The organism is Pseudomonas sp. NFX5, from assembly GCF_049132125.1.
Lineage (GTDB): Bacteria > Pseudomonadota > Gammaproteobacteria > Pseudomonadales > Pseudomonadaceae > Aquipseudomonas > Aquipseudomonas marginalis.
On the sequence record NZ_JAFMZG010000012.1, the window covers coordinates 1 to 56,341 of the forward strand.

The window sequence follows — 56,341 nt, forward strand, 5'->3', positions numbered from 1 at the left end:
GACATAGGCTGACTGATACACCGCCATCGGGAGCAAGCCCCCTCCCACATTTGGATCTACTTCATTCTTCAGCCTAGCTGTTCGGCCACGGATTCCGGGATGTCGGCGTTGGAATACACGTTTTGTACATCATCCAGGTCTTCGAGCATATCGAGCATCTTCAGCACTTTCTGCGCACCGTCCAGGTCCAGCTCGGCACTGGTGGTCGGCAGCATCACAATCTCGGCGTCGGAGCCTTTGAAACCGGCCGCTTCCAGGGCGTTACGCACGGCGTAGAAACCGGCGAACGAGGTAAACACGTCGATGGAGCCATCTTCATTGGTCACCACGTCGTCGGCATCCGCCTCCATCGCCGCTTCCATCAGTGCATCTTCATCCACACCCGGCGCGAAGGAGATCTGCCCCTTGCGTTCGAACAGGTAGGCCACCGAACCGTCAGTCCCGAGGTTGCCGCCACACTTGCTGAACGCATGACGCACGGCGGCGGCAGTACGGTTGCGGTTATCGGTCATGCATTCGACCATCACCGCCACGCCACCCGGGCCGTAGCCTTCGTAGGTCAACTCGACCATGTCGTCGGTGTCGGCAGCGCCGGCCCCACGGGCCACGGCACGGTCGATAATGTCGCGACTCATGTTCGCGCCGAGGGCCTTGTCCAGGGCCAGGCGCAGACGCGGGTTGGAGCCCGGATCACCACCGCCCTGGCGGGCAGCGACCGTCAGCTCACGGATCCACTTGGTAAAAATCTTGCCTTTCTTGGCATCCTGACGCTCTTTGCGGTGCTTGATGTTCGCCCACTTGGAATGGCCAGCCATAACACAACTCCGAAATTCTCTAGAAACCTTATCAACCCCACCCGGGGTGGGATACAACCCTTGTAACGCAAAGGCGCATCCGAAGATGCGCCTTTTTAGACTGCGTAAACCTCAGTGCGCTTTCACGCAGCAGCCTTACTCAGCCTTCGGCGTCTCGCGCAGGCGAATATGCAGCTCGCGCAATGCCTTGGCATCCACCACGCCCGGAGCCTGGGTCATGACGTCCGCAGCACTCTGGGTTTTCGGGAAGGCGATCACTTCACGGATCGACTGGGCGCCGGTCATCAGCATCACCAGGCGGTCGAGGCCGAAAGCCAGGCCACCGTGGGGTGGCGCGCCGTATTTCAGGGCGTCGAGCAGGAAGCCGAATTTCTCTTCCTGTTCCGCTTCGTTGATGCCCAGCAGGCGGAAGACCGCTTGTTGCATCTCTTTGCGGTGGATACGGATCGAACCGCCACCCAGCTCAGTACCGTTCAACACCATGTCATAGGCGCGGGACAGCGCGCCTGCCGGGTTGGCTTCCAGCTCTTCGGGCGAGCACTTCGGCGCGGTGAACGGGTGGTGCAAGGCGCTGAAGCTGCCGTCGTCGTTTTCTTCGAACATCGGGAAGTCGACTACCCACATCGGTGCCCACTTGCAGGTCAGCAGGTCCAGGTCGTGGCCCAGCTTGATCCGCAGCGCGCCCAGGGCTTCGCTGACGATCTTGGCTTTGTCGGCACCAAAGAACACGATGTCGCCGTCGACCGCGCCCACGCGATCCAGGATCACATTGAGGTTGGCTTCCGGGATGTTCTTCACGATTGGCGACTGCAGGCCTTCAACACCCTTGGCGCGCTCGTTGACCTTGATGTACGCCAGGCCCTTGGCACCGTAGATGCCGACGAACTTGGTGTAGTCGTCGATCTGCTTGCGCGGCATGCTTGCGCCGCCAGGCACGCGCAGGGCGGCGATGCGGCATTTCGGGTCGTTGGCCGGGCCGCTGAACACCTTGAAATCGACTTCGGTGAGCTGGTCGGCCACGTCCACCAGTTCCAGCGGGTTACGCAGGTCTGGCTTGTCCGAACCGTAGCGGCGCATGGCCTCTTCGAAGGTCATGTGCGGGAATTCACCGAACTCCAGGTCCAGCACTTCCTTGAACAGGTTGCGGATCATCTGCTCGGTGATGCCCATGATCTCTTTCTCATCGAGGAAGCTGGTCTCGATGTCGATCTGGGTGAATTCCGGCTGGCGGTCGGCGCGCAGGTCTTCGTCGCGGAAGCACTTGGCGATCTGGTAGTAACGGTCGAAGCCGGCCACCATCAGCAGTTGCTTGAACAGCTGCGGAGACTGCGGCAAGGCGAAGAAACTGCCGGCGTGGGTACGGCTAGGCACCAGGTAGTCACGCGCGCCTTCCGGGGTGGCCCGGGTCAGGATAGGCGTTTCGACGTCAAGGAAGCCGTTCTCGTCGAGGAAGCGGCGGATGCTGGTGGTCATGCGCGAACGCAGGCGCAGCTTCTCGGCCATTTCCGGACGACGCAGGTCCAGGAAACGGTAGCGCAGACGGGTTTCTTCGCCGACGTCGGAGTATTCGTTCAACGGGAACGGTGGCGTTTCAGATTCGTTCAGTACTTCCAGCTCGTAGCCCAGCACTTCGATCGCACCGGACGCCATGTTCGCGTTCACGGCACCGGCAGGACGCAGGCGAACCTTGCCGGTGATCTTCACGACGTACTCGCTGCGCACACGGTCAGCAGCGGCGAAGCTTTCGGCGCGGTCCGGATCGAACACCACCTGGGCCAGGCCATCACGATCACGGATATCGAGGAAGATCACCCCGCCGTGGTCGCGGCGACGGTGAACCCATCCGCAAAGGGTGATTTCCTGACCATCCAGGGTCTCGTTCAGTTGGCCGCAATAGTGGCTGCGCATCATGGTAGTGGTTTCACTTCTCGTAATTCGAAATTCGGTGGAGGCCTGCCTCGTCACCGTACATTAAAGCAGGGGACGGATAATGCAGGAGCCTGCGCATGGAGTTCAACTCAGTCTGCTTTGTCGCCGCCCGCCAGGTTCTTCTTCGAACCGGTCTTGAAATCGGTCTCGTACCAGCCGCTGCCGCTCAGGCGGAAGCCCGGCATGGACAACATCTTCTTGAGCTCGGGTGCCTGGCAGGCCGGGCAATCGACCAGCGGCGCTGCGCTGATCTTCTGGATGGCTTCCAACTGATGTCCACAGGAAGCACATTGATAGTCGTACATGGGCATGGCGATGTCTCGGCGGTCGATCGTTACTGTGCCGCGCCCGCTCTTGATAGAGAGCAGAGGGAGAAAGCCCCGGCAGCAGCAAAGCGCGGGATTATATCTGGTAAATCAAGGCAGCGCAGCCGGCTTTCTGCCCGGGGCAGGCCCACCTCGACAGCGGACCAGCCCCGAGGCCTGCCGATTACTCAGGGCTTGGCGAGACAGCACGGCCCTTTAACAGATGAACCACACACACTACCCTGACCAACCCACTGAAGTTCTTCACTCCTCCATACCGCAAGTGCACTTCCCGATCGACATAGGACAGCAATGCGCTGACAGAGCAGGCATTGAGCCTGGCTATTTCCGTGAGGATATTCCAATAGATCTGCTCAAGCCGAAGACAAGTGGAAAACCCATTGAGCCTTACCGATCGGGACAATGGCTTGGCCAGCCCCATATCGAACCCCTTGGCGAAGGGGTCGACGCTTATCTTGTGGAAACCACCGGTTTCCATCACTCCCACATCCACTCCACGTGACATACACCTGACACTCCATTGCCAAACAACAGCCCATGGGTTCTCCCATTGGACAGTGGCCCTATAAGACAGCAGGACGAAGCAGGCAGCCAGAAGACGGGGCGTTGATAGGCGTAGGACAACGCCAGGAAATGCGTGGAAACAAGCAAGTGGCGCCACAACGGCGCCACTGTGGGTGACGGTTACTGGTTTTCGAGCAGGGAGCGCAGCATCCACGCGGTTTTCTCGTGAACCTGCATGCGCTGGGTCAGCAGGTCCGCGGTCGGCTCATCGCTGACCTTGTCGAGCAACGGGAAAATACCGCGTGCGGTACGCGTGACCGCCTCCTGGCCCGCCACCAGTTGCTTGATCATCTCTTCTGCGCTGGGAACGCCCTCTTCTTCCTTGATGGAGGAAAGACGGGCGTAGATCGAATAGGCGCCCGGTGCCGGGAAACCCAGGGCACGGATACGCTCGGCTATGGCGTCCACCGCCAGCGCCAGCTCGTTGTACTGCTCTTCGAACATCAGGTGCAGCGTACGGAACATGGGGCCCGTGACGTTCCAATGGAAGTTGTGGGTCTTCAGGTACAGTACATAGGTATCGGAGAGCAGTCGTGAAAGCCCATCGACGATGGATTTACGATCTTCTTCACTGATACCGATATCGATTGCCATGTTTATCCCCTTCAATTGACAAGCATTCATTGATCAGGTGCACGACCACTCTAGCAAGAGCGCCGCGTAGACGCAGCCCGACAACCTCGGGCGACATGCGACAAATCGCCCCTGCACGACCTTTCAGCCCGTGCAGTACAAGCCTTTGGACACGTCGGAAATTTCCTTTAAGGCCGCCAGAAACACCTGCACATGTCTAGGACAAGCGTTTCACGCAGAAATGCCACGCCCCTTTCAACCGCGGAAAATGCTCGATTTGAGTAGGCACGGCCTTTGCTGTTAAATAGGCAGCGTGTCGCCGTCGTTAATTTCCACGGCAAGCGGCATAGGCTGATACCCGCGCACGTGCCCAACGCCTCCCATTGTTCAGAAGCGAACCGTGCCAGTCAGCTCTTCCTTGTGATCCGTCTTAACGTGAGTTAATCAAAATGTTGAAAATCGTCCACCTGCTAACGGGCGTTGCAGCGTTGCTGCTGTCCTTTATCCCGAGCCTGCAGCCTGAAAGCCTGCCCTACCTGCAACAACACGACGCTCTGTACCTGGCCTTGTTCGGCCTTCTTAACCTGACGCTCGCTCCCGTAATCCCTTACTGGAACAAAGGCACACGTCATCAACTGCAAAACCTGGTCAGCGCACTGCTGGTACTGACCGTTGTCGTACAAACCCTCACCCTCCTGGCACCTATGCCTGAAGTGGGCGGCCATCCGGCCATCCTGCTCAGCCTGGTGATTGCTGTGGTCGCTATCGTTCTTCACCTGGCCATCAGCTTCTACCGTTCGTCCCCGGCGGCCGCGTCGCAAAACTACGACATGACCAATCGGGATACCGGTACCGTCAAGTGGTTCAACACCTCCAAAGGCTTCGGCTTTATTTCCCGCGATTCGGGCGACGACATCTTCGTCCACTTCCGGGCTATCCGTGGCGAAGGCCATCGCGTCCTGGTGGAAGGCCAGCGCGTGGAGTTCTCCGTGATGAATCGCGACAAAGGCCTGCAAGCCGAAGACGTGATCGCTGCCCTGCCGCGTCGCTGATTCCAGCCGTCGCAGCAAAAAAAACCGCGATCCAGCCTTGGCTGGGTCGCGGTTTTTTATTGCACTCGGATTAATAGTGCGGTGGCGGCGCCTCTTCTTCGGACGTCTCGAACTGGCCGCCCATTTCTTCCTGACGCTTGAGCAGCGCGGTCATCTGCAGCTGCAGGCGTTCAACCGCGCGCTGCTGGGCGACCAGGATGTCATTGAGGGTCTCGATGGTGTCGTCCTGAAAAGCCAGGCGGCTTTCCAGATCGGTAACGCGGTCTTGCAAGTCCATGGTTCAACCCTGGGTAAAGATAAAGTCGGCAGGCAGCAACGCGCGCAGGCGCACACGAATGACCGCCACTTGTTCGTCAGTGTACGGCCGGGCCGGATGCTTGCCCCACACCGGCGCAGGCCACGCAGCATCATCACGCTTGCGTACGATCACATGCACGTGCAATTGGCTGACGACATTGCCCAGCGCACCGATATTCATCTTGTCGGCGCCCAGGCCTTCGTTGAGTAACTGCGCCAGCAACGTAGTTTCCTTCCAGAGGATCTGTTGATCTGCGACATCCAGCTGAAACACTTCGCTGATACCGTTGATGCGCGGTACCAGGATGAACCACGGGTAATTCGAGTCATCGGACAGCAGCAGGCGGCACAACGGGAAGTCCCCGATCACCAGTGTGTCTTGTTGCAGGCGTTGGTCTAAGGCGAACACCACGGGCACTCCGTTTGGCAGGTCAGGTTCTGGCGCCCAGCATACCTTTGAATGCGGGCGGCTTCACGGCGAATGCGGGAGAGCCCCGGCGCATCCGGAGAAAAAAACCGCACCCTTTCGATGCAGGCGAATAATTGAGCTACGCTAACTCGGGCCTCACCGGGATGCACCAAAATGACCCACTTGTGCCTCAAAGAGATCCGCCAACTACCCACCCATGGGGGTGGACCGGTAACGTTTTTCTCGGGCAAGGTTTTTTTGCACCCCCCAACAGCGGTAACACACGGGCGTCAAGCCCAAACCAAACGGCGTAAAAAGCCCGTGCTTATGCGGTTTTTACCACGTCGTAACGTTTTTCACGAAAAAATGACATTCAGTTACCGATTTGGGCGCGCTTGTTGCATTCACCCCCCTATCGTCGACAACGGCACCTGCAGGGAAGTGAGTGTTTCGCGATAAATAACAGTGGCGTTTCAATGTATACCAAGGAAGACGACAAACGCTGAAAGGCGTTTGAAAACAGCATTGAAGTTGTCAGTCCCGTTACATTCGGACTGTGAATTTGCGACATGGAACTAGCAATTTACGACAGCCTCGTAAAGAAGCTGAAAGGAAAGATGGGTAAGTATCGTCAATAGAGTCTGCGTGATATAACTTTGCGCCGACACAAAAAAGAAAGAGCCGCCCAGATAAAAATACAGGTGGGACGGCAGTACTCTTCCTAAAACCAAAGGAGCAAATCACGATGCGCGTGATGAAGTGGAGCATGATCGCCCTGGCTGTTTCAGCAGGCACCTCGCAGTTCGCAATGGCGTCCGCCCAGGACGATTCCAAGGGCTTTATCGAGGACAGTACAGCCAGCATTCTGACACGGGCCCTGTATTTCAGCCGTGACCGCCGTAACCACGGTGCAGAACAAAGCCGTATCGAAGAAACCGGCCTCGGCTTCCACGGCCTCTTCAGCTCGGGTTACACCCAAGGCACCATCGGTGTCGGTGTCGACGTGATCGGTCTGCTGGGCGTCAAGCTGGACAGCGGCAAAGGCCGTGCCGGCACCGGTCTGTTCCCAGAGGGTTCCGACGGCCGTTCGCAGGATGACTACTCCAAAGGCGGCGCAGCCATCAAGTTCCGTATGTCCAATACGGTCCTGAAGATCGGTGATCAGTACACCACCGCTCCAGTGTTCGCTTCCGATGACAGCCGTTTGCTGCCGGAACTGCCGCAAGGCATCTCCATCACCAGCAACGAAATCAAAGATCTGAAACTGGAAGCCGGTCACTTCACCTCGATCGTTGCCCAGGATCAAACCTACCGCGACAGTATCGCCAGCTCCGAACCAGGCTCGAGCCGTGGCCTGCGAGACGCCAACTTCGTCGGCGGTGTGTACTCCTGGACCCCAGAGTTCACCACCAGCCTCTACTACTCGAAAGTGGAAGACTACTGGAAGAAGATCTACGCCAACGTCAACTGGACCCACGCGCTCAGCGATGACCAGTCCGTGGCTGTCGACTTCAACATCTACGACACCAAGAGCGACGGCGCCGGCCTGGTACGTGCTGACAAAGACAGCACCACCAAGCTCGACAACCGTGCGTTCAGCCTGCAAGGCGCGTACACCATTGGCGCTCACACCTTCACCCTGGCAGCACAGAAGGTCAGCGGCGACGGCCAGTACGGCTACGGCGTAGACGGTGGCGGCACGATTTTCCTGGCCAACTCCATCGCCCGTTCCGACTTCAACGCTGAAGACGAGAAGTCCTACCAGGCTCGCTATGACCTGAACATGGCGACCTTTGGTATCCCAGGCCTGAGCTTCATGACTCGTTATGTGAAAGGTACTGGCGCCAACACCTCGACCACTAACAATGGTAAAGAGTGGGAACGCGATATCGAAGCCAAATACGTGATCCAGAGCGGTCCAGCCAAAGACCTGAGCCTGCGCGTACGTCAAGCGACCTATCGCTCGTCTGATCAGGTTTACTCGGGTTCCCTCGACGAACTGCGTCTGATCGCGCAATACCCGCTGAACATCTTGTAATTGCCGGTTCAATTACAACGATGACTTAAGGCCCCGGCCTTAAACAAAAAAGCCGCTCCCCTGTTTACAAGGGAGCGGCTTTTTTATTGCAGTTTTATTTCAGCGAATAAATAACTAGCAAGCTAACTAACGAGATTCAGATGACACGTTTAACCTGACCTTTCGGCCAAGTTAAACGCGCTTCTTTCACTTACTTCGGAGCTGCTTCCTGCATCACTCGAATAACGCGCTGCGGAAATGGAATATCAATCCCCGCTGCCTTTAAACGATCACGCGCCAGTTCATTCAGCATGAACACTACATCCCAATAATCCGGGGTATTGGTCCAGCAGCGCAGGGAAACCGTGATCGAGCTATCGCCCAAGGTCGACACCACGGCCACCGCAGCAGGATCCGTCAGTACGCGCGGATCTTTTGCCAGGTCCAGCAGTACTTCACGGGCCTTTTGCAGATCCGCCTCGTAGTCCACACCCACGTCAAACACCACCTTGCGGGTCGGCTGACGGTTGGTGTTGGTGATGATGCCGTTGGACAGGATGCCGTTGGGTACGATGACAGTCTTGTTGTCGCCGGTGCGCAGCACGGTGTGGAAGATCTGGATACTGTCGACGGTCCCGGAAGTGCCCTGGGCTTCGATCCAGTCACCAATGCGGAACGGGCGGAACAACAGGATCAGCACCCCACCGGCAAAGTTGGCCAGGCTGCCTTGCAACGCCAGGCCGATGGCCAGGGTAGCGGCACCGATGGCGGCGACGAACGAGGTGGTCGCCACGCCGATCATCGAGGCCACGCTGACAATCAGCATGACTTTCAGCGCAATGTTCGCCAGGCTGGTGATGAAGTGCTGCAGCGCCAGGTCCGCGTTACGCATGGCCAGCAGACGGCCCACACGATGGGTCAATACGTTGATCAGCCACCAGCCAATGGCCAGGGTGATTACCGCCAGCAACACCCGGCTGCCGTATTCCATGATCATCGGGATCCATGACTGCGAGGTCTTGATCAAGTGATCCATTTCAGCGTTTAAATCCATGTAGCTTCTCCTGTGTGGCAGATGTGCGGCTTACTGACTGCCTGAAAACGCAAATGAGCCCCGTAGGGCTCAAGTGCAGGCGCTGGCTCTGGGGCGTGGGACGCCGAAAACGTCCACAGGTTCCCCACTGTGCCATCAGTCGCGGAAGTTATTGAACTGCAGCGGCATGTCGAAGGTCTTGGCGCGCAGGGCGGCAATGGCCTCCTGCAGGTCATCACGCTTCTTGCCGGTGACACGAACCTGCTCACCCTGGATGGCAGCCTGGACTTTCAGCTTGGCATCCTTGATATGGGCGACGATCTTCTTCGCCAGCTCCTTGTCGATACCTTCCTTGAGTACGGCTTCCTGCTTCATCAGCTTGCCGGAGGCGTAGGCGTCCTTGATTTCAAGGCACTGCGCGTCGATCTTGCGCTTGACCAGCGACAACTTGAGTATCTCGATCATCGCTTCCAGCTGGAAATCGGCTTCAGCGGTCAGGTTGACGGTCAGTTCCTTTTCCTTGAATTCGAAGCTGCCCTTGCCTTTCAAGTCATAGCGGCGGTCCAGCTCCTTGACGGCGTTCTCGACGGCGTTGGTGACTTCGTGTTTGTCCAGTTCAGATACCACGTCGAACGAAGGCATGTGATTTCTCCAATATAAGGGGCGGGTTCAGTAGAGATGGAGCGCGCCCGAGCTAAAATGCCGGGGCATTATAGCGGTTCTTTCGTCCCGTTCACTGTGAGCGACCCTACGGAGCAAAAACTGATGTCGACCACCTGGCATATTCTCGGCGCGGGCAGCCTGGGCACACTGTGGGCCACCCGCCTGGCTCGTGCCGGCTTGCCCGTCAGGTTGATCCTGCGCGATGCCAGGCGCCTGGCCAGCTACCGGGCTTCACCCGGCTTGACCCTCGTGGAACACGGCGTCGCCCATACCCACCCGGTGTTCGCTGAAACGCCCGACAGCCCCGAGCCGATTCATCGCCTGCTGGTAGCGTGCAAGGCCTACGACGCCCAGGGCGCTGTCGCACAGCTGCAACACCGCCTGGCATCGGACGCCGAGCTGATCCTGCTGCAGAACGGCCTCGGCAGCCAAGACGCGGTGGCCGCGCAACTGCCCCAGGCGCGCTGCATTTTTGCCTCCAGCACCGAAGGCGCGTTTCGCGACGGTGACTGGCGCGTGGTGTTCGCCGGCCATGGCTACACCTGGCTGGGGGACGCGAGCCACCCTACTCCGCCGCTGTGGCTGGATGACTTGCACGCTGCGGGCATCCCCCACGAATGGAGTACCGACATCCTGACGCGCCTGTGGCGCAAACTGGCGCTCAATTGCGCGATCAACCCGCTGACGGTGCTTTACCAGTGCCGCAACGGCGAACTGCAGAACCATCAATGTGAAGTCGCGACCCTGTGTGCCGAGCTTGGCGAACTGCTGGAATGCTGCGGCCAACCCACCGCCGCGCTGGATCTGCACCAGGAAGTGGAACGGGTCATCCAGGCCACGGCCGCCAATTATTCCTCCATGTACCAGGACGTGGCCAACGCCCGCCGCACCGAGATCAGCTACTTGTTGGGCTATGCTTGCCAGGCGGCCGCCCGTCACCAATTGAGCCTGCCCCATGTGCAACAGCTGCAAGTGCGCCTGGTCGAGCAGTTACTTGCACGCGGATTGCCCCGCGACTGAACCACGCGCTACCCTGCCCGCCTGTCTATCATCTGGGAAAACCCTGATGCCGCTGCGCCAGCGTCTAGAAAACCTACCGGTCGGGCAGAAACTGCTGGCCGCCCTGCTGGTGCTGCTGACCACCGTCCTGCTGGTGGCTAACCTGACCTTTATCAGCGCCGCCTACTGGATCTCCCAGGAAAGCATGGCGCCCCAGGCCTTGCAGGCCATCGGCCGGCTGGTGTCCAACCCGGCCCTGGCCGCCGAAGCCCTTGAATCCCCAGCCAAGGCCGATGCGCTGCTCAATGAACTGACCAGCTATTCTCCCCTGCGCGCCGCCGCCCTGTACGACGGCGAAGGCAATCGCCTGGCGCAGATGCAACACGGCGATCGCCTGCACCTCCCGGACAACTACCGGCATATCGAAGCCTGGCGAGTGACCGAATTTCGCAGTAACCAGGTCATCACCCTGCCCCGCCCCGGCCAACCGTCCGGCCACCTGCTGCTGGTGGCCAGCAGTGAGCTGCCGGTGGCCTTCTATACCGGCACATTGACGGCGAGCCTGGGCATCCTGATTTTCAGTGTGCTGCTGTGGTTGATCATCGCCCGGCAAATCAAACGCCTGATCACCCGGCCGATCCATGAACTCGAAGAGCTGTCACGCCAGGTCACCCGCGAAGAGAACTACGCCCTGCGCGCCGGCCCAGGCAACCACGACGAAATCGGCAGCCTGGCCGAAGCCTTCAACACCATGCTGTCGCGCATCGAAGCCCGGGAGCAGCAGCTCAAGCGCGCGCGGGACGACTCCCAGGCGGCCTACGACCAGGCACAAGGCCTGGCCGAAGAGACACGCCACACCAACCGCAAGCTGGAGCTGGAAGTCCAGGTACGCAGCAAGATCGAGAAAAAGCTCACCGGTTTCCAGAACTACCTGAACAGCATCATCGACTCGATGCCTTCGGCACTGATCGCCCTGGACGAACAGCTCTACGTCACCCAATGGAATCAGGAAGCCACGGCTCTGTCCGGCACGCGCCTGGATGAAGCGCTGAATCAACCGATCTACCTCGCCTTCCAGCCGCTCAAGCCGTACCTGCCGCAGATCAAGGCCACGGTGGAGCAACACACGGTGGAACGCATCGAGCGCGTCACCTGGGTCAAGGACGACGAACCCAAGCATTACGCCCTGACCTTCTACCCGCTGATGGGCGGTGCCGGGCGCGGCGTAGTGATCCGTATCGACGACATCACCCAGCGCCTGTCACTGGAAGAGATGATGGTGCAGTCGGAAAAAATGCTTTCCGTCGGCGGACTTGCCGCCGGCATGGCCCACGAGATCAACAACCCGCTGGGGGCGATCCTGCATAACGTGCAGAACATTCGCCGGCGCCTGTCCCCTGACCTGCCCAAGAACCTGGAACACGCCGAGCAGGTGGGGGTTGAGCTGGACACCGTCAACCGCTACCTGCAAAGCCGCGAAGTGCCGCAACTGCTCGACGGTATCCAGCAGGCGGGGGCACGGGCGGCGAAAATCGTCACCCACATGCTCAGCTTCAGCCGCCGCAGCAACCGGCAGATGGCGCCTTGCGACTTGCCGGCGCTGATCGACCAGGCGGTAGAAATCGCCGGTAACGACTTTGACCTGGCCATTGGCTTCGATTTCAAGGGCCAGGCGATCATCCGCCAGTTCGACCCGCAACTGGGCCCCGTGCCCGGCACGGCCAACGAACTGGAACAGGTGCTGCTCAACCTGCTGAAAAACGCCGCCCAGGCCATTCACCTGCGCGAGGACGACAGCGAACCGGGGCGCATCATCCTGCGCACGCGCCTTAACCCGCCGTGGGCGGAAATCCAGGTGGAAGACAACGGCATCGGCATGAGCGAAAACGTGCGCAAACGCACCTTCGAGCCGTTCTTTACCACCAAGGAAATCGGCCAGGGCACCGGGCTTGGGCTGTCGGTGTCGTATTTCATCATCACCAACAACCACAAGGGCCAGATGGAGGTGCATTCCACCCTCGGCCAAGGCACTTGCTTCACCTTGCGCCTGCCCCTGGCGGGCCAACTGCCACCTTACGAACTCACCCAACTGGAGCACTGACCATGGGCTTTCGCCTGTCGAAGATTTACACCCGCACCGGCGATAAAGGCGAAACCGGCCTCGGCGACGGCCGCCGCGTGCCCAAGGACCATCCCCGGGTGGAGGCCATCGGCGAGGTCGATACGCTCAATAGCCAGTTGGGGTTACTGCTGGCGTATCTCGAAGCCCTCGGCGGACAGCATCCAGGCTTACAGGACGTGATCGAGGTGCTTACGCCTTGCCAGCATCGATTGTTCGATCTGGGTGGGGAGTTGGCAATGCCGGAGTACAAGGCATTGAACGCGGCGGAAGTGGATCGGCTGGAAGCGGCGATTGATCGTTGGAACGAGGAAGTCGGGCCGTTGGAAAACTTTATCTTGCCTGGTGGTTCGGCGCTGATTGCCCAGGCCCATGTGTGCCGCAGCCTGGCGCGCAGTGCCGAGCGGCGCTGTCAGCATTTGAATGCTGTCGAGCCGTTGGAAGGGGTGGGGTTGGCGTATATCAATCGGCTGTCGGATTTGCTGTTTGTGGCGGCAAGGGTGATTGCCAGGCGCCAGGGTGTTGCAGAAGTGTTGTGGCAGGCGGCGGCGAAGCCACACTGATGATGATTCGGTGACTGATAGGGCCTCATCGGGGGCAAGCCCCCTCCCACATTTTGATCACATTCCAAAGTTGGAACCCGGTCGAATGTGGGGGGCTTGCTCCCGATAGGGCCCTTCAGAGCACCATCAAGCCTCAGGCCAGAACGCCCGAATCCCTGCGACACCTTGAGCGCCGGCTTCCCACGCCTGCTCCCGCTCAGCAGGCCCTACCCCACCCAGCAGAAACACCGGTTTGCTGAACCCACGGATCAACTCTGCCGCCTGTTCCCAGCCCAACGGCTGCGCATCGGGATGGGTCTGGGTCGGCTGCACCGGCGACAGCGTGACAAAATCCACGTCCATCAACTCCGCCAACGCCAGTTCTTCCGCGTTATGGCATGACGCCGCCAACCAGCGGTCCTTCGGCAACGGCCGGCCCTTGCTCGCATACTTGCGCAGTTGGGCCGAAGTCATATGCCAGCCGGCCGCCGGGAAGTCCCCGAGCCATTCAAACGGACCCTTGAGCATCAACTGCGCCTTACCGGCGCACAGGCCCACCGCATCTACCGCAAGATCGCGGTATTTGGGGTCGTAACCGTTGGGCGCCCGCAACTGAATCAGCTTGATGCCACCGGCGATAGCCTTCTGGATCCCGCGCAGGAGCGTGGGCGTTTCCAGCTCGCCCGGCGTGATCAAGTAGTCGGCCGGCAAGCGCGCAGCCGCCACGATTGGCGCATTGGCGGCCGGGAACTCATAGTGGGGCAGATCGCGCGGGGTCACCCATTCCAGCGGTTGTCCCTCGGCGCCGTGGGGCTCGCCGGTAAAGGCCGAGACTTCCCAGACATCCAGCAACACCTGTTTGTCCGGGTAGTCATGTTGCACCTTGATCAGCGGTCGCGCCGTGGAGACCTGAATACCCAGCTCTTCCTGCAACTCACGGGACAGGGCCGTGGCGACCGACTCATCGGCCTCCACCTTGCCACCGGGAAACTCCCACAGGCCGCCCTGATGCTGGGTATCGGCACGGCGCGCCAGCAGGATCCTGCCGTCGACACCGCGGATCACCGCTGCTGCTACATGCACTCGTTTCACCGCGCTTATCCTCTTCTATCAGGTGCGGTATTCCGCATTGATCTTCACGTACTCGTGGGACAGGTCGGTGGTCCAGATGGTTTCGCTGCACTCACCGCGACCGAGCTCGATGCGGATAGTGATTTCTTCCTGCTGCATCACCGCCGAACCCTGGGCTTCGGTGTAGGTCTCGGCACGGGCGCCACGGCTGGCGATGCATACGTCGCCCAGGAACACGTCGATCTTGCTCACGTCCAGGTCCGGCACGCCGGCACGGCCGACGGCAGCCAGAATGCGGCCCCAGTTCGGGTCGGAGGCGAACAGCGCGGTCTTGATCAGCGGCGAGTGGGCCACGGTGTAGCCGACATCCAGGCATTCCTGGTGGTTGCCGCCGCCGTTGACTTCAACGGTCACGAACTTGGTCGCGCCTTCACCGTCACGCACGATGGCCTGGGCCACGTCCATGCACACCTCGAACACCGCCTGCTTCAACGCCGCGAACACCTCGCCGCTGGCTTCGGTGATTTCCGGCAGGTTGGCCTGGCCGGTGGCGATCAGCATGCAGCAGTCATTGGTGGACGTATCGCCATCAATGGTGATGCGGTTGAACGACTTGTTGGCGCCGTCCAGGATCAGGCTGTGCAACACATCGCGGGAAACCTTGGCGTCGGTGGCGATATAGCCAAGCATGGTGGCCATGTTCGGGCGAATCATGCCCGCGCCCTTGCTGATGCCAGTCACGGTAACCGTCACACCGTCGTGCACGAACTGGCGGCTCGCGCCTTTTGGCAGGGTGTCGGTGGTCATGATGCCGGTGGCGGCTGCCGCCCAGTTATCCACAGACAGGTCGTCCAGCGCGGCTTGCAGGGCGCCTTCGATTTTTTCGACCGGCAGCGGCTCACCGATGACGCCGGTGGAGTATGGCAGCACTTGGCTGGCGTCCACGCCGGCCAGTTGGGCCAGCTTGGCACAGGTACGTGCGGCGGCGACCAGCCCAGGCTCACCGGTACCGGCGTTGGCATTGCCGGTGTTGGTCAGCAGGTAACGAATCGAGCCGGCAACACGCTGCTTGGCCAGGATCACCGGCGCGGCGCAGAAGGCGTTGAGGGTGAACACGCCCGCAACGGTCGAGCCTTCGGCACAGCGCATCACCACCACATCCTTGCGCCCTGGACGCTTGATGCCGGCCGAAGCGATACCGAGCTCAAAACCGGCAACCGGGTGCAATGTGGGCAAAGGACCAAGACCAACAGCCATGAATGCGCTCCTTAAAAATAGGTGATGTCTGTGCCGTCGTGATCGACGGTGAAGTTAATGGCAAAACGCCGCGACGGCAGGGGCCGGTCGCGGCGCGGGGTGTAGCAGCGTCAGGCAAAAATCTTAGTTGATTTCGCCGTGGCAGTGTTTGTACTTCTTGCCCGAACCGCACCAGCACAGTTCGTTGCGGCCCAGCTTCTGCTCGTTGCGAACCGGGGTCTGGGCCAGGGCCACATCGACCTCTTCACCCAATACTTCAGGCGCTTCCAGACCGGGTGCCTCGTCGTGCTGGAACTGCATGCGCGCAGCCAGTGCCTCGGCCTCCTGGCGCAGGCGCGCTTCTTCCTCGATCGGGTCTTCGCGACGCACCTGAACGTGGGACAGCACGCGAATCGAATCGCGCTTGATCGAATCCAGCAACTCGGAGAACAGCGTGAACGACTCGCGCTTGTACTCCTGCTTCGGGTTCTTCTGGGCATAGCCACGCAGGTGGATGCCGTGACGCAGGTGGTCCATGGTCGACAGGTGGTCTTTCCACAGGTCGTCCAGCACACGCAGTACGATTTGCTTCTCGAAGGTGCGCAGTGCTTCGGCACTCGCCTGCTCTTCTTTCTCGTTGTACGCGGCCAGCAGCTCGGTCATGAGCTTCTCGCGCAGGGTTTCTTCGTACAGGTGGTCGTCTTCGTCGAGCCATTGCTGGACCGGCAAGTCGACACCGAAGTCGCTCTTCAACGCCGCTTCCAGGCCAGCGACATCCCACTGCTCAGGCAGCGATTGTGGCGGGATATGTGCGCTGACAGTGGCGTTGAGCACGTCCTGACGGAAATCGGCGATGGTTTCGCCAATGTTGTCGGCGGCCAGCAACGTGTTACGCATGTGATAAATCACTTTACGCTGTTCGTTGTTGACGTCATCGAACTCGAGCAGTTGCTTACGAATGTCGAAGTTACGGCCTTCTACCTTGCGCTGGGCCTTCTCGATGGCGTTGGTCACCATGCGGTGCTCGATCGCTTCACCGGACTGCATGCCCAGGGCCTTCATGAAGTTCTTCACCCGATCCGAGGCGAAGATACGCATCAGGCTGTCTTCCAGGGACAGGTAGAAACGGCTGGAACCGGCGTCACCCTGGCGGCCGGCACGACCGCGCAGCTGGTTGTCGATACGACGGGATTCGTGGCGCTCGGATGCGATCACCTGCAAGCCACCGGATTCCAGCACGGCCTGGTGGCGCTTCTGCCAGTCTGCCTTGATCTGGGCGATCTGCTCAGGGGTCGGATCGTCCAGCGAAGCCACTTCCACTTCCCAGTTGCCGCCCAGCAGGATGTCGGTACCACGACCGGCCATATTGGTGGCGATGGTCAGCGCACCCGGGCGACCGGCCTGGGCGATGATCTCGGCTTCTTTTTCGTGGAACTTGGCGTTGAGGACCTTGTGCTCGATGCCTTCCTTGTTGAGCAGGTTGGACACGTGCTCGGAAGTCTCGATGGTGGCGGTACCCACCAGGATCGGACGACCCTGGGCCATGCCGTCCTTGATGTCGTTGATGATCGCCGCGTATTTCTCTTCGGCAGTCAGGAACACCAGGTCGTTGAAGTCTTTACGGGCCAGCGGCTTGTTCGGCGGGATGACCACCACCGACAGGCCGTAGATCTGGTGGAATTCGAACGCTTCGGTGTCGGCGGTACCGGTCATGCCGGACAGCTTGTTGTACAGGCGGAAGTAGTTCTGGAAGGTGGTGGACGCCAACGTCTGGCTTTCGGCCTGGATGTTGAGCATTTCCTTGGCTTCGATGGCCTGGTGCAGGCCTTCGGACAGACGACGGCCCGGCATGGTACGCCCGGTGTGTTCGTCGACCAGTACGACCTGGCCATCCTGCACGATGTATTCGACATTGCGATGGAACAGCTTGTGGGCACGCAGGCCGGCATACACGTGGGTCAGCAGGCCCAGGTTGTGGGCCGAGTACAGGCTCTCGCCTTCGGCCAGCAGGCCGATCTGGGTCAGCATGTCTTCGACGAACTGGTGACCGGCTTCGTTGAGTTCGACCTGGCGGGTCTTCTCGTCGATGGTGAAGTGACCTTCTTTGGTCACCACGCCTTCCACTTCCTCGATGTGCTGCTCAAGGCGCGGGATCAACTTGTTGATCTCGGTGTACAGGCGCGAGCTGTCTTCGGCCTGGCCGGAGATGATCAGCGGGGTACGGGCTTCGTCGATGAGGATGGAGTCGACTTCGTCGATCACGGCAAAGTTGAGTTCGCGCTGGAATTTTTCTTCCATGCTGAACGCCATGTTGTCGCGCAGGTAGTCGAAACCGAATTCGTTGTTGGTACCGTAGGTGATGTCGGCGGCGTAGGCGGCGCGCTTCTCTTCCGGCGGCTGGAACGGCGTTACCACGCCGACGGTCAGGCCGAGGAATTCATACAGCGGGCGCATCCAGTTGGCGTCCCGACGAGCCAGGTAGTCGTTCACCGTCACAACGTGCACGCCCTTGCCGGACAGTGCGTTGAGGTAAACACCCAGGGTTGCTACCAGGGTCTTGCCTTCACCGGTACGCATTTCGGCAATCATGCCTTCATGCAAGGTCATGCCGCCGATCAACTGCACGTCGAAGTGGCGCATGCCCATGACACGCTTACCGGCTTCACGGGCAACCGCAAAGGCTTCGGGAAGCAGCTTGTCGAGGGTTTCACCTTTGGCTATGCGGGCCTTGAACTCTTCGGTCTTGGCGCGCAATTGCTCGTCCGAAAGGGCAACCATCTGCTCTTCGAAGGCATTGACCAGCTGCACCGTCTTGAGCATGCGTTTGACTTCGCGCTCATTCTTGCTTCCAAAAAGTTTCTTTAACAAAGGCGCAAACATATCGGCAGGTTCTTCCACACATAGGGATGGAGGGCGCACCGTGAGTGGCCCGAGCAGCCCTCACGGCCGCATGCGAACGCGCATTCTACCCGGAATCGTGGGTGAGGAAAGTGGCGTTGTTCCCCGAGGCGGGCAAGGGGCTGTGAGAGGGCTTGTTTAAAATAAGGGCTTTTGCGCGAACTTCAACCCGTGGAGCTCATTGATTTTGTGGATAAAGCCCCGGCAATGCATTGCCCGGGGCCGCGTAGACGCTTTCTGCTAAGATGGCCGCTCTGTTACTTAAGGTGTCCAATCATGGCATTTCGCCCTCTTACAGCCCGCGCGCCCAGCGTGTTGCTTCGCGAAGCCAAGCCGTTGAAAGCCATCTTTGGCCATGCGCAACGCTTGGGCCATTTGCAACGCCTGCTCGAAAGCCAACTGCAACCGGCGGCCCGTGAGCACTGCCACGTGGCGTCCTGGCGTGAAGGCAACCTGCTGCTGATTGTCACAGATGGCCACTGGGCGACCCGCCTGCGCTATCAGCAAAAACGCCTGCAGCGTCAATTGATGGCGTTCGATGAGTTCGCCAGCTTGACGCGCATCCAGTTCAAGGTGCAGCCGCCGACCGTGCAGCAAGGCGCGGCGGGCCACACGATGGACTTGTCGGAGACGGCGGCCGAGACGATTCAGGCCACGGCCGACGGGATCAGCGATCCGGGCCTGCGCGCGGCACTTGAGCGGCTGGCCGCCCATGGCAAGCCCAAGCCCTGAACCGCTACTTGCGCTTACTGCCGCCCAGCAAAGACCCCAGCAAACCACGCACCAGTTGGCGCCCCATCTGATTGGCGGCCTGCTGCATCGCGGACTTCAGCGCCTTGCCTGCGGTGGTTCCCAGAAACGCCCCGGCCTTGTCGGTGAAGCTGGGCTCCTCGTCGGCCTGCCTGGCCTCTTCGGTCGGTCCAAGCGCCTTGCGCGCCATCAATACTTCATAGGCCGACTCGCGATCAATCGGCTTGTCATAGCGCCCCTGCAAGGGCGAACCGGCCACCAATGCAGCGCGTTCAGCGACGCTGAGCGGCCCGATTCGCGATTGCGGCGGCGCGACCAGCACGCGCTGGACCACTTCCGGCGTACCTTTTTCCTGCAAGGTGCCCACCAATGCCTCACCCGTGCCCAACTCGGTCAACACCGATAACGCATCAAACGCCGGGTTCGGCCGGAACCCGTCTGCGACCGCCCGCAAGGATTTCTGTTCTTTCGTGGTGAACGCCCGCAGGCCATGCTGGATGCGCAAACCCAGTTGCGCCAGCACGGAGTCCGGCAGGTCGCCCGGCGATTGGGTGACGAAATACACCCCCACGCCCTTGGAACGGATCAGCCGCACCACTTGCTCCAAGCGCTCCTGCAAAGCCTTGGGCGTGTCGGCAAACAACAAATGCGCCTCGTCGAAAAACAGCGCCAGCAACGGTTTGTCGGCATCGCCGCGCTCGGGCAGCTGCTCGAACAATTCCGCCAACAGCCACAACAGGAAGGTCGCGTACACCTTCGGCGCTTCATGCACCAGGCGGCTGGCATCCAGCAGATGGATACGCCCGCGTCCCTCGCGGGTGGGCTGCAAGATGTCTTCAAGCTGCAGGGCCGGCTCGCCAAACAACGCCTCGGCGCCCTGCTGCTCCAATACTGCCAGACGCCGCAACAGCGCCTGGCTGGAGCCGGTGGTCATCAGCGCCGCATCCTCGCCGAGCAACTCCGGGTGATAACGCAGGTGGTTGAGCAGGGCCTTGAGGTCCTTGAGGTCCAGCAGCAACAGGCCTTCGCGATCCGCCACCTTGAACGCCGCGTAAAGGGCCGACTGCTGGCTGTCCGTGAGTTCCAGCAAACTGCCGAGCAACAAAGGCCCCATTTCGCTGATGGTGGTGCGCAATGGATGACCGGACTGCCCGTGGATGTCCCATAGCGTGACCGGATACGCCTTGGCCGTGTAATTAAGGAACGGCATGCCGGCGATGCGCTCTGCGACTTTGCCCTGAGGGTTGGCGGCGGCACCCAGGCCACAGAGGTCACCTTTGATATCCGCGGCAAATACCGCGACGCCCGCATCACTGAACGCTTCTGCCAGACGTTGCAACGTGACCGTCTTGCCTGTGCCCGTGGCGCCGGCGATCAAGCCGTGACGGTTGGCCAGGCGCATGGCCTGGGCAATGGGCTGGCCGTCAAGACCGGCACCGATAAGGAGTTGCGTGGAGTCAGGCATTTCGTCACCCATGGTTAATCTTTAATGTCGCCAGGTCGATAAGACAGATGTGAGACCCACAAAGTCTAAAAAACGCTCAGATAGTTCCTACAGGGACCAACGGAAATATCAAACTTTTTTTGACGCTACCCTCCCGCGTGTTCCACAAGGACGCGCTTCGGATATTAAGACCTTAGCGGACCCTTCAAGCTATGAATAAAAATCTGCGTTTCAGCCATAAAATCCTGCTTGCAGCCTCCCTTATCGTCATCGCGGCATTTACGCTGTTCACCCTTTATAACGACTATTTGCAACGTAACGCGATACGCGAAGACCTCAATAGCTACCTGCACGAGATGGGCGACGTCACCGCCAACAGTATCCAGACCTGGCTGACCGGACGTATCGCATTGGTGGAAAACGCCGCACAGAACATCGCCATCAACCCTGAACCCGCTGCGGTTGCAAGCCTGCTGGAGCAGAAAACCCTGACGTCATCGTTCATGGCCACCTACGTGGGTGACAGTCAGGGCGCCTTCACCATCCGTCCCGACACCAAGATGCCGGACGGCTTCGATCCACGCGTTCGCCCCTGGTACAAAGGTGCCCAGAGCAGCAACGGTTCGACCCTGACCGAGCCCTACATCGACGCAGCCACCGGGCAATTGATCATCTCCATCGCCACCCCCAGCGCCAAGGGCAGCCAGAGCATCGGCGTGGTCGGCGGCGACCTGAGCCTGCAGACCCTGGTGGACAACATCGGTGCACTGAACTTCGGTGGCATGGGCTATGCGTTCCTGGTCAGTGCCGACGGCAAGGTGCTGGTACACCCGGACAAAAGCCTGGTGATGAAGTCCCTCTCCGATGTCTACCCAAAACACACGCCCACCATCAGCGGCGACTTCAGCGAAGTCGAAGCCAACGGCAAGGACAACATCGTTACTTTCACACGGATCAAGGGGCTGCCCTCGGTGAACTGGTACCTCGGGGTATCGGTGGACAAGGACGAAGCCTACGCAATGCTCAGCAAATTCCGCACCTCCGCCGTAATCGCCACCGTGATTGCCGTGGTGATCATCATCGCCCTGCTCGGCATGCTGATACGCGTGCTGCTGCAGCCGCTGCACGTGATGACTCGCGCGATGCAGGACATCGCCGACGGCGAAGGTGACCTGACTCGCCGCCTGGCCATCCAGAATCACGATGAGTTCGGCACCCTGGGCACTGCATTCAACCGCTTCGTAGAGCGGATTCATACGTCCATCCGCGAAGTGTCCTCAGCCACCCAACAGGTGAATGAAGTCGCGCTGCGGGTTGTCAGTGCGTCCAACTCGTCGATGGTCAATTCCGACGAACAGGCCAACCGCACCAACAGCGTTGCCGCCGCGATCAACGAACTGGGCGCCGCTGCACAGGAAATCGCGCGTAACGCCGCACAGGCCTCCAACCAGGCCAGTGACGCACGGCAATTGGCCGAAGACGGTCAACAGGTGGTTGAACGCAATATCAAGGCGATGACTCAGCTGTCTGCAATGATCAGTGCCTCAAGCAGCAATATCGAAGCACTTAACAGCAAGACGGTGAATATCGGCCAGATTCTTGAGGTAATCACCAGTATTTCCCAGCAAACCAACCTGCTGGCACTGAATGCCGCTATCGAAGCCGCACGCGCCGGGGAAGCCGGGCGCGGGTTTGCGGTGGTCGCCGATGAAGTGCGCAACCTGGCCCATCGCACCCAGGAATCGGCACAGCAAGTACAAAAGATGATCGAGGAGCTGCAAATCGGTGCCCGTGACTCGGTCAGCACCATGAGCGACAGCCAGCGCCACAGTCATGACAGCGTGGAAATCGCCAACCTGGCCGGCGAACGCTTGAACAGCGTGACCCAGCGCATTGGCGAGATCGACGGCATGAACCAGTCGGTGGCCACCGCGACCGAAGAGCAGACCTCGGTCGTGGAGTCGATCAACATGGACATCACCGAGATCAACACCCTCAATCAGGAAGGCGTGGAAAACCTGCAATCGACGCTGCGCGCCTGCGCCGACCTGGAACAGCAGGCGGCACGGTTGAAACAGCTGGTGGGCAGCTTCCGGATCTGAACTACCGCAGGAGCCGGTCAGGCTCCCGCACTGTTTTCACGATGAACGCCAACCGAACATCTATCCTTAGCTCAGGTCCACGTTAGGAGAGCAATGGATCGGAGGGATGTTCATCGTGCATATCGCTGACATAACCATGTTCTACGCCCCGACAAGCGGCGGCGTGCGCACTTACCTGGACGCCAAGCACCGACGCCTGAGGCTTAAGCCCGGCATTCGCCATAGCCTGTTGATTCCTGGCGCGCAATGGAGCAACCAGGATGGCATCTTCAAGGTACCGGCTCCCGCGCTGCCCTTCGGCAAAGGCTACCGCTTCCCCCTTCGCCTCGCCCCTTGGCGAAATGTCCTGCACGATTTACAGCCCGATCTGATCGAGGTAGGTGATCCCTATCTCACCGCCTGGGCCGCGCTGGATGCCCGGCGCCAGCTGGATGTGCCGGTGATCGGCTTTTACCACTCCGACTTACCGCTACTGGTGAGCAACCGCATGGGGTCTTGGTTTGCCCCGAACGTTGAAGCCTATGTCAGCAAACTCTATGGAAGTTTCGACCGGGTACTGGCGCCCAGCCAGGTAATGGCCGACAAGCTCTTGGGGCTCGGCGTGAAGAATGTGTTCGTCCAACCACTGGGCGTGGACCTGCAAACCTTTACCCCTGACGCCCGCGACCCAGGCCTGCGCGCCGAGTTGGGGATCGGCGAAGACACCCGCCTGCTGATCTTTGCCGGGCGCGGCTCCAAGGAAAAAAACCTGCCGATCCTGCTTCGCTGCATGAAACGCCTGGGGGACGGCTATCACTTGGTGCTGGTGGGCTCCGGCATGCCGACCAGCGTGCCGGCCAATGTCACCGTCATCGAGGGGTTTCGCCCGGCACAGCATGTCGCCCGGCTGATGGCCAGTGCCGATGCCTTGCTGCATGGCGGCGACCAGGAAACCTTTGGCCTGGTCATCCTCGAAGCCATGGCTTGCGGCATACCGGTAATCGCGGTGGCGGCTGGCGCGTTCACGGAGATAGTCGACGAACGCTGCGGCCTGCTGTGCGCACCGAACAACCCAAGGGCGATGGCCGATACGGTGCGCGAGCTGTTCAACCTCGGCAGCAGGCGCCTGGGCGCGCAGGCTCGGCGTCATGTAGAACAACATTACGCCTGGTATACGGTGGTCGACAGCCTGCTCGGCCACTACCACGCGGTACTGGGCAGTCACAAGCCGATGCCTTCCCATGCATGAGCGCTCGGTATTACTGGTGCTGCACGATGTGGCGCCGCACAACTGGGCCGATTATCGGCCCTTTGTCGAAGCCGTCGATGCCCTGGGCGCCGTGCCAATCACATGGTTGGTGGTGCCGGACTTCCATCATCGCGACGCCTTGACTGCCCACGGCGATTTTCAACGCCTGCTGGATCGCCGCGTGACCAAGGGCGATGAACTTGCCTTGCACGGTTACTACCATTGCGATGACCAACCGGCACCGCGCACACCCAAAGACTGGTTCATGCGCCGCCTCTACACCCATGAGGCTGAGTTCTATCAACTGTCTCAAGCCCAGGCCCTTGATCGTCTTCAGGATGGCATTGAAGTATTCCGGCGTCATGACTGGCCGTTGCACGGCTTCGTCGCACCCGCCTGGTTAATGAGCCAAGGCACTCGCGAGGCCCTGCGCCAACTACCGCTGAGCTACACCAGCAGCCCGCAGCATCTGTATCGACTGCCCGATTTCACGCCGATCGAAGCCCCGGGCCTGACCTGGAGTGCGCGCAGTGCATGGCGCCGAGGGGTGTCCAGAGTCATCAGCGATCGTCGCGAACAGCGCTGGCACGCCGCCCCGGTGATTCGCCTGGGCGTGCACCCGGTAGACATGCGCCACGCATTCTCTCGCGGCTATTGGCTTGAAACCGTACAACGCCTACTCGACGCAGGGCGAACACCGCAGACCAAGGCTGCCTGGCTGGCTGAACAGGTGGTCGCTCAAGCACCTCGGCCAGGGGCTCCGGGCAATTCATCGGCCTCCTGCAATTGCTCCCACAGCTCGGCGGCTCCCGGAAAGTCCGTACCGTCTTCCGGCTCCAGCGCATCCGGGTCGTAACGACTCAGGCAGCCCTCACCCAACGTCGCAGGCGCCTTGGACGTGGCTTTATCAAGTGGGTCGGTCATGGCCTGGTCCTGAAAAGTGCGGGGAATGAAAAAGGGCCTGCAGCGATTTAACGCCCAGGCCCTTCTTTGTTCAACCAAGACGCTTGAATCAGAATACGACCGTCTTGTTGCCGTGCACCAGCACGCGGTCTTCCAGGTGATAGCGCAGGCCACGGGCCAGCACCATCTTCTCGACATCACGGCCAAACCGCACCATGTCCTCAATGCTGTCACTGTGGCTGACACGCACCACGTCCTGCTCGATGATCGGACCGGCATCCAGCTCTTCGGTGACGTAATGGCAGGTTGCGCCAATCAACTTCACGCCACGCAGGGAAGCCTGGTGGTAAGGCTTGGCCCCCACGAACGACGGCAGGAAGCTGTGGTGAATGTTGATCACCTTGCCTGCGTATTCGCGGCACAGCTCAGGCGGCAGGATTTGCATGTAGCGCGCCAGCACGACCACATCGGCCTCATGCTGCTTGACCAGGCGAGAGACCTCGGCGAACGCCGGCTCCTTGTCCTGCGGGTTGACCGGCACGTGGTAGTAAGGGATGCCATGCCACTCGACCATGCTGCGCAGGTCGTCATGGTTGGAGATCACGCACGCAATCTCGCAGTCCAGCTCGTCGCTGTGCCAGCGGTGCAACAAATCGGCCAGGCAGTGGGATTCGCGGCTGGCCATCAACACCACGCGCTTTTTCTGCTCGGTGTCGGTGATGTGCCAGGTCATCGAAAACTCTTCCGCGATGGGCGAAAATGCCTCGCGGAACGCTTCAAGACCAAAGGGCAGCGTGTCGGCACGGATTTCGTGACGCATGAAGAACCAACCGCTGAGGTTGTCCGAGTGATGGCTCGCCTCGGTGATCCAGCCGTTGTGGGAGGCCAGAAAGTTACTGACTTTGGCAACGATGCCGACCCGGTCCGGGCAAGCAATCACCAGCCGAAAAGTGCGCATTAGGGGGGAACTCCAGAACTTCACAAAGGCCGCCATTCTAGCGATTGTGCAGAAAAACTGCAGTATTCGATGAGCCTTATTCTGATCCGTTGCCCTGGCCACATCCCTTAATAGCGCATGGTTTTACCATTGCTATATGAATGAACAGCGCACGCTGCAGCAATTATGCGAATTTCAAGGAGATTATTTTCGGGGTAGCCCCTACTAATTAACTCGATTGCATAGCGTCTTCACAAACATTCAAAGTAATTCACCTGAATACGCGCTTAAATGTTTACTTGGGGAAACCGCCTGACTATTATTGGGCCACTATCCCTGTCAATCAGCGTTCTACATAAGGTAGTCCACATGTCTCTGATCAACGAATACCGTGCCACCGAAGAAGCTATCAAAGAGCTGCAAGCTCGTTTGAAGAACCTGTCCCAAGATGACAAACTGAAAACCGAGCTGGAATTCGAAGGCAAACTGCGCACCCTCATGGGTGAATACTCCAAATCCCTGCGTGACATCATCGCGCTGCTGGATCCAGAGTCGAAAGTTAAAGCACCCCGTGGCGCCGTGAAAACTACCGGTACCAAGCGTGCGCGCAAGGTCAAGCAATACAAAAACCCGCACAACGGTGAAGTGATTGAAACCAAAGGCGGCAACCACAAAACCCTGAAAGAGTGGAAAGCCAAGTGGGGCGGTGACGTGGTTGAAGGCTGGGCTACCCTGCTGGGCTAAGCCTCACCCGGTCTGCGCTTGATACGCAACCCATTAAAAACGCCAGCTTGCTGGCGTTTTTTATTGACCGTCTTTTCTACAAACCGCTATTACCGATTCACACGAGCGGCTAAAGAGTCGGCATATCTCTGCCATTGCTCCAGCACCTGCTGCTGAAACGGCGTCGCACTAACGGCCAACTCCTGCCGAGCGTGATTAAATGCCTCCAGGGTATTCGGCGCGCCGAATTCAGGATTTGCCAAACGTTGCTGACAGAAAAGTTTCCAACGTTGTAGCTCCTCGCCGTTCAGCGTATCGGGGAAGTTACGCGCCCGGTAACGAAACAATAATTCAGGCAAACGGTGATCATCAAAAGGCCACTGCTGGCTGGCTAACTGCGCAGGTTCCGCCGCCCGGACTTGCTCGCATAACCGTCGATCACGATCCCCGATAAAACCTTCGTAAAGCTGCTGTTCCGGGTCTGCGCTCGGGGCAAAATCTTCCTCGGCGTAAATAACCGCCAACTTATCGCGCCAAAGTGCCTGTGCGTCAGTTAGCCGCAGGGCTCGCGCCTGGCAAATATCCATATCCAATTGCAGGCGTTCACGATCCTCGGCCCGCAGTACGTTCAAGGGCGCGACCACGGGGCAACGGTTGATATGCACCAACTTGAGCGGCACCGGCAGTTCACCTTCGGCAAGGTCCTCGCGACGGGTATACAGGCGTTGGCGCAAGGCAGCGGCATCCAGGTCCAGCAGCCCCTGGGGATCGAGCCCAAGGTCGCAGACAATCAGTGCATTGCGGTTGCGCGGGTGCCAGGCCAGGGGCAGCACGACCCCCAGGTAATGACGCTCGGCGGAAAAACGTCCGGAGATATGCACCATGGGTTGCAGCAGGCGCACCTGGTCCATCACCCGTTGCTTGCTGCGCAGTTGAAACAGCCAGTCGTACAGCTTGGGCTGCTTCTCGCGCACCAGGCGCGCCAGGGCGATGGTGGCACGTACGTCGGATAACGCATCGTGGGCCTGGCCATGGTCAATGCCGTTGGCGGCGGTCAGGCGCTCGAGCTTGAGGGTCACGCGCCCATCCTGCTGCGGCCACTCGATGCCTTCCGGGCGCAGGGCGTAGGCAGTGCGAACCACGTCGATCAGGTCCCAGCGGCTGTTACCGCCCTGCCACTCCCGCGCGTAGGGGTCGAAAAAATTGCGATACAGGCTGTAGCGCGTCATTTCGTCGTCAAACCGCAAGGTGTTGTAACCTGCGCCGCACGTCCCCGGGGCCGCCAGTTCGGCATGTACACGGGTCATGAAATCGGCCTCGGCCAGGCCTTTTTCCGCCAGTATTCCAGGGGTTATACCGGTAATGGCACAGGCGGCGGGATGGGGCAGGATGTCGTCGCTGGGCTGGCAGTAAAGATTGACCGGCGGGCCGACCTCGTTGAGATCGAGGTCCGTACGAATGCCGGCAACCTGCAGTGGGCGATCGCTGCGCGGGTTGATGCCGGTGGTTTCATAGTCGTACCAGAAAATGGAGGTCACGGGCTATTCCTGTGCTGAAGATCGACGAAGTCTAGGCGTTCAGCCGTGTTCGGAGCCAGCACCAATTCCACTGTACAAACATCCAGCAAAACCTTGAGTAGTTGCTTCCATCACGGACACTGTTAGCATCCGTGTCTCCAGCCGCTCTGCACTGCCAAGGATCGCGATGCCATCAGCCCCATTGGACACCCTCTACCAGATCGAGACCCCGGAGGGCATCGACCTGCCGCTGCGCCCAGCCGGCCTGGTGCCACGGGCGCTGGCATTTGCCTTCGACCTCGGCGCGCGTGCAGTGATCATGGGCGTGCTGCTGGTGCCATTGGCGTTGCTCGGCAATATAGGTGTTGGCCTGGGATCGCTTCTGCTGTTCCTGGTCAGTTGGTGGTACATGGTGCTGTTCGAGGTGCTCAACCAAGGCTGCTCACCGGGCAAACAGGTCATGGGCTTACGGGTCGTGCAGGACGACGGGACCCCTATAGGCTGGTCGGCGTCGCTGATCCGCAACCTCCTGCGGTTTGTCGACATGCTGCCTTTCGGCTACTTTCTCGGCGCCATCAGCTGCCTGCAACATCCTCACTTCAAACGCCTTGGCGACCTGGCCGCCGGCGCCCTGGTGGTCTACCGCGAACAGCCGCTGGCACGTCCCCAGGTGCCCCAAGCTGCAGCCCTGCGCTTGCCGTTTGCCCTGGACCTGAGTGAACAGCGAGCGATTCTTGGCTTCGCCGAACGCCAGGGCGAACTGTCCCCTGAACGGGTACACGAACTCGCCTCGATCCTTGCGACGCCGCTGCAGGTGTCCCCGGCCCGCGCCGTGGAGCAACTCAACGGTGTGGCCCGCGGCCTGCTGGGGCCGACATGAAGCAGAGTCTTTTCGAGAGCCGTTACCAACACCAATGGCAAGCGTTTGCCGAACAACTGAAGCAGTTGGAACACGGCAAGGCCAAGGCCAGTGATATGGCCGATTTCCCTCATCAATACCGGCGTCTATGCCAGCTCCTGGCCCTCGCCCAGGAGCGCGGCTACAGCAGTTACCTGGTGGATCCCCTGCAACAACTGGCATTGCGCGGCCATCAACAACTGTATCGCCACCGCAGCCAATTGGCCGCGAACGTGCTGAGTTTCGTCCTGGCCGATTTTCCGCGTCTGGTGCGAGAACAGTGGCGTTTCGTGTTGATTGCCAGCCTGCTGTTCTTTGGCAGCCTGCTGGGCATTGCCCTGCTGGTCTACCTGTTTCCCGACCTGATCTACAGCATTGTCAGCCCCCAGCAGGTGGCAGAGATGCAGGGCATGTATGACCCCGAGGCCAGCCGGCTGGGGCGCGCTGCCGAACGTGCTTCGAGCGAAGACTGGATGATGTTTGGCTACTACGTGATGCACAACATCGGTATCGCCTTTCAGACATTTGCCGCCGGCTTGCTGTTCGGCCTGGGCAGTGTGTTTTTCCTGATATTCAATGGGCTGATCATCGGCGCGATTTCCGGGCACCTGACCGAAATCGGCTATGGGCAGACCTTCTGGTCATTTGTCATCGGCCATGGGGCCTTTGAGTTGACGGCCATTGCACTCGCCGGTGCCGCGGGCCTACAACTGGGCTGGGCGTTGATCGCCCCGGGGCAACTGACCCGTGGCGAATCCCTGCGGCTCGCCGCTCGCAAGAGTGTGCAACTGCTGTGCGGTGTCATGGTGTTCCTGCTGATCGCAGCATTTATCGAGGCCTACTGGTCTTCCACCACCCAGATCGCCCCTTGGATCAAATACCTGGTGGGTGCTGCACTTTGGCTAATGGTGGCGGCTTACCTGACCCTTGCCGGACGGACTCGCCATGCGCCTGAGTAATGCCAGCGTGGCGATTCGCCCGCGTACCGCATGGGAGGCCATGGACCTTGGGGTATTAATGGCCCGGGAGCATCGCCTGCTGTTGATGAGCAGTTGGGCGCTGGTGACCCTGCCGGTTTTTGCCCTGCTTACCGCGTTGCTATGGAAATACCCGTCCACAGCCGTGTTCCTGTTCTGGTGGCTCAAACCGGCGTTCGACCGCTTGCCTTTATATATCCTCTCCAAAGCCCTGTTCGGCGAAACACCCAGCCTTAAGCAGGCCGTGCGCCAATGGCCAAGACTGCTTAACCACCAACTGCTGGCCAGCCTGACCTGGCGCCGACTTAGCCTCAGCCGCAGTTTTATAATGCCGGTCAGCCAGCTCGAAGGCCTGGACGGCCAGGCGCGCCAGAAACGCCTGGGCGTGCTGCAGCAGCGCAATGCCGGTGCAGCGCGCTGGTTGACCACCGTTGGGGTGCACCTGGAAATCGGCTTGTGGTTCGGCTGCATGGCGCTGTTCTATCTATTCATTCCGCAACAGCTTGAACTGGATTGGGATTGGCAACGGTTGGCGCTGGCGACGGGCTCCGAGGGGGTCTGGCTGGAACACTTGAGCAATGCCTTCTACGCCTTGATCCTGGTGTTTTGGGAGCCCATCTATGTCGCCTGTGGTTTCAGCCTTTATCTCAATCGCCGCACCCTGCTGGAGGCGTGGGACCTGGAGCTGGTATTCCGCCGCCTGCGCCAGCGTCTGAGCAGTGTGGCGCCACTGTTAGTGCTGGTGATCGGGCTGACCTTGCTGCCATTCAACCCGCCCGCCATGGCGGATGACGCCAAGCCACTGCCCCCCCAGAGCGCAAGCCAGTCCATCAAGTCGCTGCTGGACAAGCCGCCCTTCAAAAATCCGGAAACCGTCACCCGCTATCGCTTTGGCGAAGAAAAGTCCGTCGTTAAAAACAAGGCACACAGTGACGGCAAACTTCCGGCGTGGCTGCAGGCACTGCTGGACAACCTCAACAGCAACACGTTCAAGCCTGTCGCCCAAGGCCTGGAAGTGCTGTTATGGAGCCTGCTGATCGGTGGCGTGGCCCTGGTGGCCTGGCGTTATCGGGACTGGTTGCGCACCTTTGTCAGCCTGCGCGGGGCACGTACACCCAAAGCAGCGAAACCACCACCCGCGCAATTGTTCGGCCTGGAACTGGGCGCCGAGACCCTGCCCGAGGATATCGCCAGCGCCGCCGAGCAACTCTGGTCTACCCAGCCACGGGAGGCCCTCGGCCTTTTGTATCGTGGCCTGCTGAGCAGGTTGCTGCATGACTTCAACCTGCCCCTTAGAAGCGCTGACACCGAAGGCGAGGTCCTGCAACGGGTTCACCAGTTGCAGCAGCCGCAGTTGCTGGCCTTCAGTGATGAATTGACGCGGCACTGGCAAAACCTCGCCTATGGCCATCACCTGCCCCCGGTCTCAGTCCAGCAGACATTGTGCAACGATTGGCGTGCCCTGTTCAGTGCGGGAGGCGCCCGATGAACCGGCCATTACTGTGGGTGGGGCTGCTGTTGGCGTGCCTGCTTGGAGCGGGCGGTTTTTACGCATGGAGCAAAGCGATCCCCTATGAAGAAGTGGTGGACCGCGGCCCCTCCCCGGAAGCCCTGGCCAATCCTTACCTGGCAGCCGAACACTTTCTGCGCCTGCAAGGCCTGGCCGTTGAGCGCGCCAATGGCCTGGAACGCCTGGCGAGCCTGCCCGCCAAGGGCAACAGCCTGCTGTTGCTGGGCGAACGCGGCAACATGTCGCCACGCCAGGCAGGGCAACTCCTGGACTGGGCCAGGTCCGGCGGCCATCTACTGGTGGTCGCCGAGGCCCTGTGGGACGAAGAAACCGGCAAGAGCGGCGACCTGCTGCTCGATCGCCTGCCTATCCACCAAGTCCTCAGCGATGAACCCGATGCCCCGGCCCCAGCCCGCAAAAATAAAGCACCGGACCTGACCAAACTGTATGTCGACAACGACACAGCCCCGGTCTATTTCAGTTTCGAGACCGACTTCAACCTTATCGACCCCAAGCACCTGGCACAATTTTCAGCCAATAGCGCCCGGTCGAGCCACTTGATGCAACTCGACCTCGGGCAAGGCCGCGTAACGGTGATCACCGACAGCGAGCTGTGGAAAACGCCGGACATTGGCAAACACGACAATGCCTGGCTGCTGTGGCATCTGACCCAGGGCACTGCCGTAACCTTGTTGTTCAACGGCGATGTAGATGACCTGTTCACCCTGCTGCTGCGTTATTTCCCCCAGGCGCTGGTGGCGCTCACTGCCCTGATTGCCCTGGCACTCTGGCAGGCAGGTATGCGCCAGGGCCCAATCCAGGCGCCCGCCCCCAAGGCACGCCGGCAATTGCAGGAGCACCTGAAAGCCAGCGCCGACTTCCTGCTGCGTCGCAGCGGCCAAGGCACCCTGTTGCAGGCCTTGCAGCGCGACATCCTGCGCGCCGCACGGCGGCGTCACCCCGGCTTTGAACATCTCGACAACACGGAACAGGGGCGAGTACTTGCCCACCTGACGCGCCAACCCTCCCACGTCATCAGCCAGGCCCTCGGCCCACTCCCGACGAAACGGCTATCCAGTGCCGATTTCAGCCGGCAGGTGGCGTGCCTGCAAACCCTCAGGAATGCCCTATGAGCGAATTTCCCAGCGCTACCACCCTGCCCGGCGACTCTCTGCAACGCGCCAGCCAGCAGGCCCAGGCCCTGCGCATTGAACTGCGCAAGGCGGTGATCGGGCAGGATCAGGTAATCGATGATGTACTCACCGCGCTGATCGCCGGCGGCCACGTATTGCTCGAGGGTGTCCCCGGGCTGGGCAAGACCTTGCTGGTACGTGCCCTGGCCCGTTGCTTTGACGGCGAATTCGCGCGGATCCAGTTCACCCCGGACCTGATGCCCAGCGATGTCACCGGCCACGCGGTGTACGACCTGCACACCGAACAGTTCAAGCTGCGCAAGGGGCCAGTATTCACCCACTTGTTGCTGGCCGACGAAATCAACCGCGCTCCGGCCAAGACCCAGGCAGCCCTGCTCGAAGCCATGCAGGAACGGCAAGTCACCCTCGAAGGCGAGGCGCTGCCCATTGGCCAGCCGTTCATGGTACTTGCCACGCAAAATCCCATCGAACAGGAAGGCACCTACCCCCTGCCGGAAGCCGAACTGGACCGTTTCATGCTCAAGGTACGCATGGACTACCCCGATGCGCAGCAGGAACTGGATATGGTGCGCGAAGTGACACGCTCATCACGGGCCGACATGCTGGACGTGCACCCGTTGCGCACCGTGCTGAAGGCCGAGGACGTGCTGCAACTGCAGCTGGTCGCCAGTGAACTGGCCCTGGATGAACACGTGCTCGACTATGCCGTGCGCCTGGCGCGAGCAACCCGCAGCTGGCCGGGACTGGCCATAGGCGCCGGCCCGCGAGCCTCCATCGCCCTGGTACGCGGCGCCCGCGCACGGGCCTTGTTACGTGCAGGCGAGTTCGTCACACCGGATGACATCAAGGACTGTGCCCTGGCGGTACTGCGTCATCGGGTACGTCTTGCGCCAGAACTGGATATAGACGGGCTGGAGGTCGACCAGGTGCTCAAGCAGCTGCTGGACCAGATTCCGGCCCCCCGGCAATGACCCGTCCATGAAACCGACCCGTCTGTTATTAGCCTGGCTCAGCGTACTGCTGGGCTTGAGCATCCTGCTGGGCGCTGCGGCCGCCTTGCAGCTCAAGGTACCCGAGACCTTGCACTCAATAACATGGGGCTTGCTCCTGGCGCTGTTGCTGCTGGCCATGCTCGACGCGCTGCGACTGCGCCGCCGACCCTCACCACGCGTGCACCGGCAGATGCCCGGCAGCCTGGCGCTGGGGCGCTGGGGCGAAGTCCGCCTGTCCCTGGAACATGACTACCCACAGGCGCTGACAGTGCAGGTGTTCGATCACGTCCCCGACGGGCTGAGCGTGGAAAACCTGCCCCAGTCCATCGAACTGCACCCTGGTGAACGCAGTGAGCTGGGTTATCGCCTGCGCCCCTTGCGGCGTGGGCATTTCGCGTTCAGTCGCTGCGAAGTCCACCTGCCCAGTCCCTTGGGGCTCTGGTCTGCACGGCGTTTTATCGAAGCCGAGGATGCCACCCGCGTCTACCCGGACTTCGCCCGCCTGTACGGGGCACAACTGCTGGGTGTGGATAACTGGTTGAGCCAACTGGGGGTCCGTCAACGGCAACGACGAGGATTGGGACTGGAGTTTCATCAGCTGCGCGAGTTTCGTGAGGGCGACAGCCTGCGGCAAATCGATTGGAAAGCGACCGCGCGGCAACGTACCCCCATCGCCAGGGAGTATCAGGACGAGCGCGACCAGCAGATCGTGTTCATGCTCGATTGCGGCCGACGCATGCGCAGCCAGGATGACGAGCTGTCCCATTTCGACCACGCCCTCAATGCCTGCCTGCTGCTTAGCTACGTGGCCCTGCGCCAGGGCGATGCGGTGGGGTTGTGCACCTTTGCCACTGACCAGCCACGCTACCTGGCACCGGTCAAGGGCAGCAGCCAATTGAACCTGTTGCTCAATACGGTCTATGACCTGGACACCAGCCGCCGAACCGCCGACTACCAGGCAGCGGCCAGCCAACTGCTGGCCCGGCAAAAACGGCGGGCATTGGTCATTATTGTGAGCAACCTGCGGGATGAGGATGATGAAGCCCTGCTCTCCGCCGTCAAGCGCATCAGTCGTCAACATCGGGTGCTGGTGGCAAGTATGCGTGAGGAAGTACTCGATCGACTGCGCCAATCCCCCGTACAAACCTTGCCCGAAGCCCTGGCCTACAGCGGTACTGTCGACTACCTCAATACTCGGGATGAATTGCATGACCGCATGAACGCCCACGGTCTGTCGGCGTTGGATACGTTGCCATCAGAAATGGGGGCGGCCCTGGTGACACGCTACCTGGGTTGGAAGAAAGCCGGAGTATTCTAAAAAAGCGCACGACTGCGGCAGGGATGGCAGCACCCCGGCCGCGTCGACAGCGCGCCGCTTCTAGGCCGAAGCCTGCAAGGAATCAAAACTGAAGTACTGCAACAGCACGTTGATCAGTTGCCCATATTCCTCGGGGGCTTCAAGCACGCTGAACCCGGAATCATAGTGCTGCGGGTTGATATCTTCATGGCTCCACAGGCAGGTCGCCGTGATGTCAATGACATGGAACGTGTCGTCAGCCCCGGGTATCTTCAAACGCAACTCGAAGTCCACATCGACCATCATGGGTAACTGGCTGACCAACATCAGCCCGTCGTCAGAGACGTTACCCAAAAAACCTATGGGTTTGTCGGTGACACGGTTAAACACTTGCAGGAAATACGGTAGTTGATGCCGCTCGATCCGTCGGTCGGTAAACATGGTGAGATCGCCATCCAGTGGCCATGACTCTGGCCGTGCCAGTGATTCGGAACGAGCGCAATTGCTCGCTCTCCCTGGATCTCGGTGTGACAACGGACAACATTTTGTCACTCGACAGCTGCCGAATCCGGGCCCTGCATCCGTTCGAATAGAAACTTGTACAAACGAACGTTGAAAGAATAGCCCAAGACTGGCAACGGGCCAGTTATTAAATGACGAATGCCATTACAAAGAGGCGGGCCGCGGCTGTGCCACGCTCGCACCGGGGTAATGGCCCAGTTGCTGCAAGGTATCCAGCCTCGCGCGGGCACGGTAGGCGTACTCGCTCGACGGGTACTGGTTAATGATGAATTGATAGGTTTGCACGGCGTCGACGAACAGTTTCTGGCGTTCCAGGCATTGCCCGCGCAACATCGAAACTTCCGGCTGAACATAACGCCGGGTACGGCTCTCGCGGTCGACCTGGGATAGTTCCAAAGTGACACGCTCGCAATCACCGACCTTGTACGCACGGTAGGCATTGTTCAAATGGTGGTCCATCGACCAACGGGTGCAGCCGACAACACTGACGGCCAGGGCAGCAATGAGCAAAATTCGCATGAAGGTTCTCCTGTCTTGTGCAGTGTATCGACCCCTCGTCAAAAATCTTCAAGGATGTTCATCTATTCAACCGGCACGAAAACAAGCGAATCGTCGATAAGTAGTGCAAACGAACAATGACTACAACCAAAGAGCATAGTAGCCTTCCTCAGCGCTTGAACTCAGGAGTCTGTGCATGTCCGTCCGTCGTACCAAAATCGTCGCCACCCTTGGCCCGGCCAGCAACTCGCCGGAAGTCCTCGAACAGCTGATTCTGGCTGGTTTGGACGTTGCCCGTCTGAACTTCTCCCACGGCACCCCGGACGAGCACAAGGCTCGCGCCAAGCTGGTGCGTGACCTGGCCGCCAAGCATGGCCGCTTCGTCGCACTGCTGGGTGACCTGCAAGGCCCGAAAATCCGTATCGCCAAATTCGCCAACAAGCGTATCGAGCTGAAGATCGGTGACAAATTCACCTTCTCCACCAGCCACCCGCTGACCGAAGGCACCCAGGACGTCGTGGGTATCGACTACCCGGACCTGGTCAAGGATTGCGGCGTCGGTGACGAGCTGCTGCTGGACGACGGTCGCGTGGTGATGCGCGTCGACACCGCGACCCCGACTGAATTGAATTGCACTGTGATCATCGGCGGCCCGCTGTCCGATCACAAAGGCATCAACCGTCGCGGCGGTGGCTTGACCGCCCCAGCCCTGACTGAAAAAGACAAGGCCGACATCAAGCTCGCCGCTGAAATGGAAGTGGACTACCTCGCCGTGTCCTTCCCGCGCGACGCTGCCGACATGGAATACGCCCGTAAACTGCGCGACGAAGCCGGCGGTACCGCCTGGCTGGTGGCGAAGATCGAACGCGCCGAAGCCGTGGCCGATGACGAAACCCTCGACGGCCTGATCAAGGCATCCGACGCGGTGATGGTTGCCCGTGGCGATCTGGGTGTGGAAATCGGCGACGCCGAGCTGATCGGCATCCAGAAAAAGATCATCCTGCACGCGCGCCGCCACAACAAAGCGGTGATCGTCGCGACCCAGATGATGGAGTCGATGATCCAGAACCCGATGCCGACCCGCGCCGAAGTGTCCGACGTGGCCAACGCCGTGCTCGACTACACCGACGCCGTGATGCTCTCGGCCGAAAGTGCCGCCGGCCCGTACCCACTGGAAGCCGTGCAGGCCATGGCGCGTATCTGCGTCGGTGCCGAAAAGCACCCGACCAGCAAGACCTCCAGCCACCGCATCGGCAAAGTGTTCGAAAGCTGCGACCAGAGCATCGCCCTGGCCGCCATGTACACCGCCAACCACTTCCCGGGCGTGAAAGCGATCATTGCCCTGACCGAAAGTGGCTATACGCCGTTGATCATGTCGCGTATCCGTTCTTCGGTACCGATCTACGCGTTCTCCCCGCACCGCGAAACCCAGGCCCGTGCGGCCATGTTCCGTGGCGTGTACACCGTGCCGTTCGACCCGGCGTCGTTGCCGCCCCATGAAGTCAGCCAGGCGGCCATCGACGAGCTGATCAAGCGCGGCGTAGTGGAGAAAGGCGACTGGGTCATCCTGACCAAAGGCGACAGCTACCACACCATCGGCGGCACCAACGGCATGAAGATCCTGCACGTTGGCGACCCAATGGTCTGAGTGACAGGCTGAAAACCAAAAGCCCCGCCATGTGAATGGCGGGGCTTTTTGCTTTCCGTGTGGCAGGGAGCATGTCGAATCGTCGCACCCACATGGGGTTAACGCCTGCCCATAAACCCCGACAGCGCCGCAATCGCTTCCGGCGACTTCAAGCGCTGCACAAACAACGCCCCCTCTTCCTCGATCACTTGCCGCAACTGCTCACGGTCCACGCTCTTCATCAACTGCTTGCAGACCTGCACCGCTCCCGGCGCCAGGGTTTCAAAGCGCTCGGCCATCTCCCGCGCCTTGGCCAACGCCGCCTCGCCACTGCCCAACGCTTCGGTAGCAATCCCCCACGCGGCCGCTTGTTCGCCGCTGAAGCCCTCACCCAGCAACAGCAGTTCAGCCGCCTTCGCGTGCCCCAATAAACGCGGGAGGATCAGGCTCGACCCAAACTCCGGGCACAGCCCCAAATTGACGAACGGCATGCGTAACCGTGCATCGCGGCTGATGTACACCAGGTCGCAATGCAGCAGCAGGGTCGTGCCGATCCCCACCGCCGCACCCGCTACGGCTGCGATCACCGGCTTGCGGCAGTTGAGCAGGCTTTTCATAAAGTGAAACGGCGGGCTGTCGAGGTCGCTGGGCGGCTGTTCAAGAAAGTCGCCGATATCGTTGCCGGCGGTAAAACACTCGCTGCTGCCCTGGATCAGCACGGCATTGATCTGCGGGTCCGCATCGGCCTGCTCCAACGCCTCGGCCAATTGGCTGTACATGGCTCGGGTCAGGGCGTTTTTCTTATCCGGGCGATTGAGCTGCAGGGTCAGCAGCCCGCGCTCGCGTTGCAGCAGGATGGCGTCGGTCATGGCGAATCTCACGGCAGTGGAATTCAGCACTCAACCACGGGGCAGGAACACATCGGCCAGCAGTTGATTGCGCGGCAGCCCCGCCAGGAACAGGCGCTTGGAGAAGGCCTCGACGCTGACAGGATGCCCGCAGAGTAAGGCCAGGGTTTGCCGGGAAACAAGCCGCAGTTGCGCCAATGCCTGGGCCGACTGCGCCGCAGTCCACAGCTCCACCGTCAGGTTCGGATGACGCGCAGCCAGTTCGGCCAGGGGCTCGGCCAGGTAATGACCGTCGGCATCATGGGCCAGGTGAATCATACGGATGGCGCCCTGGTGATCCTGGCGCAACGCCTCGCGCAGCACACCCCACAGCGGCCCCAGGCCGGTACCGGAAGCCAGCAGCCACAGCGGCCGGGATTGCCAGTCGGGATCGTATTGCAGTGCTCCGCCACGCAGTTCTCCCAGGCGCAGGCGATCACCCACCGACAACGCGCGCGCGGCATCGCTGAATGCGCCGGGCTGGCGGCAATCGATATGAAACTCCAGGAAGGCATCCTCCTGAGGCAGGCTGGCCAGGGAATAAGGCCGTGCCACCTGCCCGGCCCACAACACCATGTGCTGCCCGGCGCGATACCGCAGTCCACGCTCCGCTTGCAGCCGCAGGCGCAGCACCGAGGTATTCAACCAATCGGCCCCCACCACCTGGGCCGGCAGGCCGTCCCGCAGCGGGTCGAACGCCTCGACCTGCAGATCGCCGATCACCTGGCACTGGCACGCCAGGCGCCAGCCCTCCTGGCGTTGTGCCGGGCTCAAAGCAGCGGGCTGCCGGTCCTCGACCTCGCCCTGGCACCGCACCAGGCAAGCATGGCAGCTGCCGGCACGGCAACTGTAAGGCACGGCCACACCCGCCTGGTTCAAGGCATCCAGCAGGTTGCTGCCGGTGGCTACCGACCAATGGTGTTCGCCGACGTACAGTTCAGGCATAGCAGGACTCGATCACAAGGGGCGCGCACAGGGAATCATGCCTGCGACAGTTTGACCATAGTCGGGTGTATCGGCCACCGTGCCGGGTTATACTGCCGCGCCTTTTTAGCGTCGCGCCTGCACCACTTGGCGTGCCTTGGAAAGGTGGACTCAGCCGACCGATGCACCCCACTGAGCCCACCTTTATTGAATGTTCCCTTATAGAGGAGCGCGACTCATGACCGTGATCAAGCAAGACGACCTGATTCAGAGCGTTGCCGACGCCCTGCAATTCATTTCCTACTACCACCCCGTTGATTTCATCCAGGCGATGCACGAGGCCTACCTGCGCGAAGAATCGCCGGCAGCCCGTGACTCCATCGCGCAGATCCTGATCAACTCGCGCATGTGCGCCACCGGCCATCGCCCGATCTGCCAGGACACCGGTATCGTCACCGTGTTCGTGCGCGTGGGCATGGACGTACGTTGGGATGGCGCCACCATGGGCCTGGACGACATGATCAACGAAGGCGTGCGTCGCGCCTACAACCTGCCGGAAAACGTCCTGCGCGCCTCCATCCTGGCCGACCCGGCCGGTGCGCGTAAAAACACCAAGGACAACACCCCGGCCGTGATCCACTACTCCATCGTCCCGGGTAACACCGTGGAAGTGGATGTGGCGGCCAAGGGCGGCGGTTCCGAGAACAAGTCGAAGATGGCCATGCTCAACCCGTCCGACTCGATCGTCGACTGGGTGCTCAAGACCGTTCCGACCATGGGCGCCGGCTGGTGCCCACCGGGCATGCTCGGCATCGGCATCGGCGGCACCGCCGAAAAAGCCGCGGTGATGGCCAAGGAAGTGTTGATGGAATCCATCGACATCCACGAGCTGAAAAAGCGCGGCCCGCAGAACCGTATCGAAGAAATGCGCCTGGAGTTGTTCGAGAAGGTCAACCAACTGGGCATCGGCGCCCAGGGCCTGGGTGGCCTGACCACAGTGCTCGACGTAAAGATCATGGACTACCCGACCCACGCCGCTTCGCTGCCGGTGTGCATGATCCCCAACTGCGCCGCCACCCGTCACGCGCACTTCGTGCTCGACGGTTCGGGCCCGGCGTCGCTGGAAGCGCCACCGCTGGACGCCTACCCGGAAATCGTCTGGGAAGCCGGCCCATCGGCCCGTCGCGTCAACCTCGACACCCTGACCCCGGAAGAAGTGCAGAGCTGGAAGCCGGGCGAAACCGTACTGCTCAACGGCAAGATGCTCACCGGTCGCGACGCCGCGCACAAGCGCATGGTCGAGATGCTGAACAAGGGCGAAAGCCTGCCGGTGGACCTCAAGGGTCGCTTTATCTACTACGTCGGCCCGGTTGATCCGGTGCGCGAAGAAGTGGTTGGCCCGGCTGGCCCGACCACCGCGACACGGATGGACAAGTTCACCCGTCAGATCCTCGAGCAAACCGGCCTGCTGGGCATGATCGGTAAATCCGAGCGCGGCCCTACCGCGATCGAAGCGATCAAGGACCACAAGGCCGTGTACCTGATGGCCGTGGGCGGCGCCGCTTACCTGGTGGCCCAAGCCATCAAGAAGTCGCGTGTAGTGGCCTTCGCCGAACTGGGCATGGAAGCGATCTACGAGTTCGACGTGAAAGACATGCCGGTCACCGTTGCGGTGGACAGCAAGGGCGAATCCGTCCACATCACCGGTCCGGCCATCTGGCAGAAAAAGATCAGTGAAAGCCTGGCGGTAGAAGTGCAGTAAGCACCCTCCCCCAAGACTGAGGCGACCGCGGCCCATGGCCCGGTCGCTTTTTTATTGCCTGCTGATTCACCTATGGCAAGCGGGTTTATTGTGGTGAGCGGGCTTGCCCCGCTCACCACAAGAAGCCCACTCTCCCTTCAGCCACGACAGCCCCTCACCACAAGACCCAAGCCGCTCATGCTATGGTGCACTCCCCTTACCGTGCCTGCCCATCACCGTATGATCGTGATCCCTCGCCCGCTGCGCCTGACCTTCTACTCCCTGCTGATCATCGCCGGTGCGCTGCTGGCCGCGGCCTTGGCCACGCGCCATGCCGAACGCCAGGCTTTGGTGGACGATGCGGCCCGCGCCAACCAGCAGCTGGCGCTGTACGCCAATTCCCTGCACACCCTGATCGAACGCTACCGCGCCCTGCCCGCCGTGCTGGCGCTGGACTCGGAGATGATCAACGCGCTCAAAGGCCCGTTGGACGCCGGCACCCAGGACCTGCTCAACCGCAAGCTCGAACGCATCAATGGAGCGGCGCAGTCCTCCACCCTGGAGTTGATGGACCGCACCGGCCTGGCCGTGGCCGCCAGCAACTGGAACTTGCCGAGCAGTTATGTCGGGCACAACTACGCGTTTCGGCCGTATTTCAGCCAGACCAAGAGCCAGGGCACCGGGCGCTTTTACGCGGTCGGCGTAACCACCGGGATCCCGGGGTATTTCCTCTCCAGCGCCGTGCTGGATGAACACGAGCAGTTCCTTGGCGCCATGGTGGTGAAACTGGAATTCCCTGAGCTGGAGCGCGAATGGGCCCAGGGCGATGACCTGTTGCTGGTCAGCGACGCACGCGGCATCGTGTTTATCGCCAACCAACCGGGCTGGCGTTATCGCAACCTGCACCCGTTGTCGGCCAGCGATCTGGTCGAACTCAAGGCCACCCGCCAATACGACAAGAAACAACTGCAGCCGCTGGACACCCAGACGTTGCAACGCTTCGACGAAAACAGCCACCTGATGCGCGTCAACGGCCCCGATGGCAACGCCAATTACATCTGGGAGTCCCTGCCGCTGAAGGCCGAGGGCTGGACCCTGCACCTGTTGCGCAAACCCCAGTTCGCTTTTGAAGACCAGCGCAACGCCGGCCTTGCCGCCGCCGGCTCCTGGCTGGCGCTGGTGTTCCTGGTGCTGTTCCTCAGCCAACGCTGGCGCCTGGCCCGTTTGCGCCAGCGCAGCCGCGAAGAACTCGAACAGCTTGTGGAAGAGCGCACCCAGGCCCTGCGCACGGCCCAGGATGGCCTGGTGCAATCGGCGAAATTAGCGGCGTTGGGGCAGATGTCCGCCGCCCTCGCCCATGAGATCAACCAGCCCCTGACCGCCCAGCGCATGCAGTTGGCGACCCTGCGGTTGCTGTTGGACCACGGTCGGGTGGACGACGCCTACAAGGCGCTGACCCCACTGGACGATATGCTCACACGCATGGCCGCGCTGACCGGCCACCTCAAGACCTTTGCGCGCAAAAGCCCCAGCGGCCTGCGCGAACGCCTTGACCTGGCCACCGTGGTCGACCAGTCCCTGCACCTGCTCGACGCGCGCCTGCGTGATGAAGCCATCGGCACCGTGCTGGACCTGACCCGCCCCGCCTGGGTACGCGGCGACGCGATCCGCCTCGAACAGGTGCTGATCAACCTGCTGCGCAACGCCCTCGACGCCATGGCCGACAAACCCCGCAAGCGCCTGGAAATCCGCCTGCATGCCGACCAGCAACTGTGGCAACTCACGGTCAGCGACAGCGGCGGCGGGATTGCCGAAGAGCACCTCAACAGCGTGTTCGACCCGTTCTTTACCACCAAGCCGGTGGGCGACGGGCTCGGCTTGGGCCTGGCGGTTTCCTACGCTATCGTGCACGAATTGGGCGGGCGCCTGAGCGCCAGTAACCGTGGCGACGGCGCGGTATTCACCCTGACCTTGCCTATCGCGCTGGAGACACCCGACTTATGTTGAACGCGGTGATTGTGGTCGATGACGAAGCCAGCATTCGTACGGCCGTCGAGCAATGGCTGAGCTTGTCGGGGTTCGAGGTGCAGTTGTTCAGCCGCGCCGAAGCCTGCCTGGCGCAACTGCCCAAGGACTTTCCCGGGGTGATCCTGAGCGACGTGCGCATGCCCGGGCTCAGCGGCCTGGAGCTGCTGGCCGAAGTGCAGCGCCGTGACGCCGACCTGCCCGTCATCCTGCTGACCGGACATGGCGATGTACCGATGGCCGTCGAAGCCATGCGCGACGGCGCCTACGACTTCCTGGAAAAACCCTTCAGCCCCGATGCCTTGCTCAACAGCCTGCGCCGCGCATTGGACAAGCGCGGGCTGATCCTCGAAAACCGCCGCCTGCACCAACAGGCCGATCATCGGGCACAGTTGGAGTCGAGCCTGCTCGGCGTGTCCCGTGGCTTGCAGAACCTGCGCCGGCAGGTACTCGACCTGGCCACCTTGCCGGTCAACGTGCTGATCCGTGGCGAGACCGGCAGCGGCAAGGAGCTGGTCGCCCGCTGCCTGCATGACTTCGGCCCCCGTGCGAAAAAACCGTTTGTGGCGCTCAATTGCGCGGCGATTCCCGAGCAACTGTTCGAGGCCGAACTGTTCGGCCACGAAAGCGGCGCCTTCACCGGTGCCCAGGGCAAGCGCATCGGCAAACTGGAGTACGCCCATGGCGGTACCCTGTTCCTCGATGAAATCGAAAGCATGCCCCTGGCCCAGCAAGTGAAGCTGTTGCGGGTGTTGCAGGATCAGAAGCTGGAACGCCTGGGCTCCAATCAAAGCATTCATGTGGATTTACGCATCATTGCCGCGACCAAGCCGGACCTGCTGGAAGAAGCCCGCGCCGGGCGCTTTCGCGAAGACCTGGCCTATCGGCTGAACGTTGCACAACTGCGCCTGCCGCCCCTGCGCGAGCGCCGCGAAGACATCCCGCTGCTGTTCGATCACTTTGCCCAAAGCGCCGCCGAGCGCCTGGGCCGCAGCGTGGAACCGCTGAGCGGCGCGCAGTTGGGCCGCCTGCTCAGCCATGACTGGCCGGGCAATGTGCGCGAGCTGGCCAACGTCGCCGAACGCCAGGTGCTGGGCCTTGGCGAACCGGAGCCGGAAGGGATCGAAGCCGGGCAATCGCTGGCCGCGCAGCAGGAGGCGTTCGAGGCCCATTGCCTGAAGGCTGCATTGACCCGGTATAAAGGCGATATCAAGGCGGTGCTGGCGGAGTTGCAGTTGCCACGGCGCACCTTCAACGAAAAGATGCAGCGCCATGGGTTGGCCAGGGACATGTTCCTGAAAGACGAATGAGCGGATTTCCGCTCATCACCCTCAAAAACATCAGCGACTTTCCGCCCAAAATAAAACCCAGCCCCTTCTAGACCGGGCCTTCATCTACCTGGCACAGCTCCTGCTATAGCCCCAGCCAGGCTGCGCTCGCGCCGCTCCATAAAAACAACTAGATGAAGGATCCTTCAATGGATAACTCCAACACCTTGCCCCTGGGGTCGGCGGCCGCGCCGGCTAAAGAACGCACCACCACCAGCCGCATCAAATCGATCTTCAGCGGATCGGTCGGCAACATGGTCGAGTGGTACGACTGGTATGTCTACGCCGCGTTCTCGCTGTACTTCGCCAAAGCCTTTTTCCCGAAAGGCGACACCACCGCCCAATTGCTCAACACCGCCGCGATCTTCGCCGTGGGCTTCCTGATGCGCCCCATCGGTGGCTGGCTGATGGGCCTGTACGCCGACCGTGCGGGTCGCAAAGCAGCACTGATGGCGTCGGTCCTGCTGATGTGCTTCGGCTCGTTGATCATCGCCCTGAGCCCCGGTTACGAAACCATCGGCGTCGGCGCACCGATCCTGCTGGTGTTCGCCCGCCTGCTGCAAGGCTTGTCGGTCGGTGGCGAATACGGCACCTCGGCCACCTACCTGAGTGAAATGGCCACCAAGGAACGTCGCGGTTTCTTCTCCAGCTTCCAGTACGTGACCCTGATCTCCGGCCAGCTTATCGCCCTGGCCGTGCTGATCGTGCTGCAGCAGATCCTTACCACCGAGCAACTGTACGACTGGGGCTGGCGTATCCCGTTCGCCATCGGCGCCCTGTGCGCAGTGGTCGCGCTGTACCTGCGTCGCGGCATGGAAGAAACCGAGTCGTTCACCAAGAAGGAAAAAGCCAAGGAAAGCGCCATGCGCACCTTGATGCGCCACCCCAAGGAACTGATGACCGTGGTCGGCCTGACCATGGGCGGCACCCTGGCTTTCTACACCTACACCACCTACATGCAGAAGTACCTGGTGAACACCGTCGGCATGAGCATTTCCGACTCCACCACGATCTCGGCGGCAACGCTGTTCCTGTTCATGTGCCTGCAACCGATCGTCGGTGGGCTGTCGGATAAAGTCGGGCGTCGGCCGATTCTGATCGCCTTCGGCATCCTCGGCACGCTGTTCACCGTACCGATCCTCACCACCCTGCACACTATCCAGACCTGGTGGGGCGCGTTCTTCCTGATCATGGCCGCGCTGATCATCGTCAGCGGCTACACCTCGATCAACGCCGTGGTCAAGGCTGAACTGTTCCCAACCGAAATCCGCGCCCTGGGCGTGGGCCTGCCCTATGCACTGACCGTGTCGATCTTCGGCGGTACCGCTGAATACATCGCGCTGTGGTTCAAGAGCATCGGCATGGAAACCGGTTACTACTGGTATGTGACTGCGTGTATTGCAGTGTCGCTGGCGGTCTATGTGACCATGAAGGACACACGCAAGCATTCGCGCATCACCACGGACTAACGGTTGGATGCAGTAACAAATGTGGGAGCGGGCTTGCCCCCTCCCACCTGTTGAATCAGGACACCTCTGCTACCGGGCTCCGGCCATACCGTCGCTGTGCATACGACGCCCCTGCAATCATCACCACCAGCACCGCCGCCAATACCGCCGACGATCCAATGGTGCCGAAATCCAACCCGCCCTTTTCATGGGGCTTGGTCAGGAAGTCGCCCAGGGTTGCACCAAACGGCCGGGTCAGTACAAACGCCACCCAGAACAACAGCACCGACGAGATTTGGGTGAAGTACTTGAGCGCCACTACCGCGGCAATGGTCGAGCCAATCAACAAGGCGCCACCGGCAAAGCCGAGCCCAGAATCGTCCGCCAGGAAGTCGCCCAACGCAGTGCCCAGGGTGTTGGAGAACAGGATCGCCATCCAGTAGAACAGCTCGCCTCGGAAAGTCTGCACCTTGTTCACGTCCAGCGAGTCACCACTGAGGTGCCACAAGGCAAAGATGATCATCAGGATCACGATCAGGATCATCGACCCGGTGGCGTAGCCCAGGCCCAGGGTGCGGTCCATGAAGTCCGACATGGTGGTGCCGGCGGTGCTGGTGGAAAGGATCACGATCCAGTACAGCACCGGGTTGTAGGTTTTCGACCAGAGTTGTGTCACCAGAGTGACCAGGAACACGCTGATAAGGATCATCGAGCTGATGGCGTAACCGACGTTCAGGGTCATCGACAACAAGTCCCCGGCGGTTTCGCCCAGGGTGGTTGCGCAGATTTTCATGACCCAGAACGCCAGGGTGATCTGAGGAAGTTTATTCATGCGGTAGAAGGCTCCGAGGCTCAGTCTTATAGGGGGTATCGACCTTGGGCGCAGACTGAACGGGCCGCTGTGAAAAATAGGTGGCCGCTGAATGAAAATTCCATAAGGCCGATGGAAATTCGTCGCCGTGGATTGCACTATGACGGCCTCCCAGAACCCCGCAGCAGGAACCCGGCCATGCCTGACGATATCCACTTCTACGAACCGGCCAACGGCCACGGCCTGCCACACGACCCGTTCAATGCCATTGTCGGGCCACGGCCGATTGGCTGGATTTCATCCCACGACAATAACGGGCGCCTGAACCTGGCGCCCTACAGTTTTTTCAATGCGTTCAACTACATTCCACCGATCATTGGGTTTTCCAGCGTCGGGCGCAAAGACAGCCTGAACAACATCGAACAGACCGGCGAGTTTGTGTGGAACCTGGCCACCCGCCCGCTGGCCGAGCAGATGAACCAGAGCTGCGCGGCCGTCTCGCCGGAGGTGAATGAGTTCGAGTTGTCCGGCCTGACACCGGTGGCGTCGAAAATCGTCGGCGTGCCGCGAGTGGGCGAGAGCCCGGTGTCGTTCGAGTGCAAGGTGACGCAGATCATCCAGCTGCAGCGCGCCGACCAGCAGTTGGTGCCCAGCTGGCTGGTGCTGGGCGAGGTGGTCGCGGTGCACATTGCCAAGTGGCTGCTCAAGGATGGGGTGTACGACACCGCAGCCGCGGAGCCGATTTTGCGTGGCGGTGGCCCGGCAGACTACTTCCAGCTGGGGCCGGAGGCGTTGTTCAAGATGTATCGCCCAGGCGCCAGCAAACCCTGACTGAAATACACCAAAAAAGTGGGAGGGTCGGCGTTGTTCAGCTGGCGGCGCTCGCCCAGGTCAGTTGACCCTCTTCATCCACACCGATCAACCGTTCAAGCTGCACGGTGGCTGCATCATCGGCATCGGAGGCGGTCTTGAACGTCTGTCCATCCAGGATCTTGTGAAACTGCGGGGCGCCCATGCCATCAAGTGCCTTGACGGCGACGGCGGCGCTGTAGCCCCCTTCACCCGGTACTACGGCGGAAACGGCTTCGTGGTGGGCAAATTGTTTACGTGCCATGTTGCAGGTCCTGGCCAATGGAAAAGTGGGCCATTCTAACCATTAACCGGCCAGTTGCAGGTACTCGCCGTAGGCATTGGCGGCAGAGGCATCGGTGAAGGTCTGGAAGTCCATGCTGCGCACGACCATGTCGTTCAACAGCTCGGTGAAGATCATCAGGGCCGGCGAGTTGAAGTAGGCGCTCATCGCCTGCTCGCTGCTCCAGAAACCCGAGATCAACCAGACATCGGGATCGACCTGGGAATGCTGCAACGAAAATTGCAGGCAACCCTGAGCCTGGCGGCCCGGTTCGATCAAACTGCTCAAGCGTGCACCCAGTTCGGTGCTGCACCCGGTGCGGGCGCGGATAAAGGCCATATGGCTCGCGGGAATGGGGGTGGACATGTTCGACTCTCCCGTTGAGAAGTGATGCTCGGCAAGCACTGTGGGGGCGTGTTGCCACAGGATCAAAGATAACGGCGCGGGTGCGGGCGCGGTTAGTCAATTCCTGCAGGCTTATTGCACAATCCTGCGAGAAGCGTAGGAAGGACGGAGGGACCGCCGACTCGATTCCACAGGCAAACGCCTTGTTTCAGGGACATGACAGCCCGAGAACTTGCCTGATTCGCGACGCTTCGCAGGATCAGGCAAGGATTGTGCAGAATCGACCTAACACTGCTTGAAAAGCCGCCGCTAAGCTGAGCCCATCAAAAAAGCATGCAGAGGACGCCTTATGCCGTCGCCCGAACATCAGTCCATGCCCCTCGACGCCGAGACGGAAAAACAGCGCGCCGAGCTGGCGAGCATCGTGCATCGTCATACCTGGGAAGACGGCTCCTATGGCACGGCGATTACGTCACTGTTCCTGAACCGCCACAACACACCGCGTGACTTCATGCCGGTGCTGGTGGAGCCGGCGTTGTGCATCCTTGCCAACGGCAGCAAGGAAGTGCGCCTGGCCGACGAAATCTTTGCCTACGACCCGCTCAATTACCTGGTGTTCTCGGTGGCGATGCCCGTGGCCGGGCGGATCATCGATGCCACGCCGGAAGATCCAAACCTGTCAGTACGCATCAATATCGACCCGGCGCAGCTCACTGCCTTGATCGCCGAGGCCGGCCCCATGGGCGTGCCCACGCGCCCGACATCGCGCGGGATGTATGTGGACCGCATCGATCCCCAGTTGCTCGACGCCGTGCTGCGCCTGGCGCGCCTGCTGGATACGCCCAAAGACATTGCCATGCTGGCGCCGCTGATCAACCGTGAAATCCTCTACCGCCTGCTGCGCGGTCCCCAGGGTTATCGCCTGTATGAAATTGCCGTGGCCAACAGCCAGAGCCATCGCGTCAGCCAGGCGATCAAGTGGCTCAATGGCAACTACGAACAACCGCTGCGCATCGATGACCTGGCCAAGGAAGTGAACCTCAGCGTCTCGACCCTGCATCACCGTTTCAAGGCAATTACCGCCATGAGTCCGTTGCAGTACCAAAAGCAGCTGCGCTTGCAGGAGGCACGTCGGCTGATGATTGCCGAAGGGCTGGAAGCGTCGGCGGCGGGGTATCGGGTGGGGTATGAAAGCCCGTCGCAGTTCAGCCGGGAGTACAGCCGGTTGTTTGGGGCACCGCCGCTGAGGGATTTGGCACGACTGCGCCAAAGCGTCTGACACACAGACGATCAAAATGTGGGAAGGGGTTTGCCCCCTCCCCTATTTGTCCAATGGTGTTTTCAGTCCAGGGTCCTGGGCAGTTGCAGGGTGACCCGCAAGCCGCCCTCACGCAAATTCTGCAAACTCACTTCACCGCCATGGCTATGGGCAATATTGCGCGCAATACCCAAGCCCAAACCGTAGCCCTGCTGCTGGCCGGCCAGGCGAAAATGCGGTTCGAAGACCTGTTCCAAACGCTGTTCCGGCACGCCAGGGCCTTCGTCGTCGACGTGCAGGATGAACTCCGCGCCATCGTCCTCAATACGCAAATGGGCGTTCTGCCCGTACTTCAAGGCATTGTCGATCAGGTTGCCGATGCAGCGCTTGAGCGCCAGCGGCTTGCCCGGGTACGCCGCCACCGCTGCGCCGTCCAGGGTGACCCGGCCATTGCCGTTGGGGGCCACATAAGGCTCCACCAGGCATTCGAGCACATGGTTGAGGTCGACCGGCTGGATGTTCTCGTGGATATCGGTGTCTTTCACACATTGCAGCGCGCCTTTGACCAGCAACTCCAACTCATCCAGGTCACGGCCGAACTTGGTTTGCAGGTTCTCGTCTTCGAGCAATTCCACGCGCAGGCGCAGGCGGGTAATCGGTGTGCGCAGGTCGTGGGAAATCGCGCTGAACAACTGGCTGCGCTCCGTGAGGTAACGGCTGATGCGTTCGCGCATGGCATTGAACGCGCGGCCCACTTCCACCACTTCACTGCCGCCGCCTTCGGCCACCGGCTCCACATCGGCCCCCAGGGACATGTCTCGCGCCGCCCGCGCCAGGCGCTTGAGCGGCCGGCTTTGCCAGTGCACCAGCAGGCCGATGAACAGCAGCAAGAAGCCGCTGGTCAGCACGATAAACCACACCTGCTGGGACGGCAGGCCCTGTTCTTCCAGGCTGGTGTAGGGCTCGGGCAACAGCGAAGCGATGTACAGCCATTCGCCGGGGGCGAGTTCGATCTGGGTCACCAATACCGGCGGGTTGACCGGTTCCAGGGTCAGCGCGTAATGGGCCCAGGAGCGCGGCAACTCATCCAGTTTCAAGCCGGCGTTGAAGATGCGCAGGTCTTCGGCGCTGACGAACTCCACCGAGATAGGCACGTCGGCGCCCAGGGTCTGGCGCAGGACTTCATCCACGGCCACCAGCACCGCCTGTTTACGCGGGGTTTGCGGCAACACTTGCATGTCGAGGGGCCGATCATTGAGGGTCACGACAAAACGGGTGCCGCCCATACTGCGCAGCTGGTCAAGGACCAACGGCCGATAGGCCACCGGCAACGAACGGAAATAACTCACGCTGGCGGTCATCGAGTGCGCCAGGCTACGGGCGCTGGTGACCAGGCCTTCGAGCTGGGTGGCGCGCAACTGCGAGACCCAGATCACGCTGGACAGCGCCTGGGCGAACAGCACTGCAAGCAAGGTCAGCAACAACATGCGCCCCAGCAGCGAGCGCGGTACCGGGAAGCGCCGGCGGCGTTCGCTCAGCGGCTCAGTGGGCATTGCCGGCAACCACGCTGGCTGCCAGTTGATAGCCGCTGCCGCGCACGGTGCGGATCAGCCTCGGGGGTTTTTCGGTGTCGCGCAGGCGTTGACGCAGGCGGCTGACAGCCATGTCGACGATCCGGTCCAGCGGCATCAGGTCGCGGCCACGGGTGGCATTGCCGATGGTGTCGCGGTCGAGAATCTGCTGCGGGTGATCGAGAAACAGCTTGAGCAGGGCAAAGTCGGCACCGGAGAGGATCACCTCTTCGCCATCCACGTGGAACAGCCGATGACTGATCATATCCAGGCGCCACTCATCGAACACCAGCACATCGCCATTGCCGCTGCGCTCCTGGCCGAACTGGCAGCGGCGCAACAAGGCCTTGATCCGCGCCTGCAACTCACGGGGGCTGAAGGGCTTGCCGATATAGTCGTCGGCCCCCAGTTCCAGGCCGATCACGCGGTCGGCTTCGTCGGAACTGGCGGTGAGCATGATGATCGGCACCTGCGCCTGGCGCGGGTGCTGGCGAATCCAGCGGCAAAGGCTGAAACCGTCTTCGTCCGGCAGCATCACATCGAGGATGACCAGATCGCACGGCGCCTCGTTCATCGCCTGGCGGAACCCCGCGCCATCCGGCACGCCACGCACCTGGAAACCGGCGCGACTGAGGTAGGTCTGCAGCAATTCGCGGATTTCCTGGTCGTCGTCGACGAGGAGAATCGATTTACTGATTACGCTCACGGGGTCCTCCTTGTTGTTATTAGGTGGTGCGGGTCAGGCAAACGCCTGCTCCAATGCGACGCCCGCCCCGGTCAACCCGGAATACGGCGCGGTCACCAGCCACACCGGGATGCCCTTGAAGTAGTCGCTCATGCAGCCTTTGTCACTGAAGCTCCTGGCAAAACCGCTGTGGATGAAGAAGTCGGCAAACCGCGGAATCACCCCACCCACGATATACACACCACCGCGTCCACCGGTGGTCAGCACATTGTTGCCGGCCACCCGGCCCAGCCAGATGCTGAATTGATCCAACACTTCCATGGCCACCGGGTCGCCCGCCAGGCCCGCCGCCGTGATGGCTTCGGGGGTGTCGAGCACGGGTGTGTGGCCATCGACCGCGCAAATCGCCCGGTACAGACGCGGCAGACCGCCACCGCTCAAGGCGGTTTCGGCGCTGACGTGGCCGATCTCGCTGTAGATATGCTGCCACAGCTGGGTTTCCCGTGGGCTGCTCAGGGGCAGGTCGACATGGCCACCCTCCCCCGGCAACGCCGCAAAGCGGCCCGCGCCGAGATCCAGCAGGGTACCGACGCCCAGGCCGGTGCCCGGACCGATCACCACCGCCGGGCGCAACGGTTCCGGCGTGCCAGGGCAGACCACGCGGAATTCGTCGGGTTTAAGACGCGTCATGCCCAGGGCCATGGCCGAGAAGTCATTGACCAGCAGCAGTTCATCCACCTGCAAGGCCTGGCAAAACGCAGTCTTGCTCAAGCGCCAGTGATTGTTGGTGAATTTGAATTCATCCCCGCTCACCGGCCCGGCGACCGACAGGCACACCGCACCGATGTCGCCGATTTGCAGGCCTTCTTCCTTGAGGTAGACCTTGATCGCGTCCTCAGGGCTTTGGTGATCAGCCGTGGCATGCACCCGGATCGAATGCAGTGCCTGATCTCGCCACAACGCAAAACGGGCGTTGGTACCCCCGATGTCACCGACCAGCGCTAGCTTCACTTAAGCGTCTCCAAGGCACAGGTAAAGGCGCTGGCGCCCTGCTCTGCGGAGCTTGCGGCCAAGCGCATAAATGCAAACAGCTCGCGACCGGCCCCCACGTTATTGCCCAACAGGCCCGTGGCAGGCGTGCGCGCTGCAAATTCTTCGGCGTCCACCTTAAGCTCCAAGGTGCCCTTCACGCCATCCACGCGAATGATATCGCCATCTTTGACCCGTGCCAGTGGCCCGCCGCTCTGGGCTTCGGGGTTGACGTGAATCGCGGCGGGGATCTTACCCGACGCGCCGGACATACGCCCGTCTGTCACCAGTGCGACTTTGAAGCCACGGTCCTGCAGCACGCCGAGGAACGGCGTCATCTTGTGCAGTTCCGGCATGCCGTTGGAGCGCGGGCCCTGGAAGCGCATCACGGCGACAAAATCCTTTTCCAGCTGGCCGGCCTTGAACGCATCGGCCAGGTCCTGCTGGTCCTGGAACACCACCGCCGGCGCTTCGACGATCTGATGCTCAGGCGCTACGGCAGAGACTTTCATGACACCGCGGCCGAGGTTGCCTTCCATCACACGCAGGCCGCCTTCCGGCGAGAACGCACGCGCCACAGGGCGCAGGATGGTTTCGTCGAGGCTTTCGATCGGGCCGTCGCGCCACACCAGCTCGCCGTCGACCAGGAATGGTTCCTGGACATAACGGCTCAGGCCCTTGCCCGCCACGGTGTTGACGTCGTCGTGAAGCAGGCCGGCTTCAAGCAGCTCGCGGATCAGGAACGACATGCCGCCCGCTGCCTGGAAGTGGTTGATGTCGGCCTTGCCGTTTGGATACACGTGGGACAAGGTCGGCACCACCTCGGAGAGGTCGGCCATGTCGTCCCAGGTGAGGATGATGCCCGCCGACATGGCGATGGCCGGCATGTGCAGGGTGTGGTTGGTGGAGCCGCCCGTCGCGTTGAGCGCAACGATGGCGTTGACGATGGATTTCTCATCGACGATCTCGCCGATCGGCGTGAAGTTGCCGTTGGCCTTGGTCAAGCGCGTGACCTGGTGCGCGGCTTCGCGGGTCAGGGCGTCACGCAGCGGCGTGTACGGGTTGACGAACGAGGCACCCGGCAAATGCAGGCCCATCACTTCCATCAGCAGTTGATTGGTGTTGGCGGTGCCGTAGAAGGTGCAGGTGCCGGGGCTGTGGTAGGACTTCATCTCCGATTCCAGCAGCTCTTCGCGAGTGGCCTTGCCTTCGGCGTAGCGCTGGCGCACATCGGCCTTCTGCTTGTTGGAGATGCCCGAAGGCATCGGCCCGCCCGGTACGAAGATCATCGGCAGGTGGCCGTAGCGCAGCGCGCCCATCATCAGGCCGGGCACGATCTTGTCGCAGATGCCCAGCATCAGCGCGGCGTCGAACATGTTGTGGGACAGCGCTACCGCCGTGGACATGGCGATGACTTCACGGCTGAGCAGGCTCAGCTCCATGCCGGGCTCGCCCTGGGTCACGCCGTCGCACATGGCCGGGGTGCCGCCAGCGAACTGGCCGACCGAGCCGACTTCGCGCAGGGCTTTCTTGATTTGTTCCGGGAAATGTTCGTACGGCTGGTGCGCCGAGAGCATGTCGTTATATGACGAAACAATTGCCACGTTGGCGGCGTTCATCATGCGCAGGCTATTTTTATCTTCGGTGCCGCAACCGGCCACGCCATGGGCGAAGTTGGCGCATTGCAGCTTGCCGCGCATCGGACCGTCGCTGGCTGCGCCGCGAATGAGCGCAAGGTAAGCCTCACGAGTGGCGCGGCTGCGGGCGATAAGCCGTTCGGTGACCTCAAGGACGCGGGGATGCATGTGTAGAACTCCAGGCTAACGGATGTGGCGACCTGAGTGTCTATGCTGATCAAACGCCCGCAGCTCATGGGATGGCAGAGAGTCGTTTGGATCATCGGACCAGTTGATTCAGGTCACTCGTTGTAGATTGAACAAAATATTGCCACTAAAAAGGCTTGTTTTCTATTTTTATGCGAATAATCTTGTAATTCTTACAACAAATCGACGACAGGCACTTTCCAATGACTCTTCGTATCGCAATCAATGGTTTTGGCCGTATCGGCCGTAATGTCCTGCGCGCACTGTATACCCAAGGCTATCGCCAGGATTTGCAGATCGTCGCCATCAATGATTTGGGCGACAGCTCGATCAACGCCCACCTGCTCAAATACGACACCGTGCACGGCACTTTCGATGCAGAGGTCGCCCACGATCAGGAAAGCCTGACCGTCAATGGTGACCGGATTGCCGTCAGTGCCATTCGCAACCCGGCCGACCTGCCGTGGGCGGCGCACAAGGTCGACGTGGTGTTCGAATGCACCGGTCTGTTCACCGACCGTGACAAGGCTGCCGCCCATATTACCGCCGGCGCACGCAAAGTGATCATCTCCGCCCCGGCCAAAGGCGCGGACGCGACCGTGGTCTACGGCGTGAACCACGACATCCTGCGTCAATCCCACCAGATCATCTCCAACGCCTCGTGCACCACCAACTGCCTGGCGCCGGTCGCCCAGGTGCTGCATCGCGAATTGGGTATCGAAAGCGGCTTGATGACCACGATTCATGCCTATACCAACGACCAGAACCTGACGGACGTCTACCACACCGACCCGTACCGCGCGCGTTCGGCCACCCAGAACATGATCCCAAGCAAGACCGGCGCCGCCGAAGCGGTGGGCCTGGTGCTGCCGGAGCTGGCAGGCAAGCTGACCGGCATGGCCGTGCGTGTACCGGTGATCAACGTGTCGCTGGTGGACCTCACCGTGCAGTTGAAGAAAGACGCCACTGCCGACGAAGTCAACGCACTGCTCAAGGAAGCCAGCCAACACTCGAAGATCCTCGGCTATAACACCCTGCCGCTGGTCTCCAGTGACTTCAACCATAACCCGCTGTCGTCGATCTTCGATGCCAACCACACCAAGGTCAGCGGCAAGCTGCTGAAAGTGCTGGCCTGGTATGACAACGAGTGGGGCTTCTCGAACCGCATGCTGGATAACTGCCTGGCGTTGTGCAACGCCGAGTAATGCGGTCCTGTGGGAGGGGCAAGTCGAATCGTCGCACCGCCCTTCCCACATTGTTCTATGTAGACACAGAGGAATAGCCACTTGCCATTTGAGTTGATGATAAGCATTATCATTAACTGCAAATCGGTCTGGTATCACTGTGAGCCAATCTCGCTTCAACCAAGTCTTTCTCACCCAACGGGTGATTCTGCTACGCACCTTGCAGCGGATGGTGAATAACCACAGCACCGCCGAGGACCTGTTGCAGGAAACCTACCTGCGCGTCACCCGGGCCCTCAGCGAGCGGCCGATCGATCACCTCGAACCCTTCGTCTACCAGACCGCGCGTAACCTGGCGCTGGATCATTTGCGTTCGCGCAGGGTTCAGGCGCGCACCCTGCAGGAAGATGTACCGCTGGAGATCCTGCAAAGCGTCGCCGCCCCCATCAGCACCCCCGAAGACGCAACCCAGGCCGAGCAATTGCTTGAACACCTGAGCATCAGCCTCGGCCAGTTGAGCGCGCGCCA

Annotated in this window: 51 protein-coding genes and 2 pseudogenes (1 of these 53 cut by a window edge); 26 read left to right on the top strand and 27 right to left on the bottom strand. The window is 60.9% G+C overall.

The window, feature by feature from the left end; all coding sequences use genetic code 11:
- Positions 1 to 68: 68 nt before the first annotated feature.
- From J1N02_RS07275 to J1N02_RS07295, 5 genes are all read right to left on the bottom strand, one after another.
- Positions 69 to 815 carry a YebC/PmpR family DNA-binding transcriptional regulator gene (locus tag J1N02_RS07275; protein ID WP_027605539.1) on the bottom strand — a complete coding sequence of 249 codons (747 nt, stop codon included), beginning with the start codon at positions 813 to 815 and terminating at the stop codon, positions 69 to 71.
- Between the two features lie 135 nt (positions 816 to 950).
- A complete protein-coding gene (aspS, locus tag J1N02_RS07280) occupies positions 951 to 2,726 on the bottom strand; it encodes an aspartate--tRNA ligase (RefSeq protein WP_027605538.1) in 1,776 nt (591 codons plus the stop codon).
- A gap of 107 nt (positions 2,727 to 2,833) precedes the next feature.
- The gene (locus J1N02_RS07285) at positions 2,834 to 3,055 is read right to left on the bottom strand and encodes an FmdB family zinc ribbon protein (protein WP_010208103.1); all 222 of its coding nucleotides are present in this window, start codon (positions 3,053 to 3,055) and stop codon (positions 2,834 to 2,836) included.
- Between the two features lie 178 nt (positions 3,056 to 3,233).
- Positions 3,234 to 3,575 (bottom strand): ribbon-helix-helix domain-containing protein, encoded by a 342-nt coding sequence (locus J1N02_RS07290; RefSeq protein ID WP_421147246.1) that lies wholly within the window; start codon positions 3,573 to 3,575, stop codon positions 3,234 to 3,236.
- 179 nt (positions 3,576 to 3,754) lie between these two features.
- Positions 3,755 to 4,228, bottom strand: a complete 474-nt coding sequence (locus J1N02_RS07295; protein WP_027605536.1) for a Dps family protein — start codon at positions 4,226 to 4,228, stop codon at positions 3,755 to 3,757.
- Between the two features lie 428 nt (positions 4,229 to 4,656).
- On the opposite strand from J1N02_RS07295, the gene J1N02_RS07300 reads away from it, so the two are divergent.
- Positions 4,657 to 5,259: a cold-shock protein gene (locus tag J1N02_RS07300; RefSeq protein ID WP_005790922.1), complete on the top strand. Its 603-nt coding sequence runs from the start codon at positions 4,657 to 4,659 to the stop codon at positions 5,257 to 5,259.
- 70 nt (positions 5,260 to 5,329) lie between these two features.
- Here J1N02_RS07300 and J1N02_RS07305 read toward each other — a convergent pair whose 3' ends face one another.
- Together J1N02_RS07305 and J1N02_RS07310 are read right to left on the bottom strand one after the other, a co-directional pair.
- Entirely contained in the window at positions 5,330 to 5,536 is a 207-nt protein-coding gene (locus J1N02_RS07305) for a SlyX family protein (RefSeq protein WP_027605535.1), read from the bottom strand.
- A gap of 3 nt (positions 5,537 to 5,539) precedes the next feature.
- Positions 5,540 to 5,965 (bottom strand): HIT domain-containing protein, encoded by a 426-nt coding sequence (locus tag J1N02_RS07310; RefSeq protein WP_092358470.1) that lies wholly within the window; start codon positions 5,963 to 5,965, stop codon positions 5,540 to 5,542.
- 745 nt (positions 5,966 to 6,710) lie between these two features.
- Between J1N02_RS07310 and J1N02_RS07315 the strand changes: the two genes are divergently transcribed.
- Positions 6,711 to 8,003: an OprD family porin gene (locus J1N02_RS07315; RefSeq protein ID WP_027605533.1), complete on the top strand. Its 1,293-nt coding sequence runs from the start codon at positions 6,711 to 6,713 to the stop codon at positions 8,001 to 8,003.
- Positions 8,004 to 8,193: 190 nt separating this feature from the next.
- On the opposite strand, the gene J1N02_RS07320 is transcribed toward J1N02_RS07315, so the two are convergent.
- A complete protein-coding gene (locus tag J1N02_RS07320) occupies positions 8,194 to 9,036 on the bottom strand; it encodes a mechanosensitive ion channel family protein (protein WP_027605532.1) in 843 nt (280 codons plus the stop codon).
- 135 nt (positions 9,037 to 9,171) lie between these two features.
- Entirely contained in the window at positions 9,172 to 9,657 is a 486-nt protein-coding gene (locus J1N02_RS07325; RefSeq protein ID WP_003175814.1) for a YajQ family cyclic di-GMP-binding protein, read from the bottom strand.
- Between the two features lie 123 nt (positions 9,658 to 9,780).
- Between J1N02_RS07325 and J1N02_RS07330 the strand changes: the two genes are divergently transcribed.
- The 3 genes from J1N02_RS07330 to J1N02_RS07340 are packed head-to-tail and all read left to right on the top strand — an operon-like array spanning position 9,781 to position 13,359.
- On the top strand, positions 9,781 to 10,698 hold the full coding sequence (locus tag J1N02_RS07330) for a putative 2-dehydropantoate 2-reductase (RefSeq protein WP_108574755.1): 918 nt from the start codon (positions 9,781 to 9,783) through the stop codon (positions 10,696 to 10,698).
- A 46-nt stretch (positions 10,699 to 10,744) separates the two neighbouring features.
- Entirely contained in the window at positions 10,745 to 12,778 is a 2,034-nt protein-coding gene (locus J1N02_RS07335; protein ID WP_027605530.1) for a sensor histidine kinase, read from the top strand.
- Between the two features lie 2 nt (positions 12,779 to 12,780).
- Positions 12,781 to 13,359, top strand: coding sequence for a cob(I)yrinic acid a,c-diamide adenosyltransferase (locus J1N02_RS07340; RefSeq protein WP_098478848.1), 579 nt, complete (start codon positions 12,781 to 12,783; stop codon positions 13,357 to 13,359).
- A 126-nt stretch (positions 13,360 to 13,485) separates the two neighbouring features.
- Here the strand turns inward: J1N02_RS07340 and J1N02_RS07345 are convergent, their stop codons facing one another.
- The 3 genes from J1N02_RS07345 to secA all read right to left on the bottom strand — a co-directional run bounded on the left by J1N02_RS07345 (position 13,486) and on the right by secA (position 18,525).
- Positions 13,486 to 14,430 carry a Nudix family hydrolase gene (locus tag J1N02_RS07345; RefSeq protein WP_405125479.1) on the bottom strand — a complete coding sequence of 315 codons (945 nt, stop codon included), beginning with the start codon at positions 14,428 to 14,430 and terminating at the stop codon, positions 13,486 to 13,488.
- 18 nt (positions 14,431 to 14,448) lie between these two features.
- Complete coding sequence (gene argJ / locus J1N02_RS07350; RefSeq protein WP_421147247.1) at positions 14,449 to 15,666, bottom strand: bifunctional glutamate N-acetyltransferase/amino-acid acetyltransferase ArgJ; 1,218 nt, start codon at positions 15,664 to 15,666, stop codon at positions 14,449 to 14,451.
- 123 nt (positions 15,667 to 15,789) lie between these two features.
- The gene (gene secA, locus J1N02_RS07355) at positions 15,790 to 18,525 is read right to left on the bottom strand and encodes a preprotein translocase subunit SecA (protein ID WP_027605526.1); all 2,736 of its coding nucleotides are present in this window, start codon (positions 18,523 to 18,525) and stop codon (positions 15,790 to 15,792) included.
- Positions 18,526 to 18,819: 294 nt separating this feature from the next.
- On the opposite strand from secA, the gene J1N02_RS07360 reads away from it, so the two are divergent.
- Entirely contained in the window at positions 18,820 to 19,275 is a 456-nt protein-coding gene (locus J1N02_RS07360) for a DUF721 domain-containing protein (RefSeq protein ID WP_027605525.1), read from the top strand.
- Between the two features lie 4 nt (positions 19,276 to 19,279).
- Here J1N02_RS07360 and J1N02_RS07365 read toward each other — a convergent pair whose 3' ends face one another.
- Positions 19,280 to 20,758 carry a helicase HerA-like domain-containing protein gene (locus tag J1N02_RS07365; protein ID WP_051429346.1) on the bottom strand — a complete coding sequence of 493 codons (1,479 nt, stop codon included), beginning with the start codon at positions 20,756 to 20,758 and terminating at the stop codon, positions 19,280 to 19,282.
- A 191-nt stretch (positions 20,759 to 20,949) separates the two neighbouring features.
- Between J1N02_RS07365 and J1N02_RS07370 the strand changes: the two are divergent.
- The 4 genes and pseudogenes from J1N02_RS07370 to J1N02_RS07385 all read left to right on the top strand — a co-directional run.
- Positions 20,950 to 21,981, top strand: a pseudogene (locus J1N02_RS07370) (cache domain-containing protein); the annotation flags it as partial.
- Between the two features lie 93 nt (positions 21,982 to 22,074).
- Positions 22,075 to 22,839, top strand: a complete 765-nt coding sequence (locus tag J1N02_RS07375) for a methyl-accepting chemotaxis protein (RefSeq protein ID WP_370671262.1) — start codon at positions 22,075 to 22,077, stop codon at positions 22,837 to 22,839.
- Positions 22,840 to 22,945: 106 nt separating this feature from the next.
- Positions 22,946 to 24,067 (top strand): glycosyltransferase family 4 protein, encoded by a 1,122-nt coding sequence (locus J1N02_RS07380; RefSeq protein WP_421147248.1) that lies wholly within the window; start codon positions 22,946 to 22,948, stop codon positions 24,065 to 24,067.
- A pseudogene (locus tag J1N02_RS07385) lies at positions 24,060 to 24,797 on the top strand (DUF2334 domain-containing protein); the annotation flags it as partial. The gene J1N02_RS07380 and the pseudogene J1N02_RS07385, both read left to right, overlap by 8 nt.
- 8 nt (positions 24,798 to 24,805) lie before the next feature.
- Here J1N02_RS07385 and J1N02_RS07390 read toward each other — a convergent pair.
- The gene (locus J1N02_RS07390; protein ID WP_081744424.1) at positions 24,806 to 24,991 is read right to left on the bottom strand and encodes a hypothetical protein; all 186 of its coding nucleotides are present in this window, start codon (positions 24,989 to 24,991) and stop codon (positions 24,806 to 24,808) included.
- Between the two features lie 88 nt (positions 24,992 to 25,079).
- A complete protein-coding gene (gene purU, locus J1N02_RS07395; RefSeq protein ID WP_027605521.1) occupies positions 25,080 to 25,928 on the bottom strand; it encodes a formyltetrahydrofolate deformylase in 849 nt (282 codons plus the stop codon).
- A gap of 348 nt (positions 25,929 to 26,276) precedes the next feature.
- Between purU and mvaT the strand changes: the two genes are divergently transcribed.
- Positions 26,277 to 26,651: a histone-like nucleoid-structuring protein MvaT gene (gene mvaT / locus J1N02_RS07400; RefSeq protein ID WP_003175830.1), complete on the top strand. Its 375-nt coding sequence runs from the start codon at positions 26,277 to 26,279 to the stop codon at positions 26,649 to 26,651.
- Positions 26,652 to 26,740: 89 nt separating this feature from the next.
- Here mvaT and sbcB read toward each other — a convergent pair whose 3' ends face one another.
- Positions 26,741 to 28,168 (bottom strand): exodeoxyribonuclease I, encoded by a 1,428-nt coding sequence (gene sbcB, locus J1N02_RS07405; RefSeq protein WP_098478845.1) that lies wholly within the window; start codon positions 28,166 to 28,168, stop codon positions 26,741 to 26,743.
- Between the two features lie 166 nt (positions 28,169 to 28,334).
- Between sbcB and J1N02_RS07410 the strand changes: the two genes are divergently transcribed.
- Genes J1N02_RS07410 through J1N02_RS07435 form a run of 6 tightly spaced genes read left to right on the top strand, consistent with a single transcriptional unit; the run spans position 28,335 to position 34,996 of the window.
- Positions 28,335 to 29,027: an RDD family protein gene (locus tag J1N02_RS07410; RefSeq protein ID WP_098478844.1), complete on the top strand. Its 693-nt coding sequence runs from the start codon at positions 28,335 to 28,337 to the stop codon at positions 29,025 to 29,027.
- Positions 29,024 to 30,004 carry a stage II sporulation protein M gene (locus tag J1N02_RS07415; RefSeq protein ID WP_092358380.1) on the top strand — a complete coding sequence of 327 codons (981 nt, stop codon included), beginning with the start codon at positions 29,024 to 29,026 and terminating at the stop codon, positions 30,002 to 30,004. Before J1N02_RS07410 ends, J1N02_RS07415 begins: the two co-directional genes overlap by 4 nt.
- Complete coding sequence (locus J1N02_RS07420; RefSeq protein WP_092358378.1) at positions 29,991 to 31,511, top strand: DUF4129 domain-containing protein; 1,521 nt, start codon at positions 29,991 to 29,993, stop codon at positions 31,509 to 31,511. The genes J1N02_RS07415 and J1N02_RS07420 overlap by 14 nt, the downstream gene beginning before the upstream one ends.
- Positions 31,508 to 32,665 (top strand): DUF4350 domain-containing protein, encoded by a 1,158-nt coding sequence (locus J1N02_RS07425; protein WP_421147249.1) that lies wholly within the window; start codon positions 31,508 to 31,510, stop codon positions 32,663 to 32,665. The genes J1N02_RS07420 and J1N02_RS07425 overlap by 4 nt, the downstream gene beginning before the upstream one ends.
- Complete coding sequence (locus J1N02_RS07430; protein WP_027605515.1) at positions 32,662 to 33,657, top strand: AAA family ATPase; 996 nt, start codon at positions 32,662 to 32,664, stop codon at positions 33,655 to 33,657. Before J1N02_RS07425 ends, J1N02_RS07430 begins: the two co-directional genes overlap by 4 nt.
- Positions 33,658 to 33,664: 7 nt before the next feature.
- The gene (locus tag J1N02_RS07435) at positions 33,665 to 34,996 is read left to right on the top strand and encodes a DUF58 domain-containing protein (RefSeq protein ID WP_027605514.1); all 1,332 of its coding nucleotides are present in this window, start codon (positions 33,665 to 33,667) and stop codon (positions 34,994 to 34,996) included.
- A 60-nt stretch (positions 34,997 to 35,056) separates the two neighbouring features.
- Here the strand turns inward: J1N02_RS07435 and J1N02_RS07440 are convergent, their stop codons facing one another.
- Entirely contained in the window at positions 35,057 to 35,416 is a 360-nt protein-coding gene (locus tag J1N02_RS07440) for a PilZ domain-containing protein (RefSeq protein ID WP_098478843.1), read from the bottom strand.
- Positions 35,417 to 35,641: 225 nt separating this feature from the next.
- Positions 35,642 to 36,016: a hypothetical protein gene (locus J1N02_RS07445; RefSeq protein ID WP_025854787.1), complete on the bottom strand. Its 375-nt coding sequence runs from the start codon at positions 36,014 to 36,016 to the stop codon at positions 35,642 to 35,644.
- Between the two features lie 175 nt (positions 36,017 to 36,191).
- Between J1N02_RS07445 and pyk the strand changes: the two genes are divergently transcribed.
- Complete coding sequence (gene pyk / locus J1N02_RS07450) at positions 36,192 to 37,643, top strand: pyruvate kinase (protein WP_027605512.1); 1,452 nt, start codon at positions 36,192 to 36,194, stop codon at positions 37,641 to 37,643.
- Between the two features lie 98 nt (positions 37,644 to 37,741).
- Here pyk and J1N02_RS07455 read toward each other — a convergent pair whose 3' ends face one another.
- Both J1N02_RS07455 and J1N02_RS07460 read right to left on the bottom strand, forming a co-directional pair.
- Positions 37,742 to 38,491: an enoyl-CoA hydratase-related protein gene (locus J1N02_RS07455; protein WP_405125475.1), complete on the bottom strand. Its 750-nt coding sequence runs from the start codon at positions 38,489 to 38,491 to the stop codon at positions 37,742 to 37,744.
- A gap of 30 nt (positions 38,492 to 38,521) precedes the next feature.
- The gene (locus J1N02_RS07460; RefSeq protein ID WP_115487190.1) at positions 38,522 to 39,454 is read right to left on the bottom strand and encodes an iron-sulfur-binding ferredoxin reductase; all 933 of its coding nucleotides are present in this window, start codon (positions 39,452 to 39,454) and stop codon (positions 38,522 to 38,524) included.
- A gap of 217 nt (positions 39,455 to 39,671) precedes the next feature.
- Here J1N02_RS07460 and J1N02_RS07465 point away from each other — a divergent pair, with 217 nt between their 5' ends.
- The 4 genes from J1N02_RS07465 to J1N02_RS07480 all read left to right on the top strand — a co-directional run bounded on the left by J1N02_RS07465 (position 39,672) and on the right by J1N02_RS07480 (position 45,996).
- A complete protein-coding gene (locus J1N02_RS07465) occupies positions 39,672 to 41,195 on the top strand; it encodes a fumarate hydratase (protein WP_027605509.1) in 1,524 nt (507 codons plus the stop codon).
- Between the two features lie 219 nt (positions 41,196 to 41,414).
- Entirely contained in the window at positions 41,415 to 43,181 is a 1,767-nt protein-coding gene (locus J1N02_RS07470; RefSeq protein WP_027605508.1) for an ATP-binding protein, read from the top strand.
- Positions 43,175 to 44,509, top strand: a complete 1,335-nt coding sequence (locus tag J1N02_RS07475) for a sigma-54-dependent transcriptional regulator (RefSeq protein WP_421147250.1) — start codon at positions 43,175 to 43,177, stop codon at positions 44,507 to 44,509. Before J1N02_RS07470 ends, J1N02_RS07475 begins: the two co-directional genes overlap by 7 nt.
- 167 nt (positions 44,510 to 44,676) lie before the next feature.
- Positions 44,677 to 45,996, top strand: a complete 1,320-nt coding sequence (locus J1N02_RS07480) for an MFS transporter (protein ID WP_065939189.1) — start codon at positions 44,677 to 44,679, stop codon at positions 45,994 to 45,996.
- Positions 45,997 to 46,051: 55 nt separating this feature from the next.
- Here the strand turns inward: J1N02_RS07480 and J1N02_RS07485 are convergent, their stop codons facing one another.
- The gene (locus J1N02_RS07485; protein WP_421147251.1) at positions 46,052 to 46,807 is read right to left on the bottom strand and encodes a hypothetical protein; all 756 of its coding nucleotides are present in this window, start codon (positions 46,805 to 46,807) and stop codon (positions 46,052 to 46,054) included.
- Positions 46,808 to 46,984: 177 nt separating this feature from the next.
- On the opposite strand from J1N02_RS07485, the gene J1N02_RS07490 reads away from it, so the two are divergent.
- Entirely contained in the window at positions 46,985 to 47,617 is a 633-nt protein-coding gene (locus tag J1N02_RS07490) for a flavin reductase family protein (RefSeq protein ID WP_092358366.1), read from the top strand.
- Between the two features lie 37 nt (positions 47,618 to 47,654).
- Here J1N02_RS07490 and J1N02_RS07495 read toward each other — a convergent pair whose 3' ends face one another.
- Together J1N02_RS07495 and J1N02_RS07500 are read right to left on the bottom strand one after the other, a co-directional pair.
- Positions 47,655 to 47,900, bottom strand: coding sequence for a hypothetical protein (locus J1N02_RS07495; RefSeq protein ID WP_027605503.1), 246 nt, complete (start codon positions 47,898 to 47,900; stop codon positions 47,655 to 47,657).
- A gap of 42 nt (positions 47,901 to 47,942) precedes the next feature.
- Positions 47,943 to 48,284 carry an antibiotic biosynthesis monooxygenase family protein gene (locus J1N02_RS07500; protein WP_065925866.1) on the bottom strand — a complete coding sequence of 114 codons (342 nt, stop codon included), beginning with the start codon at positions 48,282 to 48,284 and terminating at the stop codon, positions 47,943 to 47,945.
- 328 nt (positions 48,285 to 48,612) lie between these two features.
- Between J1N02_RS07500 and J1N02_RS07505 the strand changes: the two genes are divergently transcribed.
- Positions 48,613 to 49,542 (top strand): AraC family transcriptional regulator, encoded by a 930-nt coding sequence (locus J1N02_RS07505; protein WP_027605501.1) that lies wholly within the window; start codon positions 48,613 to 48,615, stop codon positions 49,540 to 49,542.
- 62 nt (positions 49,543 to 49,604) lie between these two features.
- Here J1N02_RS07505 and J1N02_RS07510 read toward each other — a convergent pair whose 3' ends face one another.
- The 4 genes from J1N02_RS07510 to edd are packed head-to-tail and all read right to left on the bottom strand — an operon-like array spanning position 49,605 to position 54,611.
- Positions 49,605 to 51,074 carry an ATP-binding protein gene (locus J1N02_RS07510; protein WP_027605500.1) on the bottom strand — a complete coding sequence of 490 codons (1,470 nt, stop codon included), beginning with the start codon at positions 51,072 to 51,074 and terminating at the stop codon, positions 49,605 to 49,607.
- Complete coding sequence (locus J1N02_RS07515) at positions 51,064 to 51,798, bottom strand: response regulator (protein WP_024077192.1); 735 nt, start codon at positions 51,796 to 51,798, stop codon at positions 51,064 to 51,066. The genes J1N02_RS07510 and J1N02_RS07515 overlap by 11 nt, the downstream gene beginning before the upstream one ends.
- A gap of 33 nt (positions 51,799 to 51,831) precedes the next feature.
- Entirely contained in the window at positions 51,832 to 52,788 is a 957-nt protein-coding gene (locus J1N02_RS07520; protein ID WP_169898620.1) for a glucokinase, read from the bottom strand.
- Positions 52,785 to 54,611: a phosphogluconate dehydratase gene (gene edd / locus J1N02_RS07525; RefSeq protein ID WP_027605498.1), complete on the bottom strand. Its 1,827-nt coding sequence runs from the start codon at positions 54,609 to 54,611 to the stop codon at positions 52,785 to 52,787. The genes J1N02_RS07520 and edd overlap by 4 nt, the downstream gene beginning before the upstream one ends.
- A 221-nt stretch (positions 54,612 to 54,832) precedes the next feature.
- Here edd and gap point away from each other — a divergent pair, with 221 nt between their 5' ends.
- Positions 54,833 to 55,834, top strand: a complete 1,002-nt coding sequence (gene gap, locus J1N02_RS07530; RefSeq protein ID WP_065925864.1) for a type I glyceraldehyde-3-phosphate dehydrogenase — start codon at positions 54,833 to 54,835, stop codon at positions 55,832 to 55,834.
- Between the two features lie 139 nt (positions 55,835 to 55,973).
- Positions 55,974 to 56,341 carry the 5' portion of an RNA polymerase sigma factor gene (locus J1N02_RS07535; RefSeq protein ID WP_098478838.1) on the top strand. It continues 151 nt past the right edge of the window, so only the first 368 of its 519 coding nucleotides appear in the window; its start codon is at positions 55,974 to 55,976; the stop codon falls past the right edge of the window.

What these genes read in the sequence shown, in the direction of transcription:
- J1N02_RS07275 (WP_027605539.1), bottom strand. Translation starts at nt 815, where the DNA reads ATGGCTGGCCATTCCAAGTGGGCGAACATCAAGCACCGCAAAGAGCGT.
- aspS (WP_027605538.1), bottom strand. Translation starts at nt 2,726, where the DNA reads ATGATGCGCAGCCACTATTGCGGCCAACTGAACGAGACCCTGGATGGT.
- J1N02_RS07285 (WP_010208103.1), bottom strand. Translation starts at nt 3,055, where the DNA reads ATGCCCATGTACGACTATCAATGTGCTTCCTGTGGACATCAGTTGGAA.
- J1N02_RS07290 (WP_421147246.1), bottom strand. Translation starts at nt 3,575, where the DNA reads ATGTCACGTGGAGTGGATGTGGGAGTGATGGAAACCGGTGGTTTCCAC.
- J1N02_RS07295 (WP_027605536.1), bottom strand. Translation starts at nt 4,228, where the DNA reads ATGGCAATCGATATCGGTATCAGTGAAGAAGATCGTAAATCCATCGTC.
- J1N02_RS07300 (WP_005790922.1), top strand. Translation starts at nt 4,657, where the DNA reads ATGTTGAAAATCGTCCACCTGCTAACGGGCGTTGCAGCGTTGCTGCTG.
- J1N02_RS07305 (WP_027605535.1), bottom strand. Translation starts at nt 5,536, where the DNA reads ATGGACTTGCAAGACCGCGTTACCGATCTGGAAAGCCGCCTGGCTTTT.
- J1N02_RS07315 (WP_027605533.1), top strand. Translation starts at nt 6,711, where the DNA reads ATGCGCGTGATGAAGTGGAGCATGATCGCCCTGGCTGTTTCAGCAGGC.
- J1N02_RS07320 (WP_027605532.1), bottom strand. Translation starts at nt 9,036, where the DNA reads ATGGATTTAAACGCTGAAATGGATCACTTGATCAAGACCTCGCAGTCA.
- J1N02_RS07325 (WP_003175814.1), bottom strand. Translation starts at nt 9,657, where the DNA reads ATGCCTTCGTTCGACGTGGTATCTGAACTGGACAAACACGAAGTCACC.
- J1N02_RS07330 (WP_108574755.1), top strand. Translation starts at nt 9,781, where the DNA reads ATGTCGACCACCTGGCATATTCTCGGCGCGGGCAGCCTGGGCACACTG.
- J1N02_RS07335 (WP_027605530.1), top strand. Translation starts at nt 10,745, where the DNA reads ATGCCGCTGCGCCAGCGTCTAGAAAACCTACCGGTCGGGCAGAAACTG.
- J1N02_RS07340 (WP_098478848.1), top strand. Translation starts at nt 12,781, where the DNA reads ATGGGCTTTCGCCTGTCGAAGATTTACACCCGCACCGGCGATAAAGGC.
- argJ (WP_421147247.1), bottom strand. Translation starts at nt 15,666, where the DNA reads ATGGCTGTTGGTCTTGGTCCTTTGCCCACATTGCACCCGGTTGCCGGT.
- secA (WP_027605526.1), bottom strand. Translation starts at nt 18,525, where the DNA reads ATGTTTGCGCCTTTGTTAAAGAAACTTTTTGGAAGCAAGAATGAGCGC.
- J1N02_RS07360 (WP_027605525.1), top strand. Translation starts at nt 18,820, where the DNA reads ATGGCATTTCGCCCTCTTACAGCCCGCGCGCCCAGCGTGTTGCTTCGC.
- J1N02_RS07365 (WP_051429346.1), bottom strand. Translation starts at nt 20,758, where the DNA reads ATGCCTGACTCCACGCAACTCCTTATCGGTGCCGGTCTTGACGGCCAG.
- J1N02_RS07375 (WP_370671262.1), top strand. Translation starts at nt 22,075, where the DNA reads ATGGTCAATTCCGACGAACAGGCCAACCGCACCAACAGCGTTGCCGCC.
- J1N02_RS07380 (WP_421147248.1), top strand. Translation starts at nt 22,946, where the DNA reads ATGTTCATCGTGCATATCGCTGACATAACCATGTTCTACGCCCCGACA.
- J1N02_RS07390 (WP_081744424.1), bottom strand. Translation starts at nt 24,991, where the DNA reads ATGACCGACCCACTTGATAAAGCCACGTCCAAGGCGCCTGCGACGTTG.
- purU (WP_027605521.1), bottom strand. Translation starts at nt 25,928, where the DNA reads ATGCGCACTTTTCGGCTGGTGATTGCTTGCCCGGACCGGGTCGGCATC.
- mvaT (WP_003175830.1), top strand. Translation starts at nt 26,277, where the DNA reads ATGTCTCTGATCAACGAATACCGTGCCACCGAAGAAGCTATCAAAGAG.
- J1N02_RS07410 (WP_098478844.1), top strand. Translation starts at nt 28,335, where the DNA reads ATGCCATCAGCCCCATTGGACACCCTCTACCAGATCGAGACCCCGGAG.
- J1N02_RS07415 (WP_092358380.1), top strand. Translation starts at nt 29,024, where the DNA reads ATGAAGCAGAGTCTTTTCGAGAGCCGTTACCAACACCAATGGCAAGCG.
- J1N02_RS07420 (WP_092358378.1), top strand. Translation starts at nt 29,991, where the DNA reads ATGCGCCTGAGTAATGCCAGCGTGGCGATTCGCCCGCGTACCGCATGG.
- J1N02_RS07425 (WP_421147249.1), top strand. Translation starts at nt 31,508, where the DNA reads ATGAACCGGCCATTACTGTGGGTGGGGCTGCTGTTGGCGTGCCTGCTT.
- J1N02_RS07430 (WP_027605515.1), top strand. Translation starts at nt 32,662, where the DNA reads ATGAGCGAATTTCCCAGCGCTACCACCCTGCCCGGCGACTCTCTGCAA.
- J1N02_RS07435 (WP_027605514.1), top strand. Translation starts at nt 33,665, where the DNA reads ATGAAACCGACCCGTCTGTTATTAGCCTGGCTCAGCGTACTGCTGGGC.
- J1N02_RS07440 (WP_098478843.1), bottom strand. Translation starts at nt 35,416, where the DNA reads ATGTTTACCGACCGACGGATCGAGCGGCATCAACTACCGTATTTCCTG.
- J1N02_RS07445 (WP_025854787.1), bottom strand. Translation starts at nt 36,016, where the DNA reads ATGCGAATTTTGCTCATTGCTGCCCTGGCCGTCAGTGTTGTCGGCTGC.
- pyk (WP_027605512.1), top strand. Translation starts at nt 36,192, where the DNA reads ATGTCCGTCCGTCGTACCAAAATCGTCGCCACCCTTGGCCCGGCCAGC.
- J1N02_RS07455 (WP_405125475.1), bottom strand. Translation starts at nt 38,491, where the DNA reads ATGACCGACGCCATCCTGCTGCAACGCGAGCGCGGGCTGCTGACCCTG.
- J1N02_RS07460 (WP_115487190.1), bottom strand. Translation starts at nt 39,454, where the DNA reads ATGCCTGAACTGTACGTCGGCGAACACCATTGGTCGGTAGCCACCGGC.
- J1N02_RS07465 (WP_027605509.1), top strand. Translation starts at nt 39,672, where the DNA reads ATGACCGTGATCAAGCAAGACGACCTGATTCAGAGCGTTGCCGACGCC.
- J1N02_RS07470 (WP_027605508.1), top strand. Translation starts at nt 41,415, where the DNA reads ATGATCGTGATCCCTCGCCCGCTGCGCCTGACCTTCTACTCCCTGCTG.
- J1N02_RS07475 (WP_421147250.1), top strand. Translation starts at nt 43,175, where the DNA reads ATGTTGAACGCGGTGATTGTGGTCGATGACGAAGCCAGCATTCGTACG.
- J1N02_RS07480 (WP_065939189.1), top strand. Translation starts at nt 44,677, where the DNA reads ATGGATAACTCCAACACCTTGCCCCTGGGGTCGGCGGCCGCGCCGGCT.
- J1N02_RS07485 (WP_421147251.1), bottom strand. Translation starts at nt 46,807, where the DNA reads ATGAATAAACTTCCTCAGATCACCCTGGCGTTCTGGGTCATGAAAATC.
- J1N02_RS07490 (WP_092358366.1), top strand. Translation starts at nt 46,985, where the DNA reads ATGCCTGACGATATCCACTTCTACGAACCGGCCAACGGCCACGGCCTG.
- J1N02_RS07495 (WP_027605503.1), bottom strand. Translation starts at nt 47,900, where the DNA reads ATGGCACGTAAACAATTTGCCCACCACGAAGCCGTTTCCGCCGTAGTA.
- J1N02_RS07500 (WP_065925866.1), bottom strand. Translation starts at nt 48,284, where the DNA reads ATGTCCACCCCCATTCCCGCGAGCCATATGGCCTTTATCCGCGCCCGC.
- J1N02_RS07505 (WP_027605501.1), top strand. Translation starts at nt 48,613, where the DNA reads ATGCCGTCGCCCGAACATCAGTCCATGCCCCTCGACGCCGAGACGGAA.
- J1N02_RS07510 (WP_027605500.1), bottom strand. Translation starts at nt 51,074, where the DNA reads ATGCCCACTGAGCCGCTGAGCGAACGCCGCCGGCGCTTCCCGGTACCG.
- edd (WP_027605498.1), bottom strand. Translation starts at nt 54,611, where the DNA reads ATGCATCCCCGCGTCCTTGAGGTCACCGAACGGCTTATCGCCCGCAGC.
- gap (WP_065925864.1), top strand. Translation starts at nt 54,833, where the DNA reads ATGACTCTTCGTATCGCAATCAATGGTTTTGGCCGTATCGGCCGTAAT.